This window comes from Flavobacterium amnicola (assembly GCF_004122165.1).
Classification (GTDB): domain Bacteria; phylum Bacteroidota; class Bacteroidia; order Flavobacteriales; family Flavobacteriaceae; genus Flavobacterium; species Flavobacterium amnicola.
Genome location: NZ_SBKO01000001.1, coordinates 1,038,085 through 1,095,755, shown reverse-complemented (window position 1 = coordinate 1,095,755; position 57,671 = coordinate 1,038,085). Strand labels below are relative to the sequence as shown.

At 33.7% G+C, this 57,671-nt stretch carries 41 protein-coding genes, 2 tRNA genes and 1 pseudogene (2 of these 44 only partly in view); 20 read left to right on the top strand and 24 right to left on the bottom strand.

What is annotated here, in order from left to right; translation table 11 throughout:
- The 3 genes from asnS to EQG63_RS04805 all read left to right on the top strand — a co-directional run.
- Positions 1-500, top strand: partial view of an asparagine--tRNA ligase gene (gene asnS / locus EQG63_RS04815; RefSeq protein WP_129434971.1) — the end only. 946 nt of this gene lie to the left of the window's left edge; the window shows 500 of its 1,446 coding nt (coding positions 947-1,446); its start codon lies off the left edge, out of view; the stop codon is at positions 498-500.
- Positions 501-574: 74 nt separating this feature from the next.
- On the top strand, positions 575-2,050 hold the full coding sequence (gene rpoN / locus EQG63_RS04810) for an RNA polymerase factor sigma-54 (RefSeq protein ID WP_129434969.1): 1,476 nt from the start codon (positions 575-577) through the stop codon (positions 2,048-2,050).
- A gap of 2 nt (positions 2,051-2,052) precedes the next feature.
- On the top strand, positions 2,053-2,658 hold the full coding sequence (locus tag EQG63_RS04805; protein WP_129434967.1) for a hypothetical protein: 606 nt from the start codon (positions 2,053-2,055) through the stop codon (positions 2,656-2,658).
- An 8-nt stretch (positions 2,659-2,666) separates the two neighbouring features.
- On the opposite strand, the gene EQG63_RS04800 is transcribed toward EQG63_RS04805, so the two are convergent.
- Genes EQG63_RS04800 through EQG63_RS04765 form a run of 8 tightly spaced genes read right to left on the bottom strand, consistent with a single transcriptional unit; the run spans position 2,667 to position 10,106 of the window.
- Entirely contained in the window at positions 2,667-3,170 is a 504-nt protein-coding gene (locus EQG63_RS04800) for a hypothetical protein (protein WP_129434965.1), read from the bottom strand.
- A 2-nt stretch (positions 3,171-3,172) separates the two neighbouring features.
- Positions 3,173-4,132: a fibronectin type III domain-containing protein gene (locus EQG63_RS04795; protein ID WP_129434963.1), complete on the bottom strand. Its 960-nt coding sequence runs from the start codon at positions 4,130-4,132 to the stop codon at positions 3,173-3,175.
- A gap of 42 nt (positions 4,133-4,174) precedes the next feature.
- The gene (locus EQG63_RS04790) at positions 4,175-4,660 is read right to left on the bottom strand and encodes a hypothetical protein (RefSeq protein WP_129434961.1); all 486 of its coding nucleotides are present in this window, start codon (positions 4,658-4,660) and stop codon (positions 4,175-4,177) included.
- A 25-nt stretch (positions 4,661-4,685) separates the two neighbouring features.
- Entirely contained in the window at positions 4,686-5,873 is a 1,188-nt protein-coding gene (locus tag EQG63_RS04785; protein ID WP_129434959.1) for a hypothetical protein, read from the bottom strand.
- Positions 5,873-7,798, bottom strand: a complete 1,926-nt coding sequence (locus EQG63_RS04780) for a type II secretion system protein GspD (protein ID WP_129434957.1) — start codon at positions 7,796-7,798, stop codon at positions 5,873-5,875. Before EQG63_RS04780 ends, EQG63_RS04785 begins: the two co-directional genes overlap by 1 nt.
- A gap of 2 nt (positions 7,799-7,800) precedes the next feature.
- A complete protein-coding gene (locus EQG63_RS04775; RefSeq protein ID WP_129434956.1) occupies positions 7,801-9,204 on the bottom strand; it encodes a GspE/PulE family protein in 1,404 nt (467 codons plus the stop codon).
- Positions 9,204-9,680 (bottom strand): prepilin peptidase, encoded by a 477-nt coding sequence (locus EQG63_RS04770; protein ID WP_129434954.1) that lies wholly within the window; start codon positions 9,678-9,680, stop codon positions 9,204-9,206. The genes EQG63_RS04775 and EQG63_RS04770 overlap by 1 nt, the downstream gene beginning before the upstream one ends.
- Complete coding sequence (locus EQG63_RS04765) at positions 9,681-10,106, bottom strand: type IV pilin protein (RefSeq protein WP_129434952.1); 426 nt, start codon at positions 10,104-10,106, stop codon at positions 9,681-9,683.
- A gap of 308 nt (positions 10,107-10,414) precedes the next feature.
- Between EQG63_RS04765 and EQG63_RS04760 the strand changes: the two are divergent.
- The 3 genes and pseudogenes from EQG63_RS04760 to EQG63_RS04750 all read left to right on the top strand — a co-directional run.
- Positions 10,415-11,437, top strand: a pseudogene (locus tag EQG63_RS04760) (RHS repeat domain-containing protein); the annotation flags it as partial.
- A gap of 12 nt (positions 11,438-11,449) precedes the next feature.
- The gene (locus tag EQG63_RS04755) at positions 11,450-11,875 is read left to right on the top strand and encodes a hypothetical protein (RefSeq protein ID WP_129434947.1); all 426 of its coding nucleotides are present in this window, start codon (positions 11,450-11,452) and stop codon (positions 11,873-11,875) included.
- A 276-nt stretch (positions 11,876-12,151) separates the two neighbouring features.
- Complete coding sequence (locus EQG63_RS04750) at positions 12,152-13,198, top strand: tyrosine-type recombinase/integrase (RefSeq protein WP_164974453.1); 1,047 nt, start codon at positions 12,152-12,154, stop codon at positions 13,196-13,198.
- Between the two features lie 640 nt (positions 13,199-13,838).
- On the opposite strand, the gene EQG63_RS04745 is transcribed toward EQG63_RS04750, so the two are convergent.
- Genes EQG63_RS04745 through EQG63_RS04720 form a run of 6 tightly spaced genes read right to left on the bottom strand, consistent with a single transcriptional unit; the run spans position 13,839 to position 33,876 of the window.
- Complete coding sequence (locus EQG63_RS04745) at positions 13,839-25,403, bottom strand: RHS repeat-associated core domain-containing protein (protein ID WP_129434943.1); 11,565 nt, start codon at positions 25,401-25,403, stop codon at positions 13,839-13,841.
- A gap of 15 nt (positions 25,404-25,418) precedes the next feature.
- The gene (locus EQG63_RS04740; RefSeq protein WP_129434941.1) at positions 25,419-26,123 is read right to left on the bottom strand and encodes a hypothetical protein; all 705 of its coding nucleotides are present in this window, start codon (positions 26,121-26,123) and stop codon (positions 25,419-25,421) included.
- 5 nt (positions 26,124-26,128) lie between these two features.
- Positions 26,129-26,719 (bottom strand): hypothetical protein, encoded by a 591-nt coding sequence (locus tag EQG63_RS04735; protein WP_129434939.1) that lies wholly within the window; start codon positions 26,717-26,719, stop codon positions 26,129-26,131.
- Positions 26,720-26,730: 11 nt separating this feature from the next.
- Positions 26,731-32,799: a hypothetical protein gene (locus EQG63_RS04730; RefSeq protein ID WP_129434937.1), complete on the bottom strand. Its 6,069-nt coding sequence runs from the start codon at positions 32,797-32,799 to the stop codon at positions 26,731-26,733.
- Positions 32,796-33,392, bottom strand: coding sequence for a hypothetical protein (locus tag EQG63_RS04725; protein ID WP_129434935.1), 597 nt, complete (start codon positions 33,390-33,392; stop codon positions 32,796-32,798). Before EQG63_RS04725 ends, EQG63_RS04730 begins: the two co-directional genes overlap by 4 nt.
- Positions 33,376-33,876, bottom strand: coding sequence for an OmpH family outer membrane protein (locus EQG63_RS04720; protein ID WP_129434934.1), 501 nt, complete (start codon positions 33,874-33,876; stop codon positions 33,376-33,378). Before EQG63_RS04720 ends, EQG63_RS04725 begins: the two co-directional genes overlap by 17 nt.
- Positions 33,877-34,046: 170 nt before the next feature.
- Between EQG63_RS04720 and EQG63_RS04715 the strand changes: the two genes are divergently transcribed.
- From EQG63_RS04715 to EQG63_RS04695, 5 genes are read left to right on the top strand one after another with little or no spacing between them, the layout of a single operon-like run.
- Positions 34,047-34,715, top strand: coding sequence for a toxin-antitoxin system YwqK family antitoxin (locus tag EQG63_RS04715; protein WP_129434932.1), 669 nt, complete (start codon positions 34,047-34,049; stop codon positions 34,713-34,715).
- The gene (locus tag EQG63_RS04710) at positions 34,708-35,919 is read left to right on the top strand and encodes a hypothetical protein (protein WP_129434930.1); all 1,212 of its coding nucleotides are present in this window, start codon (positions 34,708-34,710) and stop codon (positions 35,917-35,919) included. Before EQG63_RS04715 ends, EQG63_RS04710 begins: the two co-directional genes overlap by 8 nt.
- Positions 35,894-36,238 (top strand): hypothetical protein, encoded by a 345-nt coding sequence (locus EQG63_RS04705; RefSeq protein WP_129434928.1) that lies wholly within the window; start codon positions 35,894-35,896, stop codon positions 36,236-36,238. The genes EQG63_RS04710 and EQG63_RS04705 overlap by 26 nt, the downstream gene beginning before the upstream one ends.
- Positions 36,231-36,716 carry a PulJ/GspJ family protein gene (locus EQG63_RS04700; RefSeq protein ID WP_129434926.1) on the top strand — a complete coding sequence of 162 codons (486 nt, stop codon included), beginning with the start codon at positions 36,231-36,233 and terminating at the stop codon, positions 36,714-36,716. Before EQG63_RS04705 ends, EQG63_RS04700 begins: the two co-directional genes overlap by 8 nt.
- Entirely contained in the window at positions 36,716-37,837 is a 1,122-nt protein-coding gene (locus tag EQG63_RS04695) for a type II secretion system F family protein (RefSeq protein WP_129434924.1), read from the top strand. Before EQG63_RS04700 ends, EQG63_RS04695 begins: the two co-directional genes overlap by 1 nt.
- A gap of 256 nt (positions 37,838-38,093) precedes the next feature.
- On the opposite strand, the gene EQG63_RS04690 is transcribed toward EQG63_RS04695, so the two are convergent.
- The 3 genes from EQG63_RS04690 to mutS form a co-directional block, all read right to left on the bottom strand.
- Positions 38,094-38,177 (bottom strand) — tRNA-Leu (locus EQG63_RS04690).
- A gap of 39 nt (positions 38,178-38,216) precedes the next feature.
- Positions 38,217-38,289, bottom strand: a tRNA-Gly gene (locus EQG63_RS04685).
- A 139-nt stretch (positions 38,290-38,428) separates the two neighbouring features.
- Complete coding sequence (gene mutS, locus EQG63_RS04680; protein ID WP_129434922.1) at positions 38,429-41,035, bottom strand: DNA mismatch repair protein MutS; 2,607 nt, start codon at positions 41,033-41,035, stop codon at positions 38,429-38,431.
- 100 nt (positions 41,036-41,135) lie between these two features.
- Here mutS and EQG63_RS04675 point away from each other — a divergent pair, with 100 nt between their 5' ends.
- Positions 41,136-41,681 carry a DUF1573 domain-containing protein gene (locus tag EQG63_RS04675; protein WP_129434919.1) on the top strand — a complete coding sequence of 182 codons (546 nt, stop codon included), beginning with the start codon at positions 41,136-41,138 and terminating at the stop codon, positions 41,679-41,681.
- A gap of 67 nt (positions 41,682-41,748) precedes the next feature.
- The gene (locus tag EQG63_RS04670; protein WP_129434917.1) at positions 41,749-42,282 is read left to right on the top strand and encodes an RNA methyltransferase; all 534 of its coding nucleotides are present in this window, start codon (positions 41,749-41,751) and stop codon (positions 42,280-42,282) included.
- A gap of 10 nt (positions 42,283-42,292) precedes the next feature.
- Here EQG63_RS04670 and folK read toward each other — a convergent pair whose 3' ends face one another.
- On the bottom strand, positions 42,293-43,429 hold the full coding sequence (gene folK, locus EQG63_RS04665) for a 2-amino-4-hydroxy-6-hydroxymethyldihydropteridine diphosphokinase (RefSeq protein ID WP_129434915.1): 1,137 nt from the start codon (positions 43,427-43,429) through the stop codon (positions 42,293-42,295).
- 123 nt (positions 43,430-43,552) lie between these two features.
- Here folK and sppA point away from each other — a divergent pair, with 123 nt between their 5' ends.
- Entirely contained in the window at positions 43,553-45,319 is a 1,767-nt protein-coding gene (gene sppA / locus EQG63_RS04660) for a signal peptide peptidase SppA (protein WP_129434912.1), read from the top strand.
- A gap of 55 nt (positions 45,320-45,374) precedes the next feature.
- On the opposite strand, the gene clpX is transcribed toward sppA, so the two are convergent.
- The 6 genes from clpX to EQG63_RS04630 all read right to left on the bottom strand — a co-directional run bounded on the left by clpX (position 45,375) and on the right by EQG63_RS04630 (position 50,793).
- Positions 45,375-46,607: an ATP-dependent Clp protease ATP-binding subunit ClpX gene (gene clpX, locus EQG63_RS04655; protein ID WP_129434910.1), complete on the bottom strand. Its 1,233-nt coding sequence runs from the start codon at positions 46,605-46,607 to the stop codon at positions 45,375-45,377.
- 37 nt (positions 46,608-46,644) lie between these two features.
- Entirely contained in the window at positions 46,645-47,301 is a 657-nt protein-coding gene (gene clpP / locus EQG63_RS04650) for an ATP-dependent Clp endopeptidase proteolytic subunit ClpP (RefSeq protein WP_129434908.1), read from the bottom strand.
- A gap of 152 nt (positions 47,302-47,453) precedes the next feature.
- Positions 47,454-48,779, bottom strand: a complete 1,326-nt coding sequence (gene tig / locus EQG63_RS04645; protein ID WP_129434906.1) for a trigger factor — start codon at positions 48,777-48,779, stop codon at positions 47,454-47,456.
- Between the two features lie 162 nt (positions 48,780-48,941).
- On the bottom strand, positions 48,942-49,280 hold the full coding sequence (locus EQG63_RS04640; protein WP_129434904.1) for a phage holin family protein: 339 nt from the start codon (positions 49,278-49,280) through the stop codon (positions 48,942-48,944).
- Positions 49,281-49,298: 18 nt separating this feature from the next.
- Positions 49,299-50,063, bottom strand: a complete 765-nt coding sequence (locus EQG63_RS04635; protein WP_129435281.1) for an alpha/beta fold hydrolase — start codon at positions 50,061-50,063, stop codon at positions 49,299-49,301.
- A 4-nt stretch (positions 50,064-50,067) separates the two neighbouring features.
- Complete coding sequence (locus tag EQG63_RS04630; RefSeq protein ID WP_129434902.1) at positions 50,068-50,793, bottom strand: pyridoxine 5'-phosphate synthase; 726 nt, start codon at positions 50,791-50,793, stop codon at positions 50,068-50,070.
- A gap of 100 nt (positions 50,794-50,893) precedes the next feature.
- On the opposite strand from EQG63_RS04630, the gene EQG63_RS04625 reads away from it, so the two are divergent.
- The 6 genes from EQG63_RS04625 to EQG63_RS04600 all read left to right on the top strand — a co-directional run.
- Entirely contained in the window at positions 50,894-51,553 is a 660-nt protein-coding gene (locus EQG63_RS04625) for a CBS domain-containing protein (RefSeq protein WP_129434900.1), read from the top strand.
- 3 nt (positions 51,554-51,556) lie between these two features.
- A complete protein-coding gene (locus tag EQG63_RS04620; RefSeq protein WP_129434898.1) occupies positions 51,557-52,441 on the top strand; it encodes an NAD kinase in 885 nt (294 codons plus the stop codon).
- 131 nt (positions 52,442-52,572) lie between these two features.
- The gene (porG, locus tag EQG63_RS04615) at positions 52,573-53,256 is read left to right on the top strand and encodes a type IX secretion system protein PorG (RefSeq protein WP_129434896.1); all 684 of its coding nucleotides are present in this window, start codon (positions 52,573-52,575) and stop codon (positions 53,254-53,256) included.
- A gap of 1 nt (position 53,257) precedes the next feature.
- Positions 53,258-53,998: an isoprenyl transferase gene (locus EQG63_RS04610; RefSeq protein ID WP_129434894.1), complete on the top strand. Its 741-nt coding sequence runs from the start codon at positions 53,258-53,260 to the stop codon at positions 53,996-53,998.
- Positions 53,931-56,702 (top strand): outer membrane protein assembly factor BamA, encoded by a 2,772-nt coding sequence (bamA, locus tag EQG63_RS04605; RefSeq protein ID WP_129434892.1) that lies wholly within the window; start codon positions 53,931-53,933, stop codon positions 56,700-56,702. Before EQG63_RS04610 ends, bamA begins: the two co-directional genes overlap by 68 nt.
- A gap of 41 nt (positions 56,703-56,743) precedes the next feature.
- Positions 56,744-57,671: the 5' portion of an OmpH family outer membrane protein gene (locus EQG63_RS04600; protein ID WP_129434890.1), read on the top strand. Its footprint extends 92 nt past the window's final position; only the first 928 of its 1,020 coding nucleotides appear in the window; its start codon is at positions 56,744-56,746; its stop codon lies beyond the right edge, outside the window.

Genomic DNA, 57,671 nt, shown 5'->3' with positions numbered 1-57,671 from the left:
GTGTTTCTTATACTGAAGCGGTAGATATTTTAAGAGATTCTACTCCGAATAAAAAGAAAAAATTCCAATATTTAATCGAAGAATGGGGTGCTGATTTACAAAGTGAGCACGAGCGTTTCTTAGTGGAAAAACACTTCAAATGTCCGGTAATCTTATTTGACTATCCAGCGAAAATAAAAGCGTTCTACATGCGTTTGAATGACAATACCGAACCTGGAAAAGAAACTGTACGTGCTATGGATATCTTATTCCCTGGAATTGGAGAGATTGTAGGAGGTTCACAAAGAGAAGAGCGTTTAGACGTTTTAATTGAAAAAATGAAAGCCTTAGGCATTGACGAAGAAGAATTATGGTGGTATTTAGATACTAGAAGATTTGGAAGTGCTGTACACTCTGGTTTCGGATTAGGTTTCGAAAGATTGGTATTATTTGTAACGGGTATGACCAACATCCGTGACGTAATTCCATTCCCAAGAACGCCAATGAATGCTGAATTTTAATAAATAGTGGATTCGTGGATTTGGTTATTCGTCTATTCGGAAATTCAAATCCACAAATAAACACATAATCAAAAATGTTAAAACAAAACTTACAATTCAAATTATCGCAAAAACTTTCACCTCAGCAAATCCAGTTGATGAAGTTGATTCAATTGCCTACACAGGCTTTTGAACAACGTTTGATGGAAGAAATGAACGAGAATCCAGCGTTAGAAGGCGGGACCGTAGAAGACGAAGAGAAGTTTGAAAAAGATGAGTTTGACAACAATGAAGATGACTACAACAACGAAGATTATGACAACGAAGATTATAGCTCCGATGACATCAACATTGACGAATATATAAGCAGCGACGACACTCCCGATTATAAAACACAAACCAGCAATTATAGCGATGATGACGAAGACCGCGAAACGCCTTTTGCGGCACCCGTAAGTTTTCATCAGGACTTAATCAATCAGTTGAATACTTTTATTTTGACGGATGACCAACGTGATATTGCCGAATTTTTAGTCGGAAGTATTGACGACATGGGCTATATCCGCAGAAGTATTCAAGATATTGTAGATGACATGGCTTTTACACAAGGGATTTATACCGATGAAAAAACGGTGGAAAAAATCCTGCATATCGTTCACGAATTAGAACCTTCTGGTGTGGGAGCTCGCGATTTACAAGAGTGTTTATTATTACAGCTGAAACACAAAACACCAACCGAATCGGTGGAGTTATCGATAAAAATCATCGAAGATCAATTTGATGCTTTTACCAAAAAACATTACGAAAAACTATTGCAAAAATTTAATGTGACCAAAGAGCAACTTAAAAAAGCAATAGAAGAAATTGAGAAACTGAATCCGAAACCAGGTGGCTCTTTTACAGGCGCCAATAAAGTGACGGAACATGTTGTACCCGATTTCGCCATTCGTATTATAGACGACGAATTAGAATTGACCTTAAACGGTCGTAATGCACCCGAACTTCACGTGTCGAAAGACTATCAAGACATGATGAAGACCTACAAAGATTCGAAAGACAAATCGAATGCTCAACGTGATGCGGTGCAATTCATCAAACAAAAATTAGATTCGGCCAAATGGTTTATCGACGCGATAAAACAACGTCAGGAAACACTTTATGTGACCATGAACGCCATTATGCATTTTCAACAAGAATACTTCCTTGATGGAGACGAAACCAAGCTAAAACCAATGATCTTAAAAGACATTGCCGACATGATTGGTTTGGATATTTCTACGGTTTCTCGCGTAGCCAACAGCAAGTATGTTGACACGCCTTACGGTACCAAATTATTGAAAGAATTTTTCTCGGAAGCCATGGTAAACGATCAAGGCGAAGAAGTGTCTACCATCGAAATCAAAAAAATACTAGAGCAAGTCATTGCCGAAGAAGACAAAAGCAAACCTTTGCCAGACGATCAACTAGCAGACCTGTTAAAGGAACGCGGCTACCCAATTGCGCGCAGAACGGTGGCCAAATATCGCGAACAATTAGACATTCCGGTGGCCCGAATGCGTAAAAAAATGTAATCTTGAAAAAGATACTTCCTTTTTTTTCCTACGTCTTCCATCCTATTTTTATATCGGTGTTTGCCGTAGTGTTTTTCTTTTTCACTACAACCGGATATTTCAACTATGAAACCGTCTATTTGTACATCATACAAACCCTAATCATTACGGTTTTTATACCCTTAGCCATTTTTTATCTGTTGGTGACCTTAAACAAAATAGATTCGATTATGGTGCCCGATGTCACCCAACGAAAATTTCCATTAATCATTCAAACAGCACTTTTTGGCACCTTACTTTATAAAAGTTTTACACTTGACGTTAGTCCCGAACTGTATTATTTTTTCCTCGGCAGTATGATAAGTAGTACAATTGCTTTAGTCTTGGTTTTTTTCAAAAAGAAAGCGAGTTTGCATATGTTGGGAATGGCTTCGCTAACGGTTTTTTGTATCGGTTGCTTGATGCACTTCGGAATTAAAAATGTTTATTTCGTCAGTAGCCTTTTCCTTTGTAACGGATTAGTGGCTTCCTCCCGATTTGAAATGAAAGCCCACACTTTAACCGAATTAACGTTAGGCTATATCATCGGATTGATTCCGCAGTTAGTGCTTTTGTTTTTTTGGTTGTAGGAAAAGGGTTATTCCAAATAAATAAATTTTTTAGATTTATTCAGCATTACTTCTATAGAGTCTTTAAAAACACGCTTAATTACCAATCCTTCAATGTCTTGATTCTTTCTTACTTTTAGTAGTTTATTATCAATTTTAACTAAAATAAGTTCCTCTGTTTTTTGTTGTGATTTTATATATCCATAATAATAAACTTTCGGCCAAACCATCAAAGGTTTATTCATCAAAGGTTTTGGAGTATTTATCACTTTAGCCCGAGGAACAATACTTTTTATTACAACTGGACTACTTTTTACTTCTAAAACTTTGCTTAAGAAAGGATCTCTAGGTAATTTTTCAAGAGAAAAATTCTCTTTTTCAATTCTCTTTATATTAAAACTTTGACTACCATTATTGCTCTCATTAATTCTATTTTCAGGAGGAAAGAATCGATTTAAACTTTTATATGCAACCGTTCCCCAAAGCCCCAACACTAAGAGAATAAGAATAATATTTAATCTTTTCTTTGGCATAATTAGTTAATCGTAAATTTAAAAGCAGTACTGTATGTACTTACATTAGAAGCCGCATCTACTGCTTTTACTCTCCAATAATAATCTCCTGCATTGGCAAATGATTGTTGAATCATGGTAGTTGCACTAGTCGAAGTTTGTAAAATCGTCGCAAATGTAGTTGTATTTGAAAATTCTATTGTATAGTTAATTTGCGACTGAATGGTCCCGGCATCTGAAGGCATTGTCCAAGTAAATGCTATAGGTTGATTTACGGTTTGTGTCGAATTATTAGCAGGTAAACTATTTTGTGGTTGATTTGGATTTACTCGGTCAATAAAGAAATTTCTATTTGAGAACACCGATTGACTTGTAGCATTAACTGCTTTTATTTTCCATAGGTACTCTGCATCTTGAGCAAGATTAGCATTATTTAAAGTTACTGATGTACTTGTAATGTTTGACTGCTGAAGAATTATAGTTTGCCCTGCAGTTACATTAACCAATTCTAACTCGTAATAATCTGCAGGAATTAAGTCCTGCCAAGTACAGATTAGACTTGTACTATTTGTATATAATCCGCTAATTGGATTTGAAAGGACTACTTGCTGATTGGTCAAATCATTCGATTGAACAACTGTAAAACCAACTGGAAACGAATAGACAGATTGATACCCAGCATTTTCCCCTCTTACTCTCCATTTATATGTACCCGGTAAAAAAGGATGTGTCAAACTTACTTTATTACCTACCAGGGAATCTAAAACAACTGCTAAGTTTTCATTAAAAACTTGCACTCTATAATTAGTGGCGCCTTTAATAATATTCCATTGAAAATTAACAACATTACTTGAAATCGTATCTTTTTCAATCGGCGATACCGTTTGAATAGTATCGTTTGTAATGTCTTCTTCTAATATATCTTCACATGAAAATAGTATCATTGTAGTTGCCAAAAGGATTATTTTGCTTATTGTCTTCATATCTTTATTATTTTTTAGAGTAACTATAGTGCTAAATGAAATTTATTTCATTTCATAATTCTGAAATATCATTTTGAGGTGCAATGCCTCGGGTTTATTATTTTTTTTGATGGTATAAAAGTTAACACTTGCCAGTCGAGACCATTCAAATTTTTGTTCAAAAGCATAACTGGTTTGCAACAACTGATTTACATTACCTGTGACATCTATTTGATTCGTACTAATTACATAATTTCCATCATCTGCGATATGAATCGGTTGCAAATCACTTATAGATACATTCGCATTTTTGGTTGCAAAATTCACAATTTGTTGTTGCACTTCTTGGGATTGCATTCCTTCTTTCCCTATTAATTTATCTAGTGCTGCTACTTCTTCAATTAATTTGTCCGAATTCTTTGCTTTATTAGCCAATTGATTCACTTGGTTGTTCAACTCCCTGTTTTCTTTCATTACTTGAAATAAAGTACTAAAAGAGCGCTTGTAGGCCGTTATAGAAAGCATAACAAACACTATCAAAAGTGCCATAAATTTTTGCTTATAAGTATATTGCTCAAACATTGGTAATCGTTATTTTAATTTCAAATAATGTAGCGTTATTTTTATCTTTCTTTAGACTAACAATTTCAAAATTTCTAACCCAATTGTTTTCTTTTACACTCTTTAGCCATTGGTTTAAATCATCTTCATTATACGTACTCCCTTTTACGCGAATGGTATTTGATTCAAAATTGATTTTCTTTTCTGCTTTTATTTCTTTTCCAGCAGGAAAAACATGTAATTCGCTTAATGCTATTGTATTGGGTACACTTCTACTAATTTCATAGACATAGAAAGACAGGTATTTGTTTGAGAATGTCCCAGATTGATTAATAATATTCAGCTTCTCTTGTTTTTGTTTTTCAAGATTCAATATCTTTTGATAAGACTGATTGGAATAAGTATTTTGCAAATTCAATTCATTATTTTCAGAACCATAAAATTGAATTAAACCATAACTGAAAAGTAATGAAGTAAAAAAAGCAACTAACATAAAAATTCCAAAGTAGTTGAATGCTTTCTTGTATATTACTTCTTCAAGCGTTAGGTTGCTGTTTTGCGTTTTTTCTACATTTTTAGAGGTAATAAAAAAATGAACTAATGCTCCATATAAAGGAAGTTCATAATTATAAATGACATCACTGCCGATAGTGTATTTTTTTGGAACCGGAGAAGTTTCTTTTTTAGTAAAACTTACCAATGCATCTTCTTCGAATTCCAACTCTAGATCACCCGAAAGAATGGTATTTTCTTGTATAGACTTATACAGCAATGAGGAGAGAAATGAACCCACATAAACATCAACTAACTGTAGATTATGACTCTTAAAAGTGGAGGTAATTTCATCGATTACGTTTTTACGGCAAAAGCTAATAAAACTACTATTCTCGGTTTTGTAACTCGTGAAATAGATCGAATTGTAATCTATGTTTTTTTGCCAGTTAATATCGGCTTCCTCATTAAAATTAATTTGTTTATTCAGCACCCCTTTACCATCAACAACAAGCAAAACAGGCAATTTTGAATCTATTTTAGATTGGAGCTCTTCAATATTTTTAAACGTACGTTTAGCTAGAATAGAAATTGCATTGGCTCTTTTTTTAATAGTAAGCACATGATAGGTTTCATCATTGTCTTTTCTGATGACTCCTACAACATTGATGTTGTTAATTTTGATTATTTTAGATAAATAGGCAATCATTAATAAACCACTGTTGGTTTTATGAAAATATGTAGTTTAGAAGTTGATCTTCCTTTTATTCTGTTACTAAAGAACCATTTTAAAACGGGAATTCTAGACAACAAAGGAGTTCCGGTTCCTGCATCTTCTCGTTTCAATTCATCCAATCCACCCAATAATATCATTTCACCATTTTTAACACGAACTAATGATTCAAATTTTTGAGTGGCTTTTCCCGGAGGAGCGGTTTCTCCTGCTCTACCTAGGAAAGAACTTTTTTCAACCGTAATGGTTAAGGTTACATTTTCATCGGTTGACACAAAAGGTTTTATGTTTACTGATAAATTTGCATCGGTTGGTACCCATCGACCCGATTGTAAAATATTGTTCCCGATACTATTATTACTTAAAATTTGATTGTTTTGTTCAAAATAATAACTACTTTCTCCAATTGAAAGTTTGGCATCATGTCCGCTAATGGTGGCTATTTTAGGAGTCGATTCAACCTTTAATATCGAATTATCTTCCAATAACTTTAAATTCATATAAAAATTCTCGGTTACCTTTCCTAATTTGAAAATTCCAAAACCGTTAAACGCATTGATCAAACTATTAATGGAGGTTGAATTTACATCAACTCCGTTGGCTGTTGTATTTGGGAATAGTACACCGTTTAAGTCTTGTTGTTTTAACTTGTCAAGTCCGGCTTTCATTCCGGCTTGTACGCTATGCCCTTTGTTGTATTGTGCAATAATTACTTCTATTTGCACCATCGGAACCACCTTGTCAATTTGTTTGATATAAACTTTCAATTCTTCCAATGCGGTTCTAGAGCCCGAAACAATTAATCCATTAAGTTCAACAAATTCTTTTATTTCCAGTTTCTCTGTAAATACTTTTGGCAATGATTGTTGTACGGTTTCTATGGAACGATTTTCCAACTGAATCATCTCGGTAACTCGCAAACTCTCTGTAGCTTGCTCACCAATTAAATACAAATTATCCTGCTTGCGATACGTATATTTTTTTCCCTTAAAAATGTTATCCAACAACTGATCGAAAGTTAAACTTTCGGCCGAAAGCGTTGTTTTTTCATTTTCGGGTTTGTTGTACATGAAATAATTAATGTGCAATTTTTCGGCAGCTTCCGTTAGTAATTCGGAAGCATCGGCAACATTTGCTTTTACCGATAAAAAACCTGATTTATCCAATTCCACTTCATAAAAGCCAGGTTCATCATTTCGAACTTTACCTTTCTTCGGTCTTGAACTATTATTACTTGAAGTTGCGTTAGCAATAGTAACTTCATTGTTTTTCTCTAAATAATAAAATCCGTTTTCGTCTTTCGTCGCTACTAAATCATTCGATTTTGCCATCATTTCAATCACTTGATCAAATGGACGGTTTAAAATGTAAGAAGATACTTTTAATCCTTTTACATTGGGCGCTAAAATTACATTTTTAGAGGATTTATCAATAATTGCTTTTGCTACTGCTGGCAAGGAGTCGTTTTCTAATTTTACAGATAAGAAATCATTTTGAACATTATAAGTAACGTCAATCACTTTTGGAAGTTTCTTTTCTACGATAATTACTTCTTTACGCTTTTTGAATACAATAATGTTATTCATAAACGTTACTTCCAAATCATATTTTTGTACCAAATGCAAGAAAACATCTTTGACTGTTACATCAAAAAAATTATTTACGATTGCTTGATCCAACGCATTATCCACATCAATATTTAATTGGTGTTCTTCTGCAATAGAAGCAATAAAATCGTGTAGCGAAAGACCCGAAACATCTATTTTCAATACCTCATTTATTCCTTTTTTTTGTTTTGCCAATTCGTCAAATTTGGCACTCAACATATTGATATCTTGTTGAGCCGCCACAAGATTGGTAAATAATAATCCTAAAAGTAAGTAGGTGATTTTTTTAAACATGATTACATATTAATTAATACGGCATATATCTCGTCTAATGAAGTTTCTCCGTTAGCTAATAAATCAAATGCTTTATCGGCTAAGGATTGGTGTTCTTTATCATTAGAATATATTTTGGAAACGGTATTGTGTTTTATTTGTTCGGAAATAGTATTGTTGATGTTAATTACTTCATATAGCGCTGTTCTTCCGTTATACCCGGTGTGATAACATTGGTTACAACCAACTGCTTTATAGTAATTTTTTATTTCATAAGGCATTGTATAATTGGAAGGAAAATCATCTGTATCACAAGCTACTTCTGTTTTACATTGTGGACATAATTTTCGAACCAAACGTTGTGCTAATGATAGATTCAACGTTTCGGCAATTAAATAGGAAGGCACGCCCATATCAATTAATCTCGAAATGGTTCCAACCGCCGAGTTAGTGTGAATGGTTGACAACACCAAATGCCCAGTTAACGAAGCTCGAATAGCCATTAAAGCCGTTTCCGAATCACGAATTTCTCCCAACATAATCACATCGGGGTCTTGACGTAAAAACGATTTTAAAGCCGAGGCAAACGTTAATCCGATATCTTCTTTCAATTGTACTTGATTGATTCCTTTTAAGGTGTATTCGATAGGATCTTCAACCGTTACAATATTTCTTTTGGTGTCGTTTAATAATTTTAAAGTGGCATATAATGTGGTCGTTTTACCCGAACCTGTTGGTCCACTAATTAAAATGATTCCGTTTGGTTTTTTTACCGCTTCCAAGTATTTTTCTAATTCTTCTTCTTGAAAACCAAGCGCGGTTAAATCGATATTCGAAGCATCTTGTCCTAACAAACGCATTACGATTTTCTCACCATACAAAGTTGGCAAAATCGAAACCCTGATATCAAACGTTTCGTTTGTAATACGACCATCTTGTGGCAAACGTTTTTCGGTAATATTTAATTTGGCTTTAATCTTTACTTTATTCACCAATTCAAGATAATTGTCTCTTTCGATTTTGTAACGCTCCATTAACTGGCCGTCAATTCTGAATCGGATTCGTGCCGATTTCTCATACACTTCAAAGTGAATATCACTGCATTTTAGTGACTTTGCTTCGTTTAGTAAGTCTTCTAAAAAATCACTTTTATCGACGGAAAAGGATTTGCTGGTTTGAAATTGCCTTTCCTTTCGGTAGTAAATCGATAATGCTTTTTCAATTGCAGTAGCATTTGTGGTAGAAAATGAAATATTTTTACCCAGCAATAATTCTAATTCCTCTGCAATTTCACTTTGGTTTTTTGTATCCTCCACAAATAATTCCAAATCATTATTCGAACTGCTTTTAGGCACTACGCGGTAATGGTTGGCCAAATCACTAGAAATGGCATGTTGCAAATCGGAAGTAATTACAATTTCAGCCATTATAGTATTGTGAATTTATAATTTGTAACCGATAATGCATCTACTAACACCACGATACACAGTAATAATGATGAAAATCCAGCTAAAGGAACCGTGGTATGATTGCTGTGTTTTTTTACTAGTAACTGCATTAACAATGCAAATAACATAGAAGTAATAAAGAAAACAGCATATTGTTTCACATCGAAAAAGAGCGTAATAGCTAAGTAAAAAAATACATCTCCCAATCCAAAATAATGTTCTAACGGATTTAAAAAAGCTTTAGCTTTTAGACTCATGTAAAGCACCAAAGAAGAGAATACTATCGCGAAGAATGCCATATTTATTAAAATAGCTTTGTAAACAACAAGACCATTAACCATAAACATCCCTATAGCAAAAACCAGCATAGGAAGTACTACATGTATCCTTCTATACTTCCAGTCTTGCCAAAGCATGATTAGCAAACACAACACTAAACTCCCTTGTGCTACCATTTATTCTTTGGTCACTTCTGTTAACATTTTTTTATTGTCAATTTCCCAGGTATTGAAAGCACCATCGCTATCCAGATCGGAAACTGCGGTGGCTCTTGCCATAAACGAATCGTCAGAAGCTTCTACAATTTCAATTTTATAAACGGCTTGACCGCCTTCATCCACTGTTTTTTCTTGTTCGAAACCTAATTCTTCTAGGTTAGAAGAATATTTAGAGTGGCGGTAAAAATGACTTTTTTCGAGACCATACACTTGGTTCAACATGGCTTGTGCCTCAATAGCTTTGGCCTGACCAATTACTGAAGTTTGATTGGGTAAAACCATAAGTAACAAAATACCTATAATACACAAAACAATTAAAATCTCGGTTAAAGAATAAGCTTTAACCATAACTCTTTTACTTTTCTTACGTAAGTTATTCAACATAATATGGGTCTTTAATGGCTGTACCGTATGTATTTATCGCGCGCAAAAATACAAATTGTAACGAGATGAAACTGTCGTTTTACAAATTTTTACATAAAATATTTATTATAAGCCATTTAGAATCCTTTTCAGCTTTAACCGGTTAAAAAAAAATTTATATATTTATCCTAAGCTTTGCTACTTTTGAGATTGCTATTTCTTACAAAAAATGAACAAAAAGTGCCTGAAAAAGCAAAAAATGATAGTATTTTTACACCGCGAAGTTCTTATTTTATTGGCTTAACTATTGTTTTGATTACTATCCTTTTGGAAGCCTCGTGCCAAACCGCCACGGCTCAAGCACAGCCTACCGTTACGGGTTCCAAGGACAGGAAAAAGATGATGAGTTGAAGGGTGAAGGAAATTCGTTGAATTATACGTTTAGAATGCATGACCCGAGGGTGGGTAGGTTTTTTACAACAGACCCTTTAACTGCAGATTATCCTTGGTATTCCCCTTATCAGTTTGCAGGAAATAAAGTTGTACAATTTGTTGAATTAGAAGGGCTTGAAGAAGGAATAAAACTTACAGGTATAGATTTATCTACTGTTGATTTAAAAAACGACAAGAGTGTTGAAGCGGGAATTCTTAGAGGGGCGATGAATTTAGTAAAACCCACTTGGTGGTGGGAAGGAATTAAAGGAACAGCCATTCAAACATGGAATTTTAATGGAGGTAATGGTTGGGGAGGAGTTATGGAGGCAAATCAAAAAATCATGAATGATGCTTCTTATATATCTAAAATTTTTCAAGAGAAAGATTATGGAGCAATTGCTCAATTAACAGTTGAGTTTGTTGGTTCATCTGTAATGTTAAGAACAGTTTCATCTAAGCTTTTAAATGTTAATAGCGTTAGAAAGGCTACACCAATGATTCAAGAATCCGTAAAAATAATGCAAGTTATGGAAGGAGGAGAAGATTGGGGTATGGTAGCTACTAATTCGGGAGTATCATTAGGGACTGCACAAGTAGAGCGTGGTATTCTTGAAATGCATATAACAGTACCTGAAACACTAAGAAAAGGAGGTATTTTAAACAAGGTGGTTCAAACTGCTGTCGAAAGGTGGAATCCAAGGATGATTAAAGGTGTGTGGGAGAAAAATTTCAATAAAACAAATAAACCATCAACAAATTATTCTGTTTATATGGAAAAAATTAAAGCTAAAATGTCACCCGAAAAAGCGGTATTTGAGACACCAACAGGTAAAGCAGCAAAAAAAGCTGGATACACTGGGAAACCAACTATTGAAGTAAATGAAGGTAGTATAGAAGTGATTTTCACAAAACCTTAAATAAAAAATTAGATGTATTATTTTTATTCTAAATCAAATAAAAAGTTCTGTGCTTATTCTGAAAATAGTGTTTTGCTAAAAAAAATTTCAAATATTATTAATATTGAGTTAGAGCAATCATTATTTGATAATGCTTTTAATAAAATTGAAATACACCCAGAATATATATTAAAAAAAATAAAAAAATCCTTAAGTGATGAAATAATGTCATCAATCCAAGAAAGATATATTAGTGATGGAGTAATTTTCTCATTTAAAATTGTTCATTTTAAAAAAATGAAGTTGATTCTTAATGTTAGGAATGAAGTTGATAATATTATTTTTAACTTAATTCTTGTTTTGGATTTAATAGAGTTTTGTATCCATGAAAATGAATCATTCGTGATTGAAAGAAAGGAGCATGCCACACCAAATGAGATTTTGTTAAAAATGGGGTAAACCTGTCAGTAAACCTGCTAATCCTACAATCATTTTATAAAAGATTTCCTACATAAGAAACAAGTATTGTAAATGAGATAGTTGTAAAAAAAACTAAAAGATTAAGTGAGGTTATAAAATCGTACTGCTAAAAGTCTAATGATTTTGGAGCATGTTATAAACCAAGAAATCCTAACCGTGAAAAGTTAGGATTTCTTTTATTTATTATTAAGCTGCAATTTCAAATCTAAATTTTTACCGTGAAAAAAAATGTATTTTTGCTATTCAATTTCTCATATGAAAAAAACAAGTCTTATTGTCCCCTTATTTAAAAAATTTATTAGAGAAACCGAAACTGGTAAACGACTTAAAAAAAATGGCGAAAAAATTAAACCCAGTACAATAGACAATTATAAATATGTATTACAAAATTTGGTCCAGTTTTCAAGTGAAACAGGTTTTGAACTTCGCATTTGTGATGCTTCAAAACTAGATCAGCGCGAATTAAAATCAGAGAAAAATTACTGGAAAAAATTCTATCTAAAATTTACTGAATATTTATACAAAAAAGATTGTCATGATAATTATGTTGGATCGAATATCAAAGTCATTAGAGTGTTTTTCAATTATTTGAAAAACGACAAAGACTTCTTTACGGGCGATTTTCAACGTTTGTTCTACGTAAGAAAAGAAGAAATTGAGATATTTGTGCTTTCACCAGAACAACTTAAGTTTTTAATTCACGATAAAGAATTCGAACAAAATTTAACCTTAAATTTGCGACGTATCAAGGATATTTTTGTCTTTGGCTGTACAACGGGATTACGTTATTCGGATATTTTCTTACTAACGAATAAAAGTTTTGAGCAACAAGACGGCGAGTGGTATTTAAAACTAAAATCATTAAAAACAAAAACGTTTAGTTATATTAAACTCCCTACTTATGCAGTAACTATTTATCGAAAGTATCAGCCTAAAAGCGACAAAATTGCTGTTTTTGGAAAAATAAGTTTGTTTAACTTTAACAAAGCTTTGAAACAAATAGGTGAACAGGCTAATTTTACGGCGACTATTGAAGTTTCTCGTGAAAAACAGGGTAAGACACAAAAGCTTATCAAAAAGACTGATACAGCTCTAAATCGTTTTTGCGACAAAATGAGTTCTCACATGATGCGACGAACTGCTATTACGACAATGCTTATTTTAGGAATGCCAGAACATTTAGTTCGAAAAATAAGTGGGCATAGCGCAGCGAGTACTTCTTTTAACCGATATGTACATTATGCGCAAGCTTACATGGATAAAGAGATTAGTAAAGTCCATAGTAAGTTAGAGAATTATTAAAATCCAAAAGCTACAAATATTCGAATCATTGTTGGTTTAGCACTAGTTACAGTTCAAGAAATAAAACAAAGAATCCTAACTATTTTACGGTTAGGATTTCTTGGTTTATAGCACTTAGCTAATAAACAGGTTTTAGCAATTCTATTTTACTCTCGAAGCTTTGAGATATATTTAAAAAAGCTACAGTCATTTTATAATAATCTCGTTTACAGAAATGTCCTTTTAAGGAAGACGTTTTTATAAAATTATTGTAGGATTAGCAGGTGACGTTGATATACCGCGCCATAGAGTTTTCCATTATTTATATGCTTTTAAAACATTGAGAAAAATGAAAATAAAACTAAATATTAAAAATAAAAAAAGGTGTATTACATAGTTTTTTCTGATAATATTCTTTAAAATCCCTTTTTTTCTAAAATAAATATTCATAAAAAAAAGCATTAGAAAAAAGGGAGAGTAGATTATAAAGTTAAATAAAAATCTTACGGCAAAGAATTCAAAAACATTTCCCTTAATTTGATTATCTATTTCTTCTCGCAATCCAATGCTAAAAAATGATGATAAATAAACAATTATTATAATCAATATACATAATATTACATTTAATACTATATATATATTTTCTAGTTTTTTTTCCATATTATTTAATAACTTCTATACCATCAATTTTTTCAAAAACCGAATTATATGGTATTGTTCCAGGTTCAATTTTAACACCTTTTATTCCACTATATTTTTTAATAAAGTCTGTTTTTAGTGTTTCTAAATCATATAATTTTTTAAATATATTAGCTCCTTTTGTTGAGCCATGTTTTTCATCCCAACCTAAATGGTCGGAATTTAAAACACCACTTCTGTCAACATTTTTTATTGTATGATTACCTACAACCCAATCTCCATCATATCCTAATTGATATGTCATTGGTTCTTCTGGTGTATTAAAATCATATGTTTCATCAGAGGAGAGATGAACAATTGTTGACACTTCCCAGCCATCCTCTAAAAGATATGTTGCTACTCCCGCCCCATAAGCAGAACCTTCACTATGAGTAATCATTTTGAAGTTTGCACTATCTTTTGTGTATCCTGCTGTAATTTTTTCAATATTGTTTTTGGCAAAATTATATCCTTTAAGAAATCGGTCTCCACCATCTTCGTCTATACCGATTGTAGAACTTCCATTGATATAATTTGAATCAGTAACAGGACTATAATCATTGAAAAACATTTGCGCTTCTCTTTCAAATCCTTTTCCCCAATATTTTTTCCCTGGTTTACTGGAACCAAAGACATGTCTACCAAAGATATTATCTTGATAATGCCCATTTACAAATAAAATTTCTCTTCCGTCTAAATCTATTGCTTGCAAAGGAGTGTTTCCAGCAAAATGGTAAGGTGACCAATAAGGAAACTTTTTTGCTAATGGGTCAACCGCAAAGAATCTACCAATTCTTGGGTCATGCATTCTAAAACCATAATCATAACTATTTCCCTCTCCTTTTAACTCATCATCTTTTTCCTTCCCATTAAACCCATAACGGTAGGCTGTGCTTGAGCCGTGGCGGTTTGGCACGAGGCTTCCAAAAGGATAGTAATCTGAATAGTTAAGTACGTCTGCATTAAAGTACTTTAAAACATAATTCGATGTGCCTTCTAATTCAGGAATTTTCTTATCGTTTACTACTACTAAAACATTCCCCAAATGATTCGATAACTCATAACGTTTGTCTCCTACCAAAGATCTAAAGTCATTGATTTTCATAGGGCCTGTTTCGGCATAATTCCCTGTAGTGGTGTCTAAATAATTAGGCACGCCATCATTATCTATATCTGCTGTATAAGGTTCACCAAGCGTTGTTGCATTTAGAGTTCCCGGACCTCCTTCGTAGGCTGTCCATGTTTCATACCCATCGTTATCGTCATCAACGTCTAGATAATTAGGTGTCCCATCGCTATCATAATCTAATGCGTCAGTAGGGTTATGATTTCCATCTAGGTCATTTTGCTCATTACTCGAGAAAATTCCATCACCATCATCATCAGTATCTTGATAATCCGCTACTCCATCATTATCAGTATCATCAGTACTTAAATCACCATCGCCATTAATATCTTCAAAAAGATCATATACTCCGTCTAAATCGGTATCTTTTAAACATGGCCCTAAAATACGAACAACAGGACTTGAAGAAGCCATTATTACGGTGCCATTTGCATCATATGGCGGGTTACTAGTTAGTATACTGCTCGTTACATCATCAAAACTAAAAGACCTAACAATAGTTGATGTAGCAGCTACATCACCCATTTCGTAATTGAAATAACACATGTCAAACCCAACTGGAGCAACACCGTTTATTGTACCTCCTAATAAGTTAGCATCAACTGGTGTAGGCGCTGTTACAAATGGTGTAAATGTTAGAGCAGGAATATTGCTTGACACTCCATTTACAGTTATTGTACCGTTCGGTGCACCATTCAGTTTAGCATCCAATGCAATTTCCATTCCATTTGTCAAGATATCTAGTTCGCTTATTGGAGTTGGTGCAGGAATGGTTGCACTTCGTTTTGTAGTGGCACCAAGTGAAGTGGTTTTATATTGATTAATTTCAAACAATGGCGCATATCCGCTAATACTTCTATCTAATTTCAACGATAGTTGATTTGTCGTCGTAATGTTTTCAAGCGTATATTCTGATACTTTTAAATTCGAAATCGTAGAGTGTGTTTTACCTACTTTAATGTATAAATCAGCACTATAACTAATAATACTAGGGTCATCATCTATTGAAGTTAACAATGCATTGTTATAATAGAAATTAAGTTTAGTATTGTATCGTTCTACTTTTAGAGAACCCGTAGTATTAGCCAAAATAGAAGCTAACTCTTGATCAAGTGTACCTTGACGAGTGAGATACACTTTGCCTCCCGTATTGATACCAACTGATTTAAGATATTTTAAACTATATTTTATATTATTGATTACAAATCCTGCTTCTACCCAATTACTTGATGAACTAAAACTATACTCTAAAGAACCACTTTTACCAATAGGCAAAACGCCTACAGAAGTTCCTTCGATTGGTGTATTTATGCAAATACTAGGAGTATTAGCCTTTACAATTGTAATTGAATTTGCAATTGAACCTGGAAAAATATCTACACATGGATCTAGAATCTCAAAACTACTAAGATCAACAGGAGTTTCTTGAACAATTTCTTCACTTTGAGACTCATAGGACAATTGTCCAATACTATACTTTCCTAATGACACCCCAGCAAGAGGTTTGAATTTAGTATTTACCTTAAATGCTTCAATAATAGGATTATCAAGAGGTGTACCATAATCAGTACTTGTAGACCAGGTGTACTGTGTTAATGGCTCAAAATGTAATGAATAATCTACATGAACAGGTACTGGCGATGCAGTTTTAAGCTCCGATAAAACAATAACACTATGGGGAACTTGTTCATATACCTTCAAATTATTTTCCTCTATTCCTAAACGGCTACTACCAAAAATATGGTGTTCCTTAAGAGTAAGACTTTTTGAAATACCATTTCTATTAGAAGTAGTATTAAAGTTATAAACTCCTAATACATTTCCTTGGGCATCTCTACTGTATAATGTTGTATTTTCTACACTTCCCGCTCTATTAGGAGGTAAAGCAACCGTTTTGGCAATTCTATTCCCCAAACCATCGTATTTAAAAATAGACGAACTTCCGTATCCATTACTTTTTACAACACTTCTAACTTTTCCATCTACTCGCCATTCAATTTTTAATCTTTCAGACTTATCTTCAATCAATTGCCCTATTTCATCATATACATAATTATGAGAACTAAGATCATTAATATTATAATTGTAACCCAAAGCAGCAAGCTGTTGTACTTGACTTTCTAAATCATTTTCGAACAAATCACTATTGCCTGCAGCATCTTCCACTAAGCGCAATTTATTGTTTGAAGAACCTAGATAATCATAAGTCAACTTATCCATTTGTGAAATACCTCCATTTGCATCTGGAGCGGTACGAGATAGTTCTTTTAAGTTACCATTTCTATCATAAGTGTAATTTGAATCATAACTAGTATTGCTTGAAACGATACCGTTTTCATCCGGTATGATACTCACAGAAGTCATTTCTTTAATTCTGTTTAGCTGATCGTACGCATAATTATTCTTTTGAACAGGCAGTAAGGCATCTCTATTGGTTCTAATAGCCGTAGTCATTTGTTTAATATTTCCATTATACAAATCTCTAAGACTTCCGCCTACATTATTATTTCTACTAAACATTAATGGTCCATAACTTTCGTAACCATCGTCTTTATTATCAATGGCTTTATAGTCTTCTTCATAATAATTTAAAGAATATCCGTAAGCATCTTTTGTTTTAGTACTACTTTCCATAGTACCATCTTTACCTAAATCATTTTCTGGTGAAACTAAATTTTCAGTATTTACTGCTTTTAGCCAACCTTGTAATGTATAAGCATAATCTATCCCTTGAATTTTTTTATTCCCGAGTTCTACTCTAGACAATGGACCGTGAGGATAATAAATGTAATTCGCATCCTTTTCCCAAATCAATCCTTCTTTTGAGGTTTGTACATTTACAATTCTATTATCCGCATCATATTCATATTTATGAATAAATTGATCGGGTCTATTTGGCTGGAACGTAACGCTATTTACATTTCCACTAATTAAATCATAATCATACACTACTCTTTTTAAATGGAGTTCACAATCCTTTGCCACTAATTGTCCTAAACCATTATTAATGTTTGTAGGTTGACAATTAACATCACGCAAGAAGCTATAATAACTAACTTGTTCTTTCACATTTCCGTGAACATCGTAATTATAAAAAATAGCATTATCGAAAGCAAAAGGCTCGTTTGAATCATACGAATCATTGTAAAAAACACCCGTTACTCTATTTCTATTATTATGTATTGGATTATAATTCAAAGTTTTATTAGTAGTAAATAGACTCGAAGCTTTTATACCACCCTCAATTATAGGATCAATATCGTAGACCGTTCTTGTCACTTCAGTTTTACTGAATGAAGGATCAAACTCATTTACAAGGGTACCATTTGCAACTAGCCTTCCTTCGTTCGAAATATCATAATTGGAATCAACTGTCGCAAAGGTTTGTCCGGCTTCTATAATTCTCCCTAAACCATCGTATTTAGTATAACTAAACGCTTCATCTGGAGTATAATTAACAACTTTTAGATTATAAATTTTAGTATCATTCTTATATAGGTAAAAACTCACTAAAGCATCGGTATAGCTTGTATGATAATCTACTGCTGTACCGATTAGTGTGTTGTTATAATAATATTTGATTGTACCGTTTATTCTTTCAAATTTTAATTTATCACCCGCTTTTACATAGTAATTGGTAAAATAATACGCCGTAGTTCCAGCCGCAGTACGTGACTTTAATAGCAGTCGGTTGCCTTCGTACACATACATTCCATATTTTTGACGTGTTTCAAAATCTTCATTTAAATCAGCATTAAATCCGATTCCTACTAAACTATACGTATTGTTAGTTGGTAAATCTTCGATTGTTCTTTCTACATACCCATTACCTGTAAGGGCATAATTGGTGTAGCCAAAATTATTGTTAACCCAACCATTGCCAACATTGTTTTGGATATTTCCGTTGGCATCTATCGATAAATTATCACCTAGAGTAAAATTAAGAACGCTAGGAGCAAGATTATCTTGATTGGCATTTTGAGAGGCAATAATTCTACCCAGTGCATCATAAGCAAAACGGGTTTCCCCACCATCTGGAGTGCTTTGCCACACCAACTGATTCAGTGAGTTGTACTTGTATTGTGTTTTAAACGTATGTAATGGTTGTAAGTCAATATCATCTACACCGTTTGTTAACGGACTATTGGCTGCTCTATACGTATTTATTAAGGCATTTTTAGCATTAATTTCAGCAGGATTAAAGCGTTTTACACCTTCCGGCGCAACCGTTTGAGTTAAATTACCTGCTTGATCATAGTAATACAACGTATATTGATACTCCTTATCATAATATGTTTTTTCCAGTTTTTCCGCTACTTCGCCCATCGCTTTACCAATATAATTGGCAATAAATTCTTTGCGTTTTCCTTGTAAGAAATTAGCATAGTTTTCGGCCGAGTAGGTCTCGTGTATATGCGTTATCATGTGCGCACAAGCAGATTCTCCTCCTGTTGGCATACCTGAAGAAATTACAGACAACGGTGCCGGTGGACAAATATCGGAATGCGCTGTTCTAAAGGTTGTATTTACCCAGTTGTTCCAAGATAAGACATCATTAGGTTCTATGTCATCAGTAGTATTATTGTTGGCAGTTACTACAAAAGCATCATAATAGGTTTTATACCCTGTTACCACCGCATTAATACCATTATACCCATAATTTAAATAAGTGGCCCCAAATTGTGAAATGCTTACAAAACGAGGATCATTAGCCGTTAGACCTGGAAACTGATTGATGTAATTTTTATAACTTTCTACTAGGTATTGGTAATTTTTATCGCAAAAGTTATCAAAGGCACCTGGATCTACGCTATACCCCGGAATTTTATTTGACTTTAAAAAAGTTACCCCATCTATAACTTCCGGAACCAATTGTAAGAAAGTTATAAAATCATTCTTTATGGTATCGCTACATGCAATTGGTGTTACGGTTTGTGGGATGCAGGTGGTGCAATTTTGTGCAGAAATTTGCTCATTTATAACATCATTTGTTTTTATGGTATTAGTTTTACCTAGACCTGAATAATCTGGAGTTGAGTCATTTATAAATTCACAAAAATTATATGACCCATTTCCTGATTGTTGTGAATTAGGGTGTCCATCAACAAATTGAATACTATTACCAAATGTAAAAATACCATTTTGAGTAATATTATTAATATCTTTGTAGTTTATTTTTATTTTATCCTTAGTAATTATATCAACTGAATTTATAATAGTTGCATTTTTTAAATAAAATTGTTGTATAGCTATCATACATATGTTTGTATCTTGATACACCTGTCCAGAAGGAACATAAGAGTTACTTTTAAAGAAAAATACAGTAATAGTATTATAAGTATTTTGTGCTACAACTTCATAATTTTCTATTACTACAGGAACAGAATTAGTATATAATGCTTTATTTTTAAGTGATTGAAAATGCCCTTGAAGGTTTGTATTTTGTTTGAATGCATAGACTTCAGGAGTAGTTGCTTGATTAATATTAATAGTGTTAGTTGTATAATGATTAGAAGGATTTATAACATTATTCGAAATAAATTGATTCATTAAAAATTTCAAACCAGCTTCATAACTTTCCTCAACTACTACGTTAGTATTACAAGTATTAAAATTATTACAAACATCACCAATTCCATCATTATCACTATCTAATTGATCAGGATTATAACGACTAGGGCAGTTATCCACATTGTCTAAAATTCCATCACAATCCAAATCACTAGTACAAACAGCTGTACAACATTCAAAATCTAATTTTGGAGAAATTGTCCCTTCAATAGCTGTTGTAACATTGCTTACATATAATTTTAATATATGGGTTGTACTGTTTGCTGTTTCATTAATAACGGCACCTTCAAACTGCGTAAAAGAGCCCGGCAAGGTCATATTAAACGTGGCTATAACTGTCCCATTGGCCTTTTTTAGCTTATAAGCAGAAGCTTCATATACCCATGTTGTGGTAATTGGTGCTGTGTTGTTTTCTCCAAAAAACTCGGCTAAATAGGAGTTTTTATACGTTGGGTAGGTGTCCAACACCACATTGGTCGTGCTGTTTAAAGTCCCTCTCGTTTTTAACTGGTTTAAAAAGGCCACCAAAGCCGCTTTAAATTTGTATTTTTTATCGCAAGAGTTCCCATCGTCAGTATTCCCTGAGTTAGGGTCTAGTACTTGTCCTATTCCGTTATTGCTAGTACTACATTCTCCAATGGCAGCACAAGTTTGTCCGGTAAGTAAGACTTCTTTCAGTGGTCCTGTACCGTTTTCCTGTACCATCGCGATACAACTGAATTTAAATATTCTAGAAGCCGGTGTAGAAGCTAAACGGTCATAAAAAAACTGTTTGATGCGTTTTATTTTCCATAACGTCCCATAATAGTTCCAATTATAAGTCGGATCTGTTACGGTAATTGTAGTTGTCCCAGTATTGGTACCCGCAGCGTTTAATCCTAACGTTAAAACCGTTGGAGTGGCACTGGTGGTTATTGTTAATGAGTTAAGTGGTAGTGTAAGTGTTGCCGGTGCAATTAGGGATTTTAATAAATCGGCTGATAAATAGTTTCCTTCAAAAGATCTATTTGACAAACTTACGGCATTCACCAATGGTAAATTAAGGAATACATCGTTAAAAAAGCCATTTAAAAACATGTCCATATCTAACAACATCGGACAGTTACCCGTTTGGGTATAGTATTCATAATCGCCCATAGCCTCAAGCTCTGCTAAAGCATCGGCAGCACTTACTCCTGAATTGAATCCAAAATCGGCTGGAATAAATCGTTTTGTAGCGCGGTTGTATAAAACGCCGCTCGTACTATTGCACAATGAATTAGTCGTATAAGCCGTCGTATTGTAGTTTTGTATTTCGGCAAAAATGCCTGCTTTTTGTGTAAAATTATCCGATAATACATTGGTTACCGAAGTAGAAGTATTATTACCAATACAACCATTAAACGATTTCGTTTTCATGGCGTACAGGTTAATAAATATGTGTTTAATCTTTGTTTTTAACCCCTGGTATAGCGATTTGTATACGGTCCAAAGTTTATCTTTTTGTACATCCGTTAAAGCAATAGACGGATTAGACCCTAAATAACTATCCAAATTACCCACATTAGTTAATGGGCTACCCACAACTGCTCTAAGTGCAGTTTTTAAAAGGGTCTCGTTTCCTATGTAATTGGTTTGAAGGGCATGCGTCATAACTGCCTTTCTATACCCGTATTGAGCAGTCGTTTCGAAAGTTGATGGTAATGCCAAAAAGTATGGGTCGTTGTTGTAAATTCCTAAATTACCATTCACAAGACTGATTAATCCGTTTTGTGCCGCTAAATCATAGCTTTCCGTTTTTTGCAAAAAGGCATCATACGAATCGGAAGATATTGCCAGTGTTTTAGATACTGTTGTTCCGTTTTCCTTTTTGAACTGAAGCGTCAGTGTTTTTTGAAGTTGACAGACTGCTTTTGTATACACCAAATAATTGTATTCAGGGTGGTAGGGTAATAATGATTTGGCCCAATTGTTATTCCAATTAGCGATAAAATCTCCTACATTGGTTAATTGTTCTGGTCTAACTTTAGTAATGATTGTACCATCTGGCTGTGTAAATGATTGAATTGGCTTAGTTGATAATGTTGCTAAATCAATATCAGGAAAATATTGACTTGGCGTTGTTGCATCTGGTTTTATTTCAACTAAAGAAAGAACCCCATCTTCATTTTTATATTCAGAAACTGGTTTTTTCCAGTTGTTTCCTGAAGTAGTTGCTACTCCAGTAGAAGGATTAAGATAATACAGTTTAGATGTATCATTAAATACACTTAATTCATACGGAATATTTGCTATTGCTGCAGCACTTGCAGAAGTGGCACCATATTGACCGTCTAAACGTAAATCGTTTAATAATATTTCTTCATTTACAGCACAAGCATTATTGACAAAAGAATCTTCAGGATTACAAATCTTGTTACATTCTTGATTTAATAATTCCCATTCTCTTACATAACGCACGATTAATGCATTTTTTTCGGAAACATCTATATTTTCTACACCATTAATGTCTGTTGGACTATCGGTATATGTTACTGTTACCGTATTGTTTTGTCCTAAAGTTGCAACAAAAGAAGAATTGTTATAATAAGCAATTAAAGCATCTTGCACATATAACTGAATCGTTTTGATTTTAGCAGTACAGCTTTCACAAGTAAGGTTACATACATCTAGAGTAACATTTGGAGTAAATTTAGTAGGATCTTCATAACAAGGACTTCCAACGGTCGATAATTTAGTGATATAATCATCTGCAAAACCATTCAGGGCATCCTTATTTACTTTTAATTCTTTGTACAAATTATAGGTCCCTGTACTTAAGCTTAACGATCCTGGTGAGGCTGGAATTAATCGTTCTGAAAATGAGTTAATCGCAGTTTCCTGTATTGGAGCAAATCCTGCTACATCTAAACCACAATTGTCTTTAAAACTTAATTTTAAATCATATACAAACGGATAAGTAGCAGTACAATTTTCCGGAGCAAACACACCTGGATGTGACATGCTGTAGGTAAAAGTATGTGGTACATTTATCCCTGCAACGTTTATTGGTTTTTCTACAACTAGTTTATCCTTATTAATTGGGAAATTTCCTGTTGTGCCTAAAATATTAAAATCATCAGGCTGATCGAAATGCTGAGGATGGCTGTTGTTTAATAAATCGGCACTCATTATTCCATGATTTGGATTCGAGTTGGCTTCATCTTCTAAACCGATCAATTTCTCCCCTTCCGGAACACCTCCAGTTAGTGCTGTAGCAATAGTTCTACCTTGTGGGTCAATATAGCTAACAGAAATTTGACCATTTGGATCTACTACAGTATTTTTTTTGTAATGCGTTACATTTCCAACACTGTACCCAAATAATCTATTTAATTCTTTACTGTTATCTAATGAACTGTAGATGTACTTCATCTCATGATTAGAACCCAATTGATGTACTGAACCAACACCACCTTTTCTTGCAATTCTCCCAGTATTATCATTGGTATATTCTGTTTGAGAAAAAGGAAATAATTTGGCATCTGGAACATATTTTTGATTTAATCGTCCCGAAAAATCAGACAATCCATTAATAGAATAATACTTACTAGACCCTGAACTGTCTGCCATACCTGCTGTTATTGTAGTGCAAGATCCAGCCGCAGCGTCATAATCAAAATCTTTATAGCTAAAGGGTGTACCGTTTTGATTTAAATTGAAATTATTAAAAAAATGAATGTTTTGATCTATAGTTGGAGTTGGTAAAACTTCAATTGCCGCACGACCTTGATGATCATAAATAACTTCACCTACAACCGTTGTATTGTCCGTATTGACTTTGGTTACTGTTTGTCTGTTTCGAAGTGATCCATCAAAATAGCTAACGACTTCTTTTTTCTTCCCATTTTCGGCATAACTGGCTTGAAATTGCCAGTTTTTCCCATTTTCATGTTCGTTAGCAATCGTAATTTTTGTCCAATCGCTAACAAATGTTTTAGGATTGGTCCCTGAACTCCAATTTCCATACACTTTTGAATTTTCTGAAAAAGGATGTCTACCAACAGCTCTTACACGATAAAGCAAATATCCTTTTGAATAGATTAATGGAATCTGAAAATTATTTTTTGTGGTAATAATTCGAGTGTTATTTAATTCAAAATCCCTATCAGAAAAACGGATTGCGTTTGGACTTAAAGAAACAGTCAAACTAGTGTCACTATAATTATCAACCCAAGTCCATTCTAATTCGTACTCAAGTGCTCCTACCACATTACTCCATTGAATGTTGGCCTCCGTTTGACTTCCATTAATGGCAGCAAAAACACTTGGGAGTGTGCTACTTGATAAAGTCAAGTATCGTTTAGCAATAAACCCCATTTTTACAAAAACATTGGTTGTGGGTAATGTGCTACTAACCGCACCATTAGTCATATCAGTTACCACGACTGAACCGGGCACCAATTGGACTCTAATACCATATCTGTTTTTAACTTGTAAAAAGCTTAAATCTGAAAAATTAGTTCCTGAGCCATCATTAGACCCGTTTGGATTATAAGTTACTTCCAATGTTTTTTCAAAAGTAGCCACAGTATCATCGGTTTGATTCGGTTTTAAGGGAATAATAGAAAAAGTTGCACTTACTTTATACCATACAAAAGGTCCTACATTATTATCTATATATAACGACAAATAACAAAACGGGTCTTTGTTGTGCTGGCCCGGAGTTTGGGCAACTTGAGCCGGATCGATAACCGTACTTGTTGTAAAATTAGAAAGCAATACAGGTGCATAATTCGTGTACTCATTATCTTGAACTTGAGCATTAGAAAATACAGATATAAATAATAAGAAAAATAAAAAAAATCTATTTTTGAATACTCTTTGTGCCATTTCCATCTTATTCTATTAAAGGGTAATTAACTTATATTTTTTGAACCTACTAGCAGGTATAATTTTTTTGTTTTTTATGCTGAAATAATACTCTTTCCTTAGCAAATCCGATTTGTCTTTATAGGAAAGAATATTGTTTTTATAAAAAATCTCAAAACGAGGATTTTTAAGAACACTCTTTTTTTTATTTTTTTCAATTTCTTGAATACCATTGGTATAAAAAATCTCTTTATACAAACTGTAATCTTTTTTATTGATATAAATACTTATTTTTTGAAACTGTTTCTGATGTTGCTTATCCGATGATAATTCGCAAATCCAATACTTTTTATTTTCTATTACTTTTTCTTTATTGCACATTTTCAACAAGGACTTTAAAGCCATTGGACTCTTTTTACTTGTTGCTTTAACAACAGCTATAGTTTTGTCTTTTTTACTTACTGTTACAATATAATCTTCAAAACTTATAGATTCTGTTGCATTAATTTTTTGATAAATGGTTTTTCCTTTTTTTATTGTTTGCCCATCATATTCATCTACAACTATATTAGAAGAAGTATTTTGGAACAATTTATAATGAGAAGAATAACAAAAATCTTTTTCAACCCCATAATATTGTTCGACTTTATCAAACAAATTAGAGACACTTGACTTTACTTGCGAAAAAAGACTAGTGGTAATTAGGAATAACAGCCCCAACAGCCAGTATTTTTTATCCATAACAATTAACCTCTCTTACGATTATTACTTCTTGTTTCTTGAATAGTGAACACTCCTTTTTCGGTTTCTTTTTTGACACGAACCAAACCACCTTCAAGATCATACTCATAAAAAGTAGCATAGTTGTTTTCGTCAAGTTCAGCCATAAGTTTTTGTGTAGCTTCATCGTATACAAAACTTTTCAAATTACCATTGTAAGGAAAGAAACGGATGTCATCAAAAAAACAATCCAATCCACCAGAAGCACCACAATTTAATTCTATAGAAATTAATGAGGCTTGCTGGAGACTATTGGGAATTTCAACAACCCCAACTATTCGTTGCCAACCATCAATTATTTCACCTGAAGGAGAAAGTTTAACTGGTGTATTTTGAGGAACTATAGGAGCCCCAGAACCTAAATCTTCTTGCAACTCTCCCCCTAAAAGCTCAATTTTTATAAAACTGGTATAGGTAAGCGGTTGCTGCGTATATGTTTCTTTTACCCATGCACTCACTACATATTTACCTCCAGGCAAAGGACAAAACGAACCGGTATATTGTGCATAAAAGCTAAAGCTTACCAGTAAAAAGAATATTAGAGATATTTTTTTCATATTTCAAATCTTTATTGACATTCAAGACTACCTCTATGAATATCATGATTACCATTTAATTGTTGGCTATTATAGTATGGACGTGTTAATAATAAGTTCATTAAAGCTCCATTGACTCTTATAGGAATTGTAATAGTTGTTAAATAGGTAGTATTATTTTGATTATAACCTATGTCAATTATTCCATAATACGTTAAATATTTACCATCGGGATCACCTGGAATATCAGTAAAAGTATAGCTACCGTCAACATAATCACCTGGTATTGGATTCCCATTAACATCCTCATTTAAAAAAGCTACAGACTGACCTTCAACAGTTAACCCATTACAAACAGGAGATACTTTATATTTCACATAAGGTTTTGGTGGTGGAGTACTCATTCCAACAGTCATATTACTACTATGAATAACCAAAGGATCTAATACTTCACTACAGTTGTACATGCATAATCTCGGTGATGCCGTTATTACTTCTGGCATTAAAGAACGAACTATTCTAACAGGTGTTGAAGGTGTTACTTTAACACTTCGTTTACCCGTATGCGATTCGGTGTTACTTATGGTGACTGGAACAAGACTTCCTGAATTACCACTACTAAACACAAAGTGTTTTCTCATGGAATTCTGTGTTTCCTCAAAACCTTCATAACCAATCTCACGGTATTTTGCATTAGAAGCAACCGCTACTGGCAACTTATTTTGGTAACCATATTGCGCCGCACTATACCTATTTAAGGCGTCTTTGTTTTCTAATTCCATTCCGAATGGACTGAACTGTGTGACACTACTAGCGTAGGTCCAATTTGTAGTTACTGTTGACCAAGCTCCATTAATAAACTGATAGAAAGGAGAGAAATTAGTAAAGAATCCTTCATTTCTAGGATTATTGACTTGATTGGAAGAGCTATTTCTACCAGTTAAGTACGCATACGATTTTTCAGCTCTCCATTCGCCTTTTATATTCCACAAATAAGGATTGTAATTTAATTGGAAAGGATGTGAAACCTCTCCTGAAATTTCTGGATTTACTCCCGGCAACGTTGGATACACTGAAGCAATATTCATGTCGTTTTGTGGTTTCCAAAAATCATTATATACCACAGCACTCGAATTAATTATTCTAGGATTAGAACTAGAATTAGCATTAAAAATAAATGAATTTTGATCTAATATATCAGGAAACGAATCGCCATTTGTATCTTTTAAAGGATTGATCATAGAAGTTACAGAAGCCATAGAAGCACTTTGTAAATTTCTATTTCCTGAACGAACATTTTTAAAATTGTAAACTTTATAGTTATTTCCACAGTAATCAATATAACTACCTTCTTCGTTTATAAGAAGTAATCCTGTTTTTGTACTATTAAAACCTAAAACCCACACTTTTAATTTTTCAGTAGTTGATTCTAACATAAGCTCATCGCCCAATTTAAAATAAGGAGTAATATCTGTTGTTATCATTGAAGATGAATTCATTGGATCAACAATATTAAAGTACGGCCTTGGATCATACTGACAATTGGCTACACGTTTTAAAGTCCCAACAACACCAATATTTGTTGATGCTGGCCCCATACCTTCATACATCCAGTAGGCCGGATACGTGAACGAATAATAATGATCATTATACTCGTTTATGGTTTCTGTTAATAGCACTTCACCTGAATTAGCATCCCAAGCCAAATTCTTAGTAGATACGGTGGCGCCTAAATCGTCGGCAATTTTTTCTTCTAAAATTCCAGTTCTATGGATGTGTTTTGTGGTTACTGCAGTTCTTAGTTGGTTCTCATTGTAGGAACTTTCAGGGAGAATCATTGGAACAGGAACAGGAACAGCCAAAACCATAAATGTTGCTACATTTGCTTTAAACCCAGAAGTCGTTGTTGCTGAAAAACTTTCATTGAAATCATTGATTACATCATAATCAAGGCCTAATAGTTTTTTGGAAACATTCCCTTTTGAATCTATTGTTGTTAGGTTATTGTCTAAGTTTCCTTTACTATCAAGCTTATACTTGTAATCTACTCTTGATACTTTACCTCCATTTTCATCAAAAACAGTTTCTGCTTTTGTTTTACCATTCATATCATTAGTTTCAATTGAAAATCCTTGAGACATAGTCAAGTGGTTCCTTACACTAATATTTCCTAACTTGACTAATGATCCAATGATATTATTTGGCACTAAATCATTTATCATATCTAGATCAGTATATGCTACTTTAGTTGGAAAATCACGAGTAGTAAAGTGTTCTGTCACTATTTTCCCTGTAGCATGTTTTTTAACTTTTATACCGTTAATTGGAGTAGCTTCTAAATTTTTAACAGATACTCTAGCATAAGTTACTGTAGCAGCGGGGAAAAAGTTTTCTCCAAATGGTTTTTCAAAATAATTAGAATCTCTAGGCGCTGCAATACTTTCAGCATAACTTTCGGAATGCCCATTATAATCACTCTTCATTGGTTCAACCAAAGGGTTTTCAGGACAAGCATTAGGTTCAAAAGTGGCAACACCACTAGATTTTGCAATTTCATTATTTGTTACTTCTTCATCGTACGAATACGTTTGCCCATAATTCATATTGGTTCCTCCACTTAAAGGAGCCATAACTTGCCAATTATCACTTAATTGAATAGACTTTACTCGCAATCCTCCTCCAAACTTTCTTCCAATCGGATTTTCCAATCGGATCCAAGATTTTGGTTTAAAAATTCTTGCGCAGCCTTCTTCTTGAAGTGGTAAATTTGGGCCTTTAAAAATTTCTTCAATTCTTTGAATACTTCCCTCTAGACTTTTTACTATAGCTTCAAAATTTGTTTCAGTTGGGTCATCTATTAAACCATATACTAAACGATTTAAGTGTGTGCGACCAAAACTCCATCCTGCTTTTGCCATTGGATTAACTTTAGCGCTACCATTAGTACTTCCACCTCTTTTTAACATTTGCAACGGTATCGCTACTATAGTTCCTTGCCCTCCATTATACTTTACGTTAATTGGAGCACTTGAAGATTCTTGCATTTTAAAGTAGCCCGATACATATTCATATTGCTTATTATTGTTTTTCATATTAAGCAAAAATTTAAACTGTATCGCTTTTCCATAATTTTCAGCCAAATAATGATTAATGAACCATTGACTTCTTTGGCCGGCAGCAATCGAACTTATAATATCCGTTTCGGATAATTTTACATAGATGTATTTGTTGTGAGAATTACCATTATACAATTCCATCGTACTTGCTTGGGTAATTGAAGGATCCGATGAATTACCAGAACCAATTACTTTAAACATTTGCATGGCTTTCTTTTCTTGCACATGTTGGTAGTCATCACTCTCCATTTCAATTTTAATTTCTCCTCCTGAAGGCAATGTGACAGACTTTAGATTCCAAGCTTGAGCATTGTTATCCGCTTCAGATTTATTTTGCTCTACATATGGAAATTCTGTATTTGATAAAGCTGTATTGATATAACCACTATTTGGAAGTTGTTTTTTATAGTTACCCCAAATATCAAATCCTTTCATATGATAATCAGGATTATTAATTTGATTGTCTACACCATAATTAAATTCATATGGTGTATATTTCCCCATATTAGAACCACTATAGGTGAAATACACTTTTTTAAGGGTTAATTTTCCTGGACCAGTCTCAGTACTTTCATTATGATCTACATGGTTTGGAATGTTTTTACACAACGAATAATCATATTCAAAAAAAGCCGTTTTAACAGGTTTAATAGTTCCATTACTACCTGGATCAACAATTTGCCCCATAGCATTTGTAACTTCAGGTAGAGAATACAATCGTATTGATTTTAAATATTTCATTCTACCTGTTCCTTTTCCTCCAGTTTCACCAGCAGTACCAATAGCATCTCTTCTTTCTCCCAAATCAAAAAAAGCTACATGTGTTTTAGTAACAATTTTATCTAGATATTTTAATTCTTTTTCCCCATAAAGAAAATTCCCTTTTTGATCTTCGTCTTTAGAAATAAGTCCTTCGTTGTAAGTTACTTTATCTTTTTGGAACGGGACTCTCCATTTATAAGGATCACCTGGTTGTTTTTTATATTCAAATTTGGTGTAACTCCCAAGATCATTTAGAGTTGGACCATTACCATCTACATCCTCATAATCTGAAGATAGCACCGAAGACAACATATAACTGTGGGCATAATTTTTTGTCGTGATTTTATTTAAAAACATATCACTTCGGTCAGATTCATTTCCTGAAGTCAAACCATTATATCCAACTAATCCCGTTGTATTATTTCCTTTTCTTGTAGACGATTGATTACTACCTGACACATCGAAAGTAGCTTCCACTTTTTTAGTATTGTAAGCCGTAATTCCATACACATAAGTACTTCCGTCTGTTTTAAGTATTTTTATTCCAGCGGTATGATGTGGCAAAGCATTATCATTCCTACTTATTAAAGGATCATCTGCTGCTTCTTTATCTGTAACCTTGTATACTAACTGACTACGAACATGGCGTTTGTCTCTTTTAATTTTTGAAATAGCAGTTTGATTTCTCTCTTTATCATAATATATAGGCTTAGTAGCACTATTTTTATTACCTCCGTAAATACCAATACTTATTGGTTTATTTCCTGCAATTTTAGAGTAGTAAATATTTTCTTCAGGGTCCACATTCATTCCACCGACCATTTTGTAAACATAAGGTTCATACCCTAACTTCTTTTTATCGGTATTACGCTCCATAAAATAAGGAATAACATTGTTATTGTTTATCCATGGACCAGTCCAAGTAATAGAGGGAGCTGCTTTGAAATCGCCACTTCCATGTACTAAATTACCCAAACCAATTTCTACACCAAAACTATCACTACTTCCATAATCAACTACGAAATCGTTATATACAGTACCAACTTGTGATCTATATGGTCTAAACTGTCCAGACACCCCTTGTCCTTCAATAGAATATAAATCATAAGTATAATTAGTAACTGGCAAAACTGTCGTATTTTGAGTTACAACGGTTTCATTTTCTCTGTTGAAATCTAGGATTCCTAATTGATCTCTTTTATACTCTGTATTTTCATAACCAAAAGCCTTTTCAGGTCTGTACTTATAATCCTCAGCCACATCTTGGTAAGAACCATATCCTGTAAATTGAATTTGACCCTCAACACCATAAATTTCTCCTCCCAAAGCCCCATTAAATGAAAAATTGGAATTTTTATACCCCACACGTTTACTTGGCGTAAAACTTTGATTATTAAATGAAATTGACCCACCTGATGAAGCCATTTCATGGGAATATCTGTCAACTGAACTACCATTAACTTTTCCATTTTTATCTCTAGTAACACCATTATCAACTCTGCTAACGGAAGCTGACATGTTTAAATTTTCGACCCCTTTTCTGCTATTTAAACCTAATGAAGCAGAACCCTTTAAGCTTGTTACTGCCCCTACATTAGCACTTGAAGATTTAACAGAAATCCCTACAGAAGGAGTAACTGTCGCTCCCTCATCCAGTGAACTCGAAAAATTCATACCTACAGAAACATTATCACAAAATTGGAAACCTATACCAAACGATGGCTTAAATGAAATCCCTTCATAATTATTAGTTTCAACACCTAACCCAACTCCTAAATTTAATCCATCGACTCCAAAAACAGCAGCATTTCCAGCTAGGTTTAATCCTACTGTTCTGTTTTGTCTCATATTATTCTCATAAATTACCTCATCTCCTCGAAAATCATCTGGCAATCCGCGTACTTGTCGTTCAATCTGACCCACATTTAAATTCCAACCCAATCCAACCCATGAAGCTTCTTGATCCATCGTAATCCCCGAGTTATAGGATAAATTAATAGGATAACCACCAACATCCATAATCGGAATATTATAGTTATAGTCTCCACTAGAGATATTGACCATATCGGAAGTACCAATGGGTGTAAACGAATTAAACTCTGGCTGTGTTGGACCAGAAGTCAAAGCATACATTTGCATGGGTGCAGTAATTTGCAACACCATCATAATCATTAAATAATAGGCAACGATTTTTGAAAATTTACTTTCTCTAATTTGCTTCATAACTTTATTTCGGTATAGGGATCTTTAAACTTAAACTTTATGGTTCCTTTTCTAAAAAGGTAATCTTGATAAACTAATTGTATTTTTTCATTTGGGTCAATTCCGGAAAAAAATAACAGCACTTTTTGAAAAGGTGCGATTTTATAATTTCTTTCATAGGTTACTCCTGAACATTTTATAGTGTCTTTTTTGGAAGTAACAACATAAAAATCTTTTTCTAATCCAAAAGACATATACTTCACTCCTTCTTCATAAGACATTCCTGTAAAATCTTTTTGCAACAGGTCTTTCTCTTCATCTTGATGGAAAGTGAATTCTATAATTCTTTCTGTTTTATTAGATTCATATAAAGAGTCAACTAAAAACAAATCTTCATTTCCTCTATCTTTAAGTAAATAATATTGAATAGGAACTTCTGTAGCAGTAAAATTAATATCATCAACCAATTGGTTTTGGATTTTAGACTTCCAACCAATCTTTTCCAATTGAAAATAACGTTCCCGAATTTCGGAGTCATCTTTGATTTCCTTTTTACATGAAATAAACACAAGTAAAAATAAAAGAAGAAGAACAAACTTATTTAGCACCTTCATACTTTGAATTTACATAATTAATAAGCTCGTTGGTTATATTAACACTAGGATCTGCGTATAAAATATCTTGTTTTTTTTCTGCACCAATAATCAATTTGTAGTTATTCTCACCAGAGAATTCATCAACATAAGAATGCAAACGTTTCCAAATTTTTTCAGTTTCTTCGTAGGCAAATTGCTGATTAAATTGTTCTAAATTTTCTTTCAAAGCAACATACTCTTTCATCAATATTTGCTGTTGAGCGGGATTACTTTTTTGAATAGTAACGTAAAGGGAATCTATTTTTGTTTTTTGAGTATTAAATTGGTTCTCCCCTATTTTTTTCATCTCCTTCGTCATGTTAAAACCATCAAAAAGCTGAATGTTATCAACATAAACTACATCTGGTTTATGAAACAGAAACTGAAAAATAAATAATAAAACCACCAAAACAGATACAACTAGGCTTGCATAAAGTAAGGATTCTTTTTTTGTAGGTAACATTTAGGTTTGTTAATTTTTTTGCGAAAATATGTTAAAAAAACAACTTTTACAATACACTAATTTAGTTAAGTAAAAAAAGATTTTTCTTACAAAAAGCAAATTATAAAAAACAATTTGTAACATTTTCAAAAACACGTACCTTGCATCCTCCTTTTTAAAAACACATTACATTGAAAACAAAAGCATTACATTTTAGTTTATTAATAATTTCCCTTTTCTTTTTATCATTTTCAGATCCATATTCGATAAAACGAATTTCTGATAAAGATTTTAGATATGAATTTTACACCACAAGTAAAACAATCAAACCACAGAGTAATAAAATATACTATTGGTTTAAAGGCGGAATAATTCATAATTCACAATCAGGAATATCAGGAGAGTTAATAAATGATAAGTTTGTAAAAATGTACCTCAGCAACCAATTAGCAGAACAAGGCTTTTTTAAAAAAGGCTTAAAAGTTGGATCTTGGAAGACTTGGTACCAAAATGGAATGATCGAAACAACTCAAAAATGGAGTAACGGAGTAAAATCAGGGAATTTTTATCGTTATAATGAAAATGGAGAACTTATTGAAAAAGGAAAATACAAAAACAACAAAAAAAATGGTGCTTGGATAGATTTTATAAAAAAAGACACAATTACATATAAAAACGGTAGTGTTTTTGTAAAAAAAATCAAGCTTTATAAAGAAGAAAAAGCTAAAGAAAAAGCTAAAGAAAAAGCTAAAGAAAAAGAAGAAAACAAATTGGAGAAAGTTTCAAAATCTGACGGAAAAACAAATTTTTTCAAAAGATTATTTAACAAAAAGGAAACCAAAAATAAAGCAAATGATTAAAGCGCATAGTCTTTTATATGCTATTTACATTTGCCTGATTGTGTCTATAATTTGTGGAGCATTATTGTATTTTTCTAATTTATACACTCAACTCAATCTCCATTACAACATTCAAGAAGAAATGTATGTTCACAATCAATCCGTTGTAAATTTTGCGTTAGGAAATAAAATTATTCAAGAAGAAATTCCAACAGATGAAAAATCAGGCATAGATGGGTTTTACACTATAAAACAATATGGATTATTGACTTTACTAACCGCTAACTCAGTTTTAAGAAAAGACACGATAACTTCCACTCATTTTGTTGGAAGTTATGCCTCAGATAAAACCGCCATTCATTTGGCAAATTTTACCAAATCACTTTCCTTTTCTGGAATAGTAAAACTAATTGGAGACAATGCATTGCCCACAAAACAGATTGAACCTTCATACCTAACGAATAAGCCTAACGAATTAGTAATAAAAGGAAAAACTTCAATTTCTGAAATTCGCTTACCGGAAATAAACCTTGAATTCGCAAAACTATTTGAAGGGATTAACTCAGAAAAAAAAGCTTTAAATGAAATTGAAAAACAAAAAGATTCATTGCATTTCAATTCATTTCACAATTCAACAAAAGAGGTATATGTCAATTCAGTAATAGGAAGTGTTATTTTTAAAGGGAACTTTATTTTAAAAAACAAAGATTCTATTTATGTAAAGAAGAATACCGTACTTGAAGACATAATTTTAATGGCGCCAAAAATCACCTTTGAATCAGGATTTACAGGAAACGTTCAAGCATTTGCAACAAAAGGGATAACTTTAGAAGAGAAAGTAATATTAAATTATCCGTCGGTAATTTGTGTCTATAATAATAGTTTTGAAGGAAGTTTAATCAACATAAAAAAAGAATGTAACATCACTGGTGCAGTTGTATTATTTGGCAATTCATTTGAAAATATTGGCAAAAACAGCATAGAAATAGATTCCGATGGATTGATTTTTGGTGATATTTATTGTACGGGAAAATTGGACTTAAAAAGTAATGTTATTGGAAGCGTTTACACTAATCGCTTCTTTCTTAAAACCACTTCTTCTACTTATGATAATACCATTTCTGACATTGAAATAAATTCGACGAAACGTCCTAACTATTATATCGCGATTCCTTTGTTTGATGCTAAAAAAACAACCTATGGTATTCTTAAAAAAGTATTGTAATCTTAAAGCCAATTCTATTTTAGAATCGGTCATAGCGCTAACAATTATTTCTATTTGTTTGTATTTTGCAATCATGATTTTTTCGGCTGTTTTCACACCAAGAACTTCTGCAAAATTTTATGACAAACAAAATAAAGTAAATGAACTGTTCTTTTTAGCACAATTAAGAAATGATTCTTTAACCTCTGGAAATGAAGATGAAAACCTTCAAATAGAAGAAGAAATTATAAATGAGAGTTTAAAAAAAATAAACATTCAATATAAAGACAGTTCACAATTTCAGTTTGAGAAAAGTTTTTACATACAAACTCATGACTAAAAAAAATTCCATAAATGCGTTTTCAATAGTAGAAGCCATAGTTAGTATGACTATTATGGCTATTATTTTAGGAATTGTTTTTTTTATTTTTTCAATAGTAACAGAGCGAATGTTAGATTATAAAAACCAAAACCAATTGGTAAACGATTTAAACCGATTAACTTATAGCCTCAATAAAGATATTTTTGATAATGAAAAGATGCATTTGATGCAAGATGGAATTATATTTAATGGATATTCTGGCGAGTTAGTTAGTTACAATTTTACGAATGACTACATTCTTCGGAGTAAAGAAACATTTATAGATACATTTAAAATAAAATTAAATCAAACTCGAATTGACTCTGTGAAAAGCAATTCACAAAGAAAAGTGTTTTTAAAATTAAATTTAAGTGTTGAAGCAAACGAAAGAGTTATGGATTTAAACTTCTACAAACCAGTGCATGCAAATGAACTTTTACAATCAATAAAAAAATAATGAGTTTAGATTTAAATACATATAAGGTTGAAAAATCTGAAAAGTCACTTCCAAAAGTAGAAGCTAATTTATTTCAATTTTCGAAAAAACTTTCAGACAAGAAAAAAGAAATTTTCTACAGAGAACTTGGTATGTTGTTAAAATCAGGCGTCGACATCAAGAAAGCCTTAGAAATATTGAGTCAACAGTCCAGCCATAAATTTGAGAAAGAAATTATTCTCGGAATAAAAAATAAAATAATCGAAGGCAGAAGCATTTATGAATCAATGCGAGAAACAAACCAGTTTTCTCCATATGAATATTACAGTATACAAATAGGAGAAGAAACTAGAAAACTAGAAGAAATCTTAGGAGAATTACAAAAATACTTCAACAGAAAAATTCAAATGAAACGCCAAATTATTTCGGTGTTAACATATCCTACAATTGTGATGTTGGTAACAGTTTTAGTATTGTATTTTATGCTTAACAAAGTGGTTCCGATGTTTAGTTCTGTTTTCAGACAATTTGGAAGTGAACTTCCAAAGAGTACGCAAATTATTATAAAAATATCCAATCACTCTGGAATGATTTTCGGAATTTTTATAGCTACAATAATAGGATTGACAATCATTCATGCTTTATTAAAAGAACAAGAAAACTATCGTGCAATTACTACCAAGTTGGTATTAAAAATCCCTTATTTCGGGAATTTAATTCAGAAAATTTACATTTCACGTTTTTGCCAATCAATGAAATTATTAATTACTTCCAAAACTACCTTATTAAATTCATTGTCGTTAACCTCAAAAATGATTGGTTTCTATCCAATCGAAATAGCAATCGAAAATATCAAAAACGATATAACAAAAGGTGAATCACTACATGAAAGTTTAAGAAAGCATAAGGTTTTCGAAAACAAAATGGTTTCAATGGTAGAAGTAGCAGAACAAATTAATCAACTCGACACAATGTTTGACAGACTAACCGAACAATATAATGAAGAAATTAGTCATCAAACCAAAATGATTGGAGTTATCTTAGAACCAATGATTATTATAGTAATAGGAATTATTGTAGGGGTTATTATGGTTTCAATGTATGCCCCAATGTTTGATTTGAGTAAGATAATTGGGAATTAAGAATAGTCTGAAATTATTTGAAAAGAAGGTAAGATTGTAAATAATTGGAATCCCTCCTATTTTATTAATGAGTGCATTAGGGCATAGTACGGGGAAAAATCTTCCTCGATGCACTCTATCCCAAAAACGACACTAATTCGGTTGATGATTGATTAATAAATTAACCTCTTCAAAGTTAAAAAAACTCCAAGCGTACAAATAATAAAAAAGAAAAACCGTAATTACTTAATTAAAAGCGTATTACGGTTTTTTCTTGTACTCAAGGCGGGACTTGAACCCGCACGAACTAATGTTCACTGGATTTTAAGTCCAGCGTGTCTACCAATTCCACCACTCGAGCATTTTACAATTACTTGTAAATATATTTTAAAGGTAGTAGAGCGAAAAACGGGGCTCGAACCCGCGACCTCGACCTTGGCAAGGTCGCGCTCTACCAACTGAGCTATTTTCGCATTGCGTTTTTAAAGAACTTCGCGATACTTGTTCCGTATTGCGAGTGCAAATATACAACAAGAAATTACTTCTGCAAGAACTTTTTAAAAAAATTTTGAATTCAATTTTTAAGCTCTTGAATTGTAATTCTTTATCCTTTTATTTTTTTGAAATCATACGTTTAATTTCGTTCAATTTCATCAAAGCTTCCACTGGAGTCAGTGTATTGATGTCTAAACTCAAAATTTCTTCTTTGATTTCTTCTAAAAGCGGGTCATCCATATTGAAAATACTTAGCTGCATTTCATCTTTCGCCGATTTAATGCCGCTCAATACTTCTCCCGAATGATTCTTTTCTAGTTTCTTTAAGATTTTCCCGGCTTTCTGAATTACTATTTGCGGCATTCCGGCCATTTTAGCCACATGAATACCAAAACTATGTGCACTTCCCCCTTTTTCTAATTTACGAATGAAAAGCACTGTATCTTTTAATTCCTTTACCGAAACATTATAATTTTGAATACGAGGCAAACTTTCGGTCATTTCGTTTAATTCGTGATAATGTGTCGCAAACAAGGTTTTGGGTTGCGCCGGATTTTCATGCAAAAACTCCGCAATCGACCACGCAATCGAAACACCATCATAGGTACTGGTTCCACGACCAATTTCATCCAACAACACCAAGCTTCTCTCGGAAATATTATTCAAAATGGAAGCGGTTTCGTTCATCTCTACCATAAACGTAGATTCTCCCATCGAAATATTATCGCTGGCCCCTACTCGGGTGAAAATTTTATCTACTAATCCCATTGTAACGGCATCAGCAGGAACAAAACTTCCCATTTGTGCCAACAATACAATCAAGGCGGTTTGACGCAAAATAGCCGATTTACCCGACATATTCGGACCAGTAATCATAATGATTTGTTGCGAATCTCTGTTCAGAAAGACATCATTGGCAATATACGGCACACCGATGGGCAATTGTTTTTCGATCACTGGATGACGTCCATTTTTAATATCCAATTCAAACGAATCGTTAATTTCTGGACGGCTGTAATTATTATCGATAGCCAATTGTGCAAACGAACACAAACAATCCAATTGTGCTATTAAATTAGCATTCAACTGCACCGGTTTGATGTAGGTCGCAATCCAACTCACCAATTGCTCAAACAACTGATTTTCCAATTGCTGGATTTTTTCTTCAGCACCTAAAATCTTCGATTCGTATTCTTTTAATTCTTCCGTAATATAACGCTCCGCATTGACCAAAGTTTGTTTACGAATCCATTCCGATGGCACTTTGTCTTTGTGCGTGTTTCGAACTTCAATATAATAGCCAAAAACATTGTTGAAAGAAATTTTTAGTGACGGAATTCCTGTCGCTTCCGACTCTCTCTTTTCAATAGCATCCAAAAACCCTTTTCCGGTATTGGAAATATTTCGCAATTCATCCAATTCGGCATTGACTCCAAACGCAATTGCATTTCCTTTGTTAATTGCAACGGGCGCCTCTTGATTTAAAGTCGTTCCAATTTTTTCGCGAAGCAAATCGCAAGAGTGCAGACTGTCGCCAATTACTTTTACCGCTTCCTGTGGACTTTTCAACGCCAATTCTTTCACTGGAATAATAGCATCTAAAGACACTTTCAAATAAACCAACTCCCGAGGCGAAATACGACCGGCAGCCACTTTGGAAATCAAACGTTCCAAATCGGAAATTTGTTTGATTTGGTATTGAATTTGATGTAGAATTTCTTGATTTTCTTTCAAATAACCGACCACTTCATGACGACTTCTGATTTTGGTCAAATCCTTCAATGGAAGGGCCAACCAACGTTTTAGCAATCTTCCGCCCATTGGCGAAAGAGTCTTGTCAATCACATCCAAAAGTGTAACGGCATTCGGATTATAGCTGTGGTACAATTCTAAATTTCGAATCGTAAAACGATCCATCCAAACGTAAGCATCTTCTGCAATTCGCTGAATAGACGTGATATGTTGTACTTTATTATGTTGGGTTTCGGATAAATAATATAAAATAGCCCCCGAAGCAATTACGCCGTGTTGCAACTCTTCAATTCCAAACCCTTTTAAGGAATTGGTTTGAAAATGCTGGGTTAAGGTTTCAACCGCATAATCTTCTTTATAAATCCAATCTTCCAAATAGAAGGCATGGAAATTATCGCCAAACGTTTCTAAAAAATCTTTTTTGTTTTGTTTGGGCACCAAAATTTCACTCGGACCAAAATTTTGCAACAATTTGTCTACATATTCTTCATTTCCTTCGGAAGTCAAAAATTCTCCTGTGGATACATCCAAAAATGAAACGCCTAGTTGCTTCTTTCCAAAATATATAGAAGCTAAAAAGTTATTCGACTTTGAAACCAAGACCTCATCGTTCATCGAAACACCTGGTGTAACCAATTCAGTCACTCCTCGTTTTACAATCGTTTTGGTCATTTTAGGATCTTCCAACTGATCACAAATGGCCACTCGAAGTCCAGCTTTAACCAATTTTGGCAAATAGGTATTGATGGAATGATGCGGAAAACCGGCTAAAGCGGTTTCGGTTTCGGAACCAGCTCCTCGTTTTGTTAACGTAATTCCTAAAATTTTGGAGGCACGAATCGCATCTTCCCCAAAAGTTTCATAAAAATCCCCAACGCGAAACAATAAGCAAGCATCTGGGTACTTGTTCTTTATCTCGTTATACTGCTTCATCAGCGGAGTTTCCTTCGGCGATTTTTCTTTTGTTGACAAAACGTTAAATTTTTTGATTATTGGCGACGAATTTACTTATTTTGGCTCAATATTTGTTTAAATATTTTTACATTTGTTTATTAAATCTATTTATTGAATTATGAAAAAAATAATACTAATGGCTGCTGCCATAGCTTTCTTCGGAAATTTAGATGCATCTGCTCAAGAAATTGCTAAGAACACTAAAAAAGTAAAAAAAGCAAAAACAACTAAAGTGGCTTCAAAAAAAGAAGAAGCTCCTAAATTCGAAATGGTAAAAGTTGCTGGACCAGCGATGACATTTGAATCTGAAACAGTAGATTATGGAACTATAGAGCAAGGAGCTGACGGTCAAAGACAGTTCACGATTATTAACAACGGTACAGAACCATTAGTAATTTCTAATGCGGTTGGCTCTTGTGGTTGTACAGTACCAACTTTCCCTAAAGAACCAATTGCTCCAGGAGCAAAAGCGGTTATTGGGGTAAAATATGACACAAACAGAGTAGGTGCTTTTACAAAATCGGTAACAATTACTTCAAATGCGAAAGATTTACCAACAAAAGTGGTTACTATCAAAGGAACTGTAAACGCTAAAGCGGCGCCAGTATCTCCACTAACTCCAGCGGCTCCAGCAGGACCAGTTGTAGATATGCCAAAAAGCTAATACTTTACTATAATATAATTTCATCCCGATTGGTTCATTACTAATCGGGATTTTTTATTTTTGCAGCATGAGAAAAATTGAAAACAGCGAATTAGACCGAAAATCGATAGAAGAATTTAAGCAAGCCGAAAAAACGCCAATTATCATTGTATTGGATGACATCAGAAGTTTGCATAATATTGGTTCGGTTTTTAGAACAAGCGACGCCTTTTTGATTGAAAAAATTTATTTGTGCGGCATTACGGCTACACCACCCAATAAAGAAATTAACAAAACAGCACTTGGCGCAACCGACACGGTGACTTGGGAATATCAAAAAGATGTATTACAAGTGATTTCCGATTTGAAATCTCAAAATGTGGAAGTCTTTGCCATCGAACAAGTAGAAAATGCTATTTTCTTGGATGATTTTAAAACAGCAACGAATAAAAAATACGCCTTGGTTTTTGGGAATGAAGTATTCGGAGTCAATCAAGAAGCGGTGAAACTTTGTGATGGTGCGATTGAAATTCCGCAATTGGGAACCAAGCATTCGCTAAACATTTCTGTCAGTACAGGAATTGTGATTTGGGATTTGTTTTGTAAGTTGAAAACGACTTAGTCGAAACCATCTAACAATCCAACTTTTCTTGAATCGCTTGTAAAATAGTGATATAATCTTCTTGACGTTTTACAAAATCAAAATCGGAAACATCAATAACCAATACATTCAAATCGGTTTGTGTTTTGATATAATCCAAATAACCTTGATTGATTTTATCTAAATATTCCGCGGGAATTTCCTGTTCGTAACTACGACCGCGTTTCTTGATGTTTTTCAACAATCTTTCGGTATTTTGATACAAATACACATACAAATCCGGCTTTGGCATTTCTTTGTAAATGATATCAAACAACGTTTTATACAATCGGAATTCGTCTTCCTGCAAGGTTACTTTGGCAAAAATTAAGGATTTGAAGATATGATAATCGGCCACCACGAAATCGGCAAACAAATCAAATTGCGACAAATCATCCGCCAATTGCTGGTAGCGATCGGCCAAAAATGACATTTCTAACGGAAAGGCATACCGGTTTTGATCTTTATAAAACTTCGGCAAAAACGGATTGTCCGCAAAACGCTCCAATACCAACTTCGCATTAAAATCTTCCGAAATTTTAGTCGCTAAAGTAGTTTTGCCCGCGCCAATATTTCCTTCTATCGCGATGTAATTGATTTGATTTACATTACAATTCATAGCGGGAGCGGTTAACGAGGCTACAATTTTGCAATCACTTTTATCTTCACACGTTTGAATCAGTTCTGGAATCGATTTATTTAAAATAGGATGTTGCCATTCCCATTTCAAATCTTGAAACGGAAGTAAGACAAATTTCCGATGCTGCATTTGCGTGTGCGGAATTGTGACATTTTCAGTGGTGATAATTTGCTCTTCTAAAGTAATAATATCGATGTCTATAATTCTGGCTTCATAACCGGCATCTTTCTTGCGTGTACGACCCATTTCTTTTTCAATAGCCGTGATTTTACGCAAAATCTTTTCTGCCGAAAAAGAAGTATGAATAAGTACGGCACAATTGTAAAAGGCATCGCTTTCAAAACCCCAAGATGGCGTTTCAAAGAGTTGTGAAACACGCAAAACCAATCCAATTCGTTGGTGCACCAATTGAATACAAGTCTCGATGTTTTCGAGTCGATTTCCGATATTACTTCCTAATGAAAGGACAACTTTTTTCTGCAAATTCATAGCACGACAAAGTAACTAAAAAGAAATCGACGGTAATAATTAATTTAATATTCTGTTAATAACTATTTGACTGTAACAAAAAACACAAACCGACTACTAATTAAGAATAAAATAAGATTGAAGATGAATTTTTTAAAGAACGTATTGGCCACTATTGTTGGCTTATTTTTATTTTGTGTGTTATTCTTTTTTGGAATAATTATACTAGGAGCCCTTTTTGGTGGCGATGATAAAACAGTAGTCAAAGACAATTCGGTTTTAGAATTGAATTTGGAAAAAGTGACCAATGATTATGGCGGAAAGTACAATTATGAAGACATGCCTTTTTTGAATGAAAAAGGAACTGGCGAAGGTTTATCCGATGTTTTAAAAGCTATTGATGCTGCTGCAAGCGATGAAAAAATCAAAGGTATTTCGATTTTAAATACTACTTTAAATTTAGGGGTAGCACAAACCAAAGCCTTACGTGATGAACTGGAAAAATTTAAAAAGTCAGGAAAATTCGTATTGGCGTATGGCAATGTCATTTCTCAAAAAGAGTATTATCTAAATTCAGTAGCGACAAAAGTATATTTGAATCCTGTGGGCGAATTAGACTTCAAAGGCCTTTCTACTGAAGTAATGTATTTCAAGGATTTCCAAGACAAAACCGGTTTAAAAATGGAAGTCATTCGTCATGGAAAATACAAAAGTGCGGTTGAACCGTTCTTAGCAAGTGAAATGAGTCCTGAAAATCGCGAACAAATCACAACCTTTTTAAATTCAATTTGGAATTCAATTGTGGTAGATATTGCGAAATCAAGAAATATTCCAGTGGAAAAACTAAATGCCATTGCAACCGATTTACTTGCTAGAACACCTGAAATGGCGAAAGCTAACAAACTTGTAGACGTAGTGGCGTATGAAGATGTTTATCACAACGACATCAAAAAATTATTAGACATTGAAAAAGAAGAAGAGTACAATACGGTAGACATCATGGATTACTCCAGAGATATTGCTATTGACTCTGAATTTTCTACCAAAGATAAAATTGCAGTGATTTATGCGCAAGGAGAAATTGGCTCAGGCGAAGGTGATTTGAATGTTGTTGGTGAAGGTTCTATGCGTCGTGCCTTGAAAGAAGCGCGTGAAGACGAAGAAGTAAAAGCCATTGTACTACGTGTGGATAGTCCAGGCGGAAGTGCGTTAACTTCGGATTTGATTTGGAGAGAAATTGAAATCACAAAAAAAACCAAACCAGTGGTAGTATCTATGGGGAATTTAGCAGCTTCGGGAGGCTACTATATTTCTTGTAATGCCAATAAAATTTTTGCTGAAAACTCTACTATTACAGGTTCTATCGGTGTTTTTGGTATGTTACCAAACTTATCTCAAATAACAAGTAAATATGGGATTAATACCGAATTAGTCGAAACGCATAAAAACGCATCTGGATACAGTCCGTTCGAGCCGTTGGATGCCGATTTTAGAAACTTCACACAAGAAGGAGTAGAAAGTATTTACAAAACCTTTGTAACACGTGTGGCAACGGGTCGTAAAATGACTTTTGCTCAAGTAGATGCTATTGCTCAAGGACGTGTTTGGGCAGGTTCTGACGCTTTAAAACTAGGTTTGGTTGATGCTATTGGAGGAATGGATGATGCCTTAGCGTATGCGGCAAGCTTGGTAAAACTAGAAGAATATGATACCGTAGCCTATCCTGAATTTAAAATGGATTTCTTTGAGAAATTTGAGAATAGTGGTTTCTTAAGTTTTATGAAATCTCGTGAAACACTTTTAAAAGAAGAGTTAGGTGAAGAAAATTATCAAATGATTCAGCAAATCAAAAAGTTGAATTCAAAAAGAGGTGTTCAAGCATCACTTCCTTTCGAATTGGAGATTAAATAACAATATCAACATAAAAAAAGCCCCGAGAATATCGGGGCTTTTTTGTTATTATTTATTAGGAAGCAATCTCTAAACGCTTTAATAAGTTTTTAGTTAAGGCTTCTTCTACATAATGTCTGTCGATATGTAATTCCTTGGTGTCAGAACCAGGAATTTCATACATCGCATCGGTTAATATTGCTTCACAAAGCGAACGCAATCCACGCGCACCTAACTTATATTCTAAAGCTTTATCTACAATATAATCCAACGCTTCATCATCAATAGAGAAATCAATTTCATCCATCGCAAATAACTTTTTATATTGTTTTACCAAAGCATTTTTAGGCTCGGTCAAAATGGCACGAAGTGTTTTCTTGTCTAACGGATCCATATGGGTTAACACCGGCAAACGACCAATGATTTCAGGGATCAATCCAAATTCCTTAATATCCTTCGGAATCACGTACTGCAACAAATTGGTTTCATCGATTTTATCCGTTTCTTTGGAAGAACTGAACCCCATCGCTTGACGATTCAATCGTTTGGAGATAATTCTTTCAATCCCGTCAAAAGCACCACCAGCGATAAACAAAATATCTTGGGTATTGACTTCCACGAATTTCTGATCCGGATGCTTACGCCCTCCTTTGGGTGGCACATTGACAACGGTTCCTTCCAACAATTTCAATAAAGCTTGTTGCACCCCTTCTCCCGATACATCACGAGTGATCGATGGGTTGTCGCTTTTACGCGCAATTTTATCAATTTCATCAATAAAAACGATGCCGCGTTGTGCTTTTTCTACATCATAATCGGCTGCCTGAAGCAAACGCGTCAAAATACTTTCCACGTCTTCTCCTACATAACCGGCTTCGGTTAATACGGTAGCATCAACAATAGCCAAAGGCACATCCAACATTTTGGCAATGGTCTTCGCCACTAATGTTTTTCCAGTCCCGGTTTGTCCTGCCATAATGATGTTTGATTTTTCAATTTCCACATCATCACCATGGTCCAATTGCATCAATCTTTTGTAGTGATTGTATACCGCTACCGACATTACTTTCTTCGTCTGATCTTGTCCAATTACATATTTATCCAAAAAGGCTCTGATTTCTTTTGGTTTTTTCAAGACCAAATCGGCCACATTTTTAGACAATCCTGTTGCTTTTAATTCTTCCAAAACAATACCATGTGCCTGCTCGATACAACGATCACAGATGTGAGAGTCGATACCTGCAATTAACAAGTTGGTTTCGGGTTTTTTCCTTCCGCAGAAAGAGCATTCTAATATTTCTTTTGCCATTTTTTTGTGTAGTAATCAATATCCTTGATTACTAAATTTATCTTCTTAACACTTCATCAATCATTCCGTATTCTTTTGCTTCATCAGCAATCATCCAGTAATCTCTTTCTGAATCTTTGTAAACTTTTTCAAAAGGTTGTTTTGAATGATGTGCTATAATATTGTATAGTTCGTCTTTCAATTTCAACATTTCTTTTAAGTTAATTTCCATATCCGTCGCTACTCCTTGTGCACCACCTGAAGGTTGGTGAATCATCACTCTTGAATGGGGTAACGCCGAACGTTTTCCATCGGCACCAGCACATAATAATACTGCTCCCATTGAAGCCGCCATACCGGTACAGATTGTCGCTACATCAGGTTTGATAAATTGCATCGTATCGTAAATACCCAAACCAGCATAGACACTTCCACCTGGAGAATTGATATAGATTTGAATATCTTTAGAAGCATCTACACTTTCCAAGAACAACAATTGCGCTTGAATAATATTTGCCATATAATCGTCTACTCCAGTTCCCATGAAGATAATTCTATCCATCATTAAACGAGAGAAAACGTCTAATTGCGAAATATTTAACTGACGTTCTTCAATAATATACGGGGTCATACTACTTACAATTTTATCGTAGTACATACTGTTTACACCATGGTGTTTTGTAGCAAATTTTTTAAACTCTTTACCGTAATTCATGCTAGTATTTTTATTCGATTAGTATTTGATTTATATCTATAGACGAGAATTTACCTTCAAAGGTTGTTCCACAATCACAAACATGCCATTTTGTCTATAAAAAAAGCGTCAAATTTATCATCTGACGCTCAAATATAAGGAATTTTTGAAGATTATTCTCCGTACATTTCTTTTATGAATTGGTCGTAAGAAACTTCTTTTGTTTTCGCATTGAATTTCTCTTTGAACAAGTTTAGCATTTTTTCGCTCATTACTTGTTCTGACAAACGGCGTACTTCTTCTTGATTCGACATCACGCGCGCAACGATTCCGTCAACATCTTCTTGAGAAGGATCTAATTGACCAAATTGTGCCATTTGTTTTCTGATAACTTCACCGGTGTATGCTTTTAAATCTTCGAAAGTGATTTGTAAGTTGTTACCAGTAATGATTTTCGTTTCGATCAATTGGTAACGCAATCCGTTTTCTGATTTTGCATATTCTGCTTCAGCTTGTTCGGCAGTTAAAGGTGTTTCACCAACTGTTTGAATCCATTTTTTAAGGAACGTTGCTGGCAATTCTACTTGGTGTTTTTTAATTAAAAACTCGGTAGCATCGTTAAAGAATTTTTGATCGGCTTGTTGCGCAAATTGCTTTTCAGCATCTTCTTTAATTTTTGCTTTGATATCTTCCACTGAAGAAACGGCTCCAGGTCCGAATAATTTATCGAATAATTCTTGGTTTAATTCAGCTGGTTCGCTAGTCGTAATTTCTTCGATTTTGAAATCAACGTTAATATCCAAACCGTGAACATCATCATGACCTACTCCCATGTAATCCATTAATCTATGGTCATCATCAAACAAACCTTTAGTTGCCACTGAAACTACATCACCAACTTTTTTCCCAATGAAGGCTTTCGCGGCTTCTTTGCTTTTGAAAATATCTAAGGTAATTTGAGCAGGTTTGTTGATTCCTTTTTCTTCGTTCACAAAAGCACCACGAATATCATCGTCTTGAGCCACTTCGTTTTTAGCAATCATTTTTCCGTATTGTTTTTGAATACGTTTTACTTGCTCGTCTAACATTTTATCGTCGGCAACGATTTTGAAATATGTCAAATCATTTTTACCTTCTAAAGTAACATCAAACTCCGGCGCTAAACCTAATTCGAATTCGAAAGAAAAATCATCGGCATCCCAGTCCAATTCATTGTTGAATTTTGGTAATGGATTTCCTAAAATATCTAATTTTTCTTCTGTTAAGAATTTATTTAAACCTTCTTGGATTAATTTGTTAACCTCTTCCGCTAAAACCGCTTTACCATATTGCTTTTGAATTAAAGACATAGGTACTTGTCCCTTTCTGAAACCAGGAATGTTAGCATTTTTACGGTAGTTTTGCATTACTTTCTCTACATTTGCTGCATAGTCATTTTTTGCTACTGCCACTGTCACTACTGCGTTTAACGCATCAATATTCGTTTTTGTAATATTCATCTTTTGTATTTATTTTTTTTCAATTTGTAAGATGGAACCTCAAATTATTTTAATTTTCGGTTTCATTATCTGTGTTTTTTAGGTACTAAAATTGGGTGGCAAAATTACATAATTTCTACCACCCAACAAATTTTATTTAATTGAAAATTAACCGACTAATTTTTAGTCTTTTATAAACTTATACAACACCCATTGTGAAATTGACAAAAACACACTGAAAAGTAATGCGGTAAAAAAAGTAGCCACTTCAAAACCATCCACTAATTTATCACATAACAACACCATTGCAGCATTAATTACCAATAAGAATAATCCCAAACTAAAAATAGTTACTGGCAAAGTAAAAAACACTAGAATAGGTTTTAAAAATGTATTGAGTAGCGCCATAACAACCGCCACTATAACTGCAGTCAATGGATTCGCTACCGATACTCCGTTTAAAAAATAGGCCAACAACAACACAATGATTGTTGAAATTAAAAGTCTTTTTAATAAGTTCATTTTTTTATTTGTTTTTGGTTAGTTATTCAAAAAGTGTACCGTTTTCTCAAAAAATTCTGAAGGATTTTCGGCATGAAGCCAATGTCCTGCATTGGAAACCGTTTCGATTTCAGCTTTTGGAAAATGATGATAAATTGTTTCAAAATCGGAATCCAAAATATAATCGGATTTATCACCTCTTAAAAACAAGGTTTTTTTATCAAATTGATTTTCAAAAGGCAAGGCATCACCAATTGCGGAGGTATTTTCATTGAACACTTTTAAATTGAAACGAAAACCCAATTGTCTTGGTTCTACCCAGTATAAATTTTTCAACAAAAACTGACGGGTTCCAAAATCGTGAATGTATTCCGAAACTATTGTTTCCGCTTCAGCCCTGGAAGGTTTTTTAGCAAAATCGACCGCATTCAAAGCAGCCAAAATGGTTTGATGATGGGGAGCATACAATTTTGGACCAATATCGGCCACAATTAGTCTTTCCACCAAATCCGGATAGGTCGTTGCCAACAACATGGCTACTTTTCCACCCATAGAATGCCCAATGACTGAAATAGTTGTTAATTGATGGAATGTACAATACTCTACTACATCTTGCACCATAACCTCATAACCCCAATCCTCCGAATGGAAACTTTTTCCGTGATTGCGCAAATCCAACGCATGCACTTGAAAGCCTTCGCCTACATATTGTGCCGCTAAGGTTTTCCAATTGTCGGACATCCCGAGAAAACCGTGAATGATGACTAGTGGCTTTCCTTGACCTGTTATATTTGAATGAAGCAACATCTTATTTCAATTTTTGCAAATACATTTGAACTACATTTTCCAATCCCAAATACAACGATTCTGAAATCAATGCATGACCAATAGAAACTTCTAACAATCCCGGAATATTTTGATTAAAAAACTGAATATTATCCAAACTCAAATCATGGCCGGCGTTAATCCCTAATTTTAATTCATTCGCCAAATTAGCCGCTGCCACATAAGGCAAAATTCCATTGGTATTACCCAGACCGTATTGGTGTGCAAATTCTTCTGTGTAAAATTCAATGCGTTCTGTCCCGGTTGCTGCTGCTCCTTCAATCATTTCCAACACAGGATCAACAAAGATTGACGTTCGAATTCCGTTGCGTTGAAATTCGGCAATTACTTCTTTCAAATAGGATTGATTTTTTACAGTATCCCATCCAGCATTCGACGTTAATGCTCCAATTGCATCGGGAACCAGAGTTACTTGAGTAGGCTTACATTCTAAAACCAAATCGATGAAATTGTGCTGTGGATTTCCCTCTATATTATATTCGGTATAGACTACCTCTTTCAAATCACGTGCGTCCTGATAGCGAATATGACGCTCGTCGGGTCGTGGATGGATGGTAATTCCTTGCGCACCAAAACTTTGAATACGCTTTGCGGCTTCAACAACATTAGGCGTGTTTCCGCCACGCGAATTACGCAAAGTGGCAATTTTATTTATGTTTACACTTAATTTACATTGGTTTTGTGTCATTTTTGACGTAACTTTAGGTTTGAATGACAAAAATACGAACTTAAACAAGGTCAGTATCTTATTTTTTAATTATTTTGCAGAAGATTATTATCGAACTCCTATGACAGTTTTATCCGATTATATTAACCAAGATTTGAAACCGCTTGAAATTCAAGAAACGGTTGCCAACGCACAAGATTTTTTTCTTGACGTTCCTTTTTCTCATTTCCCTGTGATTGAAGAAGGCGTTTTTGTTGGAAATATTTCGGCAGAAGATATTGATTCTTTTGATTTTGATAAAAAATTAATCGATTACAAATATACTTTTGAAGGTTTTTTTACTCGAAAAAATTCCGTTTTATTAGATGTTTTGGATGATTTTGCCAAAAACGAAACCAATGTTATTCCGGTTCTTGACGAACTTAATAATTATATTGGTTACTATGAATTGGAAGATTTAATCAAAGTTTTCAATGAAACCCCGTTTTTAAAAGAATTAGGAGGTATTATCATTGTTGAAAAACCAATTAACGGGTATTCATTTAGTCAGATTTCACAAATTGTGGAAGGTAATAACGCTAAAATTTTGGGTGCTTATATATCTAGTTCAGATGCGGAAAAAGTACAGATTACGCTAAAAATAGCGGAAGGCAGTTTAAATGAAATCATTCAAACGTTTCGTCGTTATGAATACGAGATCATTTCCGAACATCAGGAAGACGATTATTTGAAAACTTTGAAAGAACGTTCCGATTATTTGGACAAATACCTTAACATCTAATTTATGAAAGTCGCCATTTACGGTCAGTTTTACCAAAACACTACCTCTCCAATAATTAAGAGACTTTTACAGTTTTTGGAAACGCACAAAGTGACTTTTACTATTGAAGCCAATTTTCTAAAAATGCTTCAAGAAAACAAAGCGGTCAATAAAAACTATTCCACTTATTCCTCACACAAAGAATTAGACAAAAGCTACGACATGCTATTAAGTGTTGGTGGCGACGGAACTTTCCTACGAGCTGTTACCTATGTTCGCAACTCTGGCATCCCAATTTTAGGAATTAATGCAGGCCGATTAGGATTTCTAGCCAATGTGCAACAAGAAAACATTGAAACTTTTTTACAATTAGTGCTGGAAAAAAAATATAAAATTTCAAAACGTACTTTATTAAGCTTGAGTTGTACTCCAAAAGTGGATTCGATTTCTGAAATTAATTTCGCCATGAACGAAGTGACCGTTAGTCGAAAAGATACTACTTCGATGATTACCATCGAAACCTATTTAAATGGCGAATACTTAACTTCCTATTGGGCAGATGGCTTAATTATTTCCACCCCGACAGGTTCTACAGGATATTCCTTAAGTTGCGGCGGGCCGATATTAACCCCCGAAGCCAGCAGTTTAGTCATCACGCCTATCGCGCCTCATAATTTGAATGCCAGACCCATCGTAATTCCGGACAATACCGTTTTAAAACTTAAAATTTCAGGACGCGAAGAAAATTATTTGGTTTCCTTAGATTCTCGAATCGCTTCTGTAAAAAACGAAAGCGTATTAACCATTAAGAAAACACCCTTTAAAATCAACATGGTCGAAATCTCGGAAGAAACTTTCTTAAAAACATTGCGCAAAAAACTCCTTTTTGGCGAAGACAAGCGCAATTAAATCGGAGATAAATACTACAATCCTCACTTTTCCGTTTTTAGTTTATAAAATTGTCGAAAACATTTCGACAGAATATCACAATTCACTTTGTTTAGTGTCCATAATTAGTATATTTGCAAGCTATTATAAAAATGAAGAAGTTTTTTTACATAATCATATCCCTTTTAGCTATTAATCAAGCGCAGGCACAATTGCACGAAATAGGTGTTTTTGGTGGTGGTGCTAATTATATTGGCGACATTGGAAAAACCAATTATATTGCTCCAAACGAGCCTGCTTTTGGAATTATTTACAAATGGAACAGAAGCAAAAGGCATTCGTGGCGTTTTTCGGCAATAACCGGAAAAATATCAGGCAACGATTTGGAATCTAAGATTCCTGGACGTGAGGATCGTGGGTTTAAATTCGAAAACAATGTTACCGAGCTTTCAGCAGGATTAGAATTCAATTTTTTTGATTTCGATTTGCACCAGCAACCTTTTTTTGTCACTCCTTATATATATACGGGTTTGAGTTATTTCAAATATGATAATTTATATTTTATTGGAAATTTGCAACGTACAGAAAAGGATTCCTGGGCTATGGCAATCCCTATGACTGTGGGAATTAAAATGAAAATTTCAAATAAATTAGTATTGGGATTAGAAAGCGGCGCTAGATATACTTTTGCAGACGATTTGGATGGAAGTTTTCCTAAAAGCAACACTTTAAGCCATCTTAAATTCGGAAATACAAACAGTAAAGACTGGTATGTGTTTACCGGAGCCACCCTAACCTATACTTTTGGTCAAAACCCTTGTTTTTGCGTAGAATAAAATGAGTTTAGTAAATAGTATAAATACCGATAATTTACCCAAACATCTAGCTATCATAATGGATGGCAATGGTCGTTGGGCAAAACAAAAAGGAATGTTACGTGCCTTTGGTCACGAAAACGGAACCAAATCAGTAAAAACTACCGTTGAAACTTGTGCTCGATTAGGAATAGAAAATTTAACACTCTATGCTTTCTCAACCGAAAACTGGAACCGACCTAAATTAGAAGTAGACACATTGATGAAGTTGCTCATCAATTCGTTAAAAAAAGAGCTCGACACTTTAGTTAAAAACAACATAAAGTTAAACAGCATTGGCAACATTGATAATCTTCCAAAATCGGTTCAAAAAGAACTCCTAGAAGTTATCGAAAAAACCAAAGAAAACAAACGAATGACCCTTACTCTTGCGCTTAGTTATGGCTCTAGAGAAGAAATCTTAAATGCTGTTAAAAAAATAGCAGATAAAGTTAAAAATAACATAATTTCAACAAACAGTATTGACGAATCGATATTTAATAATCATCTTTACACACAGGATTTACCCGATGTTGATTTAGTAATACGAACAAGTGGCGAACACCGAATTAGTAATTTTTTGTTATGGCAAATAGCCTATGCAGAATTTTATTTTACCGATGTGTTGTGGCCAGATTTTAGTGAAGACAATTTATATGAAGCCATTATTAGCTATCAAAAAAGAGAACGTAGATTTGGAAAAACAAGCGAACAAATTAAATAATATTTTTAATTTCAACAACAGCATAAAATTAGTGCTGTTCTTTTTATTTTTAAGTACATCAACACAAGTAATTGCTCAAGACAGACTTCAATTTGACCAAGGAAAAGTTTATATTCTTAAAAAAGTTACGGTTACCGGAAAAGTTTCTTATAACGAGCAAACTGTAGTAACTTTCGCTGGTCTTGAAAAAGGACAATCTATTACTGTTCCAGGCGAAGAAATCACTAACTCCATCAAAAAACTTTGGAAGCTTGGCATGTATGACAATGTCAACTATTTTGTAGATAAAATTGAAGGCGATAGTATTACATTAGAGCTAAACTTAAACGAACTACCTAAACTTAAAGAAGTAAAGTTTGTTGGAGTAAAAAAAGGTGCTATTGAATCGTTAACCAAAGACAACGGATTAACAGAAGAGAAAATAGTAAACGAAAACCTTATCACAACTACCAAATATTATATTGAAAACAAATACAAAAAAGAAGGGTACTACAACACGAAAGTAAACATTGCCATAGAAGAAGACAAAGAGACTATCAATCATGTAAACATGGTTGTAAACATTGACAAAGGCAAGAAAATTAAAGTACAAAGCATAAATGTTGAAGGCAATTCAGAACTTTCAGATAGCAAAGTGAGAAATGCTATGAAAGAAACACGTCAGTTTAGTTTGAAAAATTTTGTATTGTTAAAATCAAGAAAATTCAAAAAAGACAAATACAAAGAAGATTTAGACAAAATTGTTGAAAAATATAAGGAAAACGGATTTAGAGATGCTCGTGTCGTATCCGATTCTGTGATTTTTGATGAAAGAAAGAACAAAATAACAGTAAATTTAAAAGTTGAAGAAGGTAAAAAATACTACTTCGGAGATATCAATTTTCTTGGAAATACCGTGTATAGCGACCAATTACTAGCGCGTTATTTAGGCATCCAAAAAGGAGACGTTTACAACGGTGTTTTACTAGACCAACGTATTGCCGACAAATCTAAACCTGATGGTGAAGATTTAACAAACTTATACCAAAACAATGGTTATTTATTCTCTAACATTAATCCTGTTGAAGTAAAAACAGAAAACAATGTAATTGATCTAGACATAAGAATTGTAGAAGGACCATTGGCTTATTTCAACAAAATATCAGTAGTTGGAAATGACAAAACAAACGACAAAGTAATTTACCGTGAATTAAGAACTAAACCAGGCGATGTTTATAGTAAAGAAAACCTAGTAAGAACCATTCGTGAAATTGGTCAATTAGGGTTCTTTGATGCCGAAGCTATTAAACCTGATTTTGAAAATGTTGACCCTGCCGCAGGAACTGTCGACATCAAATATAATGTAGTAGAAAAAGGAGCCAGCCAGATTGAACTTCAAGGAGGCTACGGTGGTGGTGGTTTCATTGGAACCTTAGGATTGTCTTTTAATAATTTTGCTATGAGCAACATTTTTAAGAAAAATGCGTACAAACCTCTTCCCATGGGTGATGGTCAAAAACTTTCTTTGCGTTTACAAGCCAGTACCTATTTCCAAACCTATAGTTTTTCTTTCACAGAACCATGGTTTGGAGGAAAAAAACCAGTACAATTATTTAGTTCGTTATCCTACAGTAAGCAATTTGCAGCCAACAATTCAGGACAAGTAGACAAAACTAAAAGTTTTAATATTTTTTCTGCTTCTATTGGTACAGCAAAAAGACTAAAAGTGCCAGATGATTTTTTCACACTTTCACATGCCGTTAGTTTTCAATTTTATGACATGAACAATTATAATGTTGGACTGTTTACTTTCGGAAATGGTGTTTCCAGAAATTTATCATATACTGTTGGATTTTCAAGAAACAACAAAGGTTTGAATCCTGTTTTCCCAACATATGGTTCTGAATTTAGTGTGACTGCAAAATTCACACCGCCTTATTCATTATTCAACAAAATTGATTATGCTACTCTAGGCAATCAAGAAGAATACAAAATGAAATATGACGGCACACAAACAATCACAGTGGTTGACGGAAATCTTCCAGTAACCGGAGATTACATCGTTGAAACTACACCAGGAAGTGGCGTTTATCAATTTGCGAGTAAAACCAATTTCAACTTAGCTTCTGTTAATCAAGCAAAGCTAGATCAGAAAAAATTCAATTGGTTAGAATACTATAAAGTTAAATTTAAAGCAGAGTGGTTTACTAAAATTTATGAAAAATTAACGTTACGTACTTTAGGTGAGTTTGGTTTCATGGGTGCTTACAACAACGACAGAGGCTTAGTACCTTTCGAACGTTTTTGGTTAGGTGGAGACGGAATGGCGAACTTCTCAATGGACGGTCGTGAAAACATCCAGCTACGTGGTTACCCAAACAACTCTTTAACTCCAACTATTACGGATACAAATAATTCTCGTTTCGGCCAACAAGTTGGTGGTACGGTTTATAATAAGTTTTCATTAGAATTACGTTACCCGATAACCTTAAAACAAGCGGCCTCTATTTATGGCTTAACTTTTGTGGAAGGTGGTTCTGCATACGATGGATTCAAATCTTACAATCCATTTAGCTTACAACGTTCTGCCGGACTTGGATTGCGTGTATTTATGCCTGCCTTTGGTATGTTAGGAATCGATTTTGCACACGGTTTCGATCCAATTCCAGGAACCGCACAAAAAAGCGGTTGGCAAACACATTTTATTATAGGTCAACAATTTTAATTATATTTGACGTTATATATCTTATAACCAAATTTAAGCTTATGAAAAAGAGTTTTTTATCAATTGTATTTTTGCTATCCATCCTATCTGTAAACGCTCAATCAAAAGTTGGTGTGAGAATAGGATATATAGACATGGATTACATCCTTGAAAATGTTCCTGACTACAAAGAAGCATCTACACAACTTGATACAAAAGCTCAAAAATGGAAACAAGATATCGAGTCGAAAAAAAATGATATCACAAAATTAAAAGAAAATTTAAAATCGGAGAAAGCTTTACTAACTAAAGAGTTAATTGAAGAAAGAGAAGAAGAAATCAAATTCTTAGAAACCGATTTAATCGACTACCAACAAAAAAGATTTGGACCAAGAGGTGATTTAGCCATTCAAAAACAAGCGATCGTTAAACCCGTACAAGATCAGGTTTTTACTGCCGTTCAAGATATAGCCGAAGCCAAAGCGTATGACTTTATTTTCGACAAAGCGTCTGCCATGACCATGTTATTTTCAGCAAAGAAGTTTGACATTAGCGACCAAGTTATTCGAACCATAACTAGAGCTGAAAAAAGAGAAGAAATGTCAAAAAAACAGCAAAAAGCACTAGAAGAAAAACAAGAATCGCAAGATGTTGTTTCCGACAATCCAGCTTTAGCCGAAAGACAACGTTTGTTAGATGAGAAAAAAGCAGCTGTAAAAAAAGCGCAAGAAGCAAGAATACAGGCCGCTGAACAAAAGAAAAAAGACTACGAGGCAAGAAGAAAAAAATTGTTAGAAGAGCAAAAAGCAAAAAAATCTGGCACGACAATTGATTCTACCTCACCAGCAACACCAGTAGCGGACAAACAAACTGAAACTTTCAATAAAATTGAAGATAAGAAAATCGCACAAGATTCTGTCAAAGCAACTAAAGAGGCACAAAGACAAGAAGCGATAGAAAAAAACAAAAAAACGCTAGAAGAAAGAAGAA

What these genes read in the sequence shown, in the direction of transcription:
- rpoN (WP_129434969.1), top strand. Translation starts at nt 575, where the DNA reads ATGTTAAAACAAAACTTACAATTCAAATTATCGCAAAAACTTTCACCT.
- EQG63_RS04800 (WP_129434965.1), bottom strand. Translation starts at nt 3,170, where the DNA reads ATGCCAAAGAAAAGATTAAATATTATTCTTATTCTCTTAGTGTTGGGG.
- EQG63_RS04795 (WP_129434963.1), bottom strand. Translation starts at nt 4,132, where the DNA reads ATGAAGACAATAAGCAAAATAATCCTTTTGGCAACTACAATGATACTA.
- EQG63_RS04790 (WP_129434961.1), bottom strand. Translation starts at nt 4,660, where the DNA reads ATGGCACTTTTGATAGTGTTTGTTATGCTTTCTATAACGGCCTACAAG.
- EQG63_RS04785 (WP_129434959.1), bottom strand. Translation starts at nt 5,873, where the DNA reads ATGATTGCCTATTTATCTAAAATAATCAAAATTAACAACATCAATGTT.
- EQG63_RS04780 (WP_129434957.1), bottom strand. Translation starts at nt 7,798, where the DNA reads ATGTTTAAAAAAATCACCTACTTACTTTTAGGATTATTATTTACCAAT.
- EQG63_RS04775 (WP_129434956.1), bottom strand. Translation starts at nt 9,204, where the DNA reads ATGGCTGAAATTGTAATTACTTCCGATTTGCAACATGCCATTTCTAGT.
- EQG63_RS04770 (WP_129434954.1), bottom strand. Translation starts at nt 9,680, where the DNA reads ATGGTAGCACAAGGGAGTTTAGTGTTGTGTTTGCTAATCATGCTTTGG.
- EQG63_RS04765 (WP_129434952.1), bottom strand. Translation starts at nt 10,106, where the DNA reads ATGTTGAATAACTTACGTAAGAAAAGTAAAAGAGTTATGGTTAAAGCT.
- EQG63_RS04755 (WP_129434947.1), top strand. Translation starts at nt 11,450, where the DNA reads ATGTATTATTTTTATTCTAAATCAAATAAAAAGTTCTGTGCTTATTCT.
- EQG63_RS04750 (WP_164974453.1), top strand. Translation starts at nt 12,152, where the DNA reads ATGAAAAAAACAAGTCTTATTGTCCCCTTATTTAAAAAATTTATTAGA.
- EQG63_RS04745 (WP_129434943.1), bottom strand. Translation starts at nt 25,403, where the DNA reads ATGGCACAAAGAGTATTCAAAAATAGATTTTTTTTATTTTTCTTATTA.
- EQG63_RS04740 (WP_129434941.1), bottom strand. Translation starts at nt 26,123, where the DNA reads ATGGATAAAAAATACTGGCTGTTGGGGCTGTTATTCCTAATTACCACT.
- EQG63_RS04735 (WP_129434939.1), bottom strand. Translation starts at nt 26,719, where the DNA reads ATGAAAAAAATATCTCTAATATTCTTTTTACTGGTAAGCTTTAGCTTT.
- EQG63_RS04730 (WP_129434937.1), bottom strand. Translation starts at nt 32,799, where the DNA reads ATGAAGCAAATTAGAGAAAGTAAATTTTCAAAAATCGTTGCCTATTAT.
- EQG63_RS04725 (WP_129434935.1), bottom strand. Translation starts at nt 33,392, where the DNA reads ATGAAGGTGCTAAATAAGTTTGTTCTTCTTCTTTTATTTTTACTTGTG.
- EQG63_RS04720 (WP_129434934.1), bottom strand. Translation starts at nt 33,876, where the DNA reads ATGTTACCTACAAAAAAAGAATCCTTACTTTATGCAAGCCTAGTTGTA.
- EQG63_RS04710 (WP_129434930.1), top strand. Translation starts at nt 34,708, where the DNA reads ATGATTAAAGCGCATAGTCTTTTATATGCTATTTACATTTGCCTGATT.
- EQG63_RS04705 (WP_129434928.1), top strand. Translation starts at nt 35,894, where the DNA reads ATGGTATTCTTAAAAAAGTATTGTAATCTTAAAGCCAATTCTATTTTA.
- EQG63_RS04700 (WP_129434926.1), top strand. Translation starts at nt 36,231, where the DNA reads ATGACTAAAAAAAATTCCATAAATGCGTTTTCAATAGTAGAAGCCATA.
- EQG63_RS04695 (WP_129434924.1), top strand. Translation starts at nt 36,716, where the DNA reads ATGAGTTTAGATTTAAATACATATAAGGTTGAAAAATCTGAAAAGTCA.
- EQG63_RS04675 (WP_129434919.1), top strand. Translation starts at nt 41,136, where the DNA reads ATGAAAAAAATAATACTAATGGCTGCTGCCATAGCTTTCTTCGGAAAT.
- EQG63_RS04670 (WP_129434917.1), top strand. Translation starts at nt 41,749, where the DNA reads ATGAGAAAAATTGAAAACAGCGAATTAGACCGAAAATCGATAGAAGAA.
- folK (WP_129434915.1), bottom strand. Translation starts at nt 43,429, where the DNA reads ATGAATTTGCAGAAAAAAGTTGTCCTTTCATTAGGAAGTAATATCGGA.
- sppA (WP_129434912.1), top strand. Translation starts at nt 43,553, where the DNA reads ATGAATTTTTTAAAGAACGTATTGGCCACTATTGTTGGCTTATTTTTA.
- clpX (WP_129434910.1), bottom strand. Translation starts at nt 46,607, where the DNA reads ATGGCAAAAGAAATATTAGAATGCTCTTTCTGCGGAAGGAAAAAACCC.
- clpP (WP_129434908.1), bottom strand. Translation starts at nt 47,301, where the DNA reads ATGAATTACGGTAAAGAGTTTAAAAAATTTGCTACAAAACACCATGGT.
- tig (WP_129434906.1), bottom strand. Translation starts at nt 48,779, where the DNA reads ATGAATATTACAAAAACGAATATTGATGCGTTAAACGCAGTAGTGACA.
- EQG63_RS04640 (WP_129434904.1), bottom strand. Translation starts at nt 49,280, where the DNA reads ATGAACTTATTAAAAAGACTTTTAATTTCAACAATCATTGTGTTGTTG.
- EQG63_RS04630 (WP_129434902.1), bottom strand. Translation starts at nt 50,793, where the DNA reads ATGACACAAAACCAATGTAAATTAAGTGTAAACATAAATAAAATTGCC.
- EQG63_RS04625 (WP_129434900.1), top strand. Translation starts at nt 50,894, where the DNA reads ATGACAGTTTTATCCGATTATATTAACCAAGATTTGAAACCGCTTGAA.
- EQG63_RS04620 (WP_129434898.1), top strand. Translation starts at nt 51,557, where the DNA reads ATGAAAGTCGCCATTTACGGTCAGTTTTACCAAAACACTACCTCTCCA.
- porG (WP_129434896.1), top strand. Translation starts at nt 52,573, where the DNA reads ATGAAGAAGTTTTTTTACATAATCATATCCCTTTTAGCTATTAATCAA.
- EQG63_RS04610 (WP_129434894.1), top strand. Translation starts at nt 53,258, where the DNA reads ATGAGTTTAGTAAATAGTATAAATACCGATAATTTACCCAAACATCTA.
- bamA (WP_129434892.1), top strand. Translation starts at nt 53,931, where the DNA reads ATGAAGCCATTATTAGCTATCAAAAAAGAGAACGTAGATTTGGAAAAA.